The sequence below is a fragment of the Nocardia puris genome, assembly GCF_003315035.1.
In the GTDB taxonomy this organism is placed as follows: domain Bacteria; phylum Actinomycetota; class Actinomycetes; order Mycobacteriales; family Mycobacteriaceae; genus Nocardia; species Nocardia puris.
Map to the genome: position 1 here is coordinate 114,471 of NZ_QNRE01000017.1, position 47,169 is coordinate 161,639.

The following is a 47,169-nucleotide window of genomic DNA, read 5'->3' on the forward strand; positions in this document are numbered from 1 at the left end:
GATTTTCCCACTGAGAACGTTCCAACCAGCATCGGCATTCGACATCGAACACGGATGCTCCAGATGCGCCTGGTGGTAGCGCGCAACCGCCGCGGTGTCCGGCCTCCGCAGTGCGGTTCGAGGTGAATTCACCTGGCGGGTCACCCCGCGAAGTGAACCCTAGCAGGTTCCCGGGAGAATTTGCCGGTCTCTTGCCAGCCCAGCCCCCGCATTTGCCAATGTTGCGAAGTTTTGCGCGTTGCGGAAACATAGCCGGTCGATGAGCAATCGCCGAATTGCCGCGCGCGGCAAACACGGACCACCCGCGTGATTGATCCGTGATCCGTCAAACGAATCGGAGTACCCCTCCGGTGATGACGCGGAACCTCTCCACCGTGGATCATGGAACCTATGCTCGAACGCCCACGCGACGAGGCAGGTCGCGCCCGCAACGCCCGCCCACGGGACCGCTTCGGCCGCCCGCTCCCGCACGGCGCCGCCGGCGTGCCGCGAATTCCGGACGATCTGGACCTGCCGCCCCAGCAAACCTTGGACCTCGCCCAGCAACTTCTGGACGACGGTTTGGCTTTCAATGCACATGAGGTATTAGAGGCGGCGTGGAAGAACGGGCCGTTCGCCGAAAGGATGCTGTGGCAGGGTCTCGCGCAATATGCGGTGGGTCTGACACACATCCAGCGCGGAAATCACAAGGGCGCGCGGACGCTGCTCACCCGCGCCGTCGGCCGTCTGCGCGCCTACGCGCCCGAAGATTGCCGCAATTTCGACAATAGTCATGACGAGCGAGCCGACAGCGCGCCCGGACTGCCCTACGGCATCGACGGACCGGGGCTCATCGCGCACGCGGAATCCCTGCTCGCCGCGCTCGACGACGGCGCCGACATCACCGAGGCCCGGCTGCGTCCGCGCCTGCGCGCCTGACCGGCCTACCATGGCAGCCGTGCCGGACGACGCTGCCGATCCGACGCCCGCGGGCCGCTACGCGCCGAGCCCGTCGGGCGATCTGCACCTGGGCAATCTGCGAACGGCACTGCTGGCATGGCTGTTCGCGCGATCCACGGGCCGGCGGTTCCTGCTGCGCATCGATGATCTGGACCGCGTGCGGCCCGGCGCGCAGGAGCGCCAGCTCGCCGACCTCGCCGCCCTCGGCCTGGACTGGGACGGACCGGTCGTGCGGCAATCCGGACGCCTGCCCCGCTACGACGCCGCCATCGAGCGATTGACCGCCGCCGGACGCACCTACGAGTGTTATTGCACGAGAAGGGAAATCCAGCAGGCCGCCACCGCACCGCACGGCCCGATGGGCGCCTACCCCGGCACCTGCCGCGACCTCACCGAGGCCGCGCGGGCGCGCAAACGCGCCGAGGGCCGGCCTGCCGCGCTGCGCCTGCGCGCCGACGTGCACGAGTTCACCGTCCACGACCAACTGCACGGCGACTACCGCGGCCCCGTCGACGACGTGGTGCTGCGCCGCGGCGACGGCATCCCCGCCTACAACCTGGCCGTGGTGGTGGACGACGCCGAACAGGGCGTCGACCAAGTGGTGCGCGGCGACGATCTGCTCCCCTCCACCCCGCGCCAGGCCTACCTCGCGACGCTGCTCGGGCTCCCGGTCCCGCACTACGCGCACGTACCGCTCGTCCTCAACGAGGAGGGCAAGCGCCTGGCCAAGCGCGACGGCGCGGTGACGCTGGCCGACCGGCGCGCCCTGGGCAACACGCCCGAACAGGTCCTGGCACTGCTCGCCGGCTCGCTCGGGCTCGCCGGGAACACCCCGTCGCAGGTCCTCGCGCGTTTCGATCCCGCGCTGCTGCCGGGGCAACCGTGGATCGTATCGCCGGACAGGTTGTTGCAACCGTCCGGATGTCCGTAACGTACCGTTCGACACCAGATCACCCGATCACGAGGATTAGACATGACCAGCGGTGGGTACGACCCCAACCAGTATCCGCAGGGCGGGCAGCCGTACGGCGGCAAGCCCGAGTACGGGCAGCAGCCCCCGCAAGACCCGTACGGCCAGCAGCCGTACGGGCAGCCGCAGCAGCCGGGTTACGGGCAGCAGCCCGGATACGGTCAGCAGCAGCCGTACGGACAGCAGCAGCCGTACCCGCAGGACCCCTACGGCCAGCAGCAGCCGTACGGGCAGCCGCCGTACGGCGGTGGTTTCGGTGGGCCGCAGCCGGGCGATCTATGGACCCGATTCGCGGCTCGGCTGATCGACAGCCTCATCGTCGGCATCCCGTTCCAGGTCGTCAGCGTCTTCATCGGCAGCACCCTCATCAGCATCCTGCTCGCCGCCCTGTCGGCTTTGGCGTTGCTGGGCTACTTCGTGCTGATGGAGACCAGCCAGGGGGCCACCCTCGGCAAGAGGATCCTCGGCCTGCGGGTCGTCGCTCCCGGCGGTGCGGCCAAGATCGATCCCGTCACCTCGCTCAAGCGCAACATCTTCCTTGCCGCCAATGTCGTGTACTGCGTGGGCAATCTGGTCGCGCTCGGTCTGATGATCTACATCGCCGTCACCATCGAGCAGGACCCGAACAAGCAGGGCTGGCACGACAAGTTCGCCGGCGGCACCCAGGTCGTCAAGGGCTGACACCCGCGACCCGCTGAACACGAAAAGGGGCGTTCCCATCGCAAGATGGGAACGCCCCTGATTCGTCGTCGGGCGGTCGACTACCAGCCCGCGATCGCGCCGGTGATGATCAGCGCCCAGTACAGGATGCCGAGCACGATGCCTGCGACGCCGACCCACACACCGGCCTGCGCCATGCCCTTGCCCTCTTCGTTGCCGTGCTGCTTCATCTGGTTCAGCGCGACGACGCCGAGCACCAGGCCGATCAGGCTGGGGACGAAGAAGGCGCAGCAGCCGAGCAGACCGATGATCGAGGTGACCATCGCGCCGATCGCCAGCCCGTTGGAGCTTTGCCGCGGCGCGTAGCCGTACGGCTGATAGCCCTGGGGATAACCGTAGGCGGGCGGCTGTGGATAACCGCCCGGCGCCGGACCCGGCGGGGGCTGCTGGTAGTTCGGGTACTCCGGCTGCGACGGCTGCTGGGGATACTGCGGCGCCGAGGGGTATCCGGACGGGTCCTGGGTGGGGTACTGCGGCGTGGAGCCCTGGCCAGGGGAGCCCGGCGTGACGCCCTCGCCGCCGTACTGCTTCCACCACTCGTCGGAATCACCCGCGTTCTTCATGGGTACAGCGTAGACGGGCGGGTCGGCCCAGTCCGGTGTCGATTTCGCGGGCGCGCGAGCCGCCCGGGCGCCGTGGTGCGGCCGCGACGCCCGGCTCGGGGCCCGGACCTGGGAAGATGTAGCCCGTGAGTGATCTCAAGAAAAACGAAGAACTCGACGGGCCTGGGCGCCCCGCGCCGGACCAGGTGGCATTCGCCCAGGTCGCGCGGGGGTATTACACACCGATCGTCGCGCTGTTCACCGCGACGCTGATCATTTCGAACATCTGCGCCACCAAGGGCGTGGAGTTCTTCGGCGACCAGTCGGTGACGCTGGGTCCGCTACAGATCCTGCCGATCGTCACCGACGGCGCGTTCTTCCTGTTCCCCCTGGCCTACATCCTGGGCGATGTGCTCAGCGAGGTGTACGGCTTCCGCGCCACCCGGCGCGCCATCTACTACGGTTTCGCCGCGCTGCTGCTGACGGTGCTGTGCTTCGCCGTGGTGCTCGCGCTGCCGCCCGCCGGGTTCTACGAGAACCAGGCTGCGCTGGAGAGCGTCGTCGGCCCGGTGCCGCGGCTGGTGATCGCCGGTCTCGCCGGATATCTGGTGGGCCAGCTGCTGAATTCGGCCACTTTGGTGATGATCAAGGAGCGCACCAAGGAAAAGCACCTGTGGGCCAGGCTGATCGGCTCCACCGTGGTCGGCGAGTTCGCCGACACCCTCATCTTCTGCTCCATCGCCGCCGGCGCCATCGGCATCCAAACCTGGCAGCAGTTCGTGAACTACGTGGTCATCGGCTTCCTGTGGAAGACGCTGGTGGAAATCGTGGTCATGCCGATCACCTACCGCGTGATCGCGCTGTTGAAGAAACATGAACCCGGCTACGCGCCGGTGCGGTCGGGAGCGCTGCGCTCCTGAGTTCCGGGCGTCCCGGTGCGTGCGGTCGCGCACCGGGACGTCGAAAGGCGTCCACAGGTTCGGGCTGCAACTCGGGACGGCTGTGGACAATTCGGCTGCGCGCGTTCGGCCGCGGTCGTGCTCCGAAGTTGTCCACAGGCGTCCACATTCGGGATGAGCACGCCACGGGGTCGGTCGGCCTTCACACGACGGTCGGTACCGCAGTCGTTCAGCAGTCCGGTCCCCACGTCTCGCAACGCCCGGAGCGCGGGCGGCGTGCAGGGCGGGGCGATCGTATTGCGGTGAGAGCCTCAGTGGCACAAGGTCGCGTGACCTCGCGGCACGTTCGCATGCGAGAGGGGACGACTCACGAGCTACGCGTGCGAGAACCCCAGCGGCCCAGCGTTTCCGCCTTGAACTCGTCGTAGTACCCGCCGTCGATGCTCTCGCGGATACGGTCGACAAGGCGCACCGTGAAGCGTTCGTTGTGGATGGTGCAGAGTGTGGCGGCCAGCATCTCCTTGGCCTTGAACAGGTGATGGAGGTAGGCGCGGGTGTAGTGGGCGCAGGTGTAGCAGTCGCAGTCGGCGTCGATCGGGGTGAAGTCGCGGCGGAAGCGGCTGGTGTTGATATTGAAGCGGCCGTCGGGGACGTAGATGGCGGCGTTGCGCGCGACGCGGGAGGGGTTCACGCAGTCGAAGGTGTCGGCGCCGTTCTCCACCGCGGCGAAGAAGTCCTCCGGCTCGCTGATGCCCAGCATGTGCCGGGGTTTGGCCTCGGGCAGCTCGTCGCAACACCAGCCGACGATGGCGCCGAGGTTGTGCTTCTCCAGCGCCCCGCCGATGCCGTAGCCGTCGAATTCCGTTCCCTCGGCGCCCCGTAACTCCTCGAGCTCGCGACATGCCTTGCGGCGCAGGTCTTCGTACTGCGCGCCCTGGATCACCGCGAACAGCGCCTGGTACGGGCGGTGCGCGCGGGCGGTGGTGAGGCGCTCGTGCTCGTCGAGGCAGCGCTGCGCCCACTCGTGCGTACGGCGCAGCGATTCCTCTTGGTAGCCACGGGTGTTCATGAGCGTGGTGAGTTCGTCGAACGCGAACATGATGTCGGCGCCCAGCTGGTGCTGGATGCCCATCGAAACCTCCGGCGTGAAGCGGTGTTTCGAGCCGTCCAGGTGCGAACGGAAGGTGACGCCGTCGTCGTCCACGGTGGCCAGGCGCTCCTTGCCCTTGGCGATCACGTCGTCGCTGCGCACGTCCACCGACTCCATGGCGAGGACCTTCTTGAACCCGACGCCCAGCGACATCACCTGGAAGCCGCCGCTGTCGGTGAAGGTGGGCCCACGCCAGTTCATGAACGCGCCCAGCCCGCCCGCCTCGTCCACGATGTCGGCGCCCGGCTGCAGATACAGGTGGTAGGCGTTGGCCAGCAGCGCTTGGGCGCCGAGCTCCTTCATGGTCTCCGGCAGCACCGCCTTGACGGTCGCCTTGGTACCGACCGGGATGAACGCGGGCGTCGCGATCTCGCCGTGCGGCGTGCGGATCACCCCGGTCCGCCCGTGCCGCCCGTCCAACCGGGTTCCGACGGTGAAGGAGAAATCTGCCGAGGCTGCCACGCGCCCCATCCTCTCAGGGGCGACGCGCGCCCCCGCCCACCCCTCCCCGCCTCCGGTCGAGTGGTAACACCCGGCGCGATCATCCGCTCGGACTCGGCGAGCCCCCGGTACGGTCCGGCCCCGCCCGCACCTACCCGCCGTTGCGTTGCCCGACCAGATCCGAGGGCGTCGCGTAGCACGACGACCCAGGCACCGTCACCACCCGGTCCGGAACCCCCGGCACGAGCGCAAGCGGCGGGCACCGCGACGCGCCGGTGCCGAGCCGACCGAACTCCCGCCACCGGGCCGCCGGTCCAGCGAACGGTCCGCCGACATTCACGCCCCCTGATACCACCGGAGGTGCCGCGAAACCGGGACGGCGATTCAGCCCCTCAGGCGTCGGCGGCTGCCGCCGCGAACTGCGCGCTGTACAGGCGGTAGTACGCGCCGCGTTCGTCGAGCAGGCGTTCGTGGGTGCCGTGTTCGACAATGCGGCCCGCCTCCATGACCACGATCAGGTCGGCGTCGCGGATGGTGGACAGGCGGTGGGCGATCACGAAGCTGGTGCGGTCCTTGCGCAGGGCGGCGGTGGCGTGCTGCACCAGCAGTTCGGTGCGGGTGTCCACCGAACTGGTCGCCTCGTCCAGGATCAGGATGGACGGCTTGGCCAGGAACGCGCGCGCGATCGTGATGAGCTGCTTCTCGCCCGCGCTGACGCCCGACCCCTCCTCGTCGATGAGGGTGTCGTACCCGTGGGGCAGCGCGTGCACGAACCGGTCCACGTACGCGGCGCGGGCGGCGGCGAGGATGTCGTCCTCGGAGGCGTTCGGATCGCCGTAGGCGATGTTCTCGCGGATGGTGCCGCGGAACAGCCAGGTGTCCTGCAACACCATGCCGATCCGCGAGCGCAGGTGGTCGCGCGACATCTCGGTGATGTCCACGTCGTCGATGGTGATGGTGCCCGCGTCCAGTTCGTAGAACCGCATGAGCAGGTTCACCAGCGTGGTCTTGCCCGCACCGGTCGGCCCGACGATCGCCACCACGTGGCCCGGCTCGGCGACCAGCGAGAGCCGCTCGATCACCGGCTTGTCGGGCTCGTAGCGGAACGACACCGCCTCGAACTCGACCCGCCCGCGATCCACCGGACGGATATCGGCCTGCACCGGATCGGGGCTCTGCTCCTCGGCGTCGAGGATCTCGAAGATCCGCTCGGCCGAGGCCACGCCCGACTGCATGAGGTTCACCATCGACCCGATCTGGGTCAGCGGCTGGCTGAACTGGCGCGAGTACTGGATGAACGCCTGCACCTCGCCCAGCGAGATGTGCCCCGTCGCCACCCGCAGGCCGCCGACCAGCGCCACCAGCACGAAGTTCACGTTTCCCAGGAACATGATCGCGGGCATGATCAGCCCGGAGATGAACTGCGCCTTGAAACTGGCCTGGTAGAGCGCCTCGTTGCGTTTGTCGAACTCCGCGGCCACCTCACGGCCGCGCCCGAACGCGGTCACTACCTCGTGGCCGGTGTAGGCCTCCTCGACCTGCGCGTTGACCTGGCCGGTGTACTTCCACTGGTCCACGAAATGCGGTTTGGAGCGCTTGGCGATCTGCGCGGTGACGATGATCGCCCCCGGCACGGTGAGCAGCGCGATCAACGCCAGCAGCGGCGAGATCCAGAACATCATGATCAGGATGCCGAGCACCGAGAACACCGAGACGATGAGCTGGCTCATGGTCTGCTGCAGGCTCTGGGAGACGTTGTCCACGTCGTTGGTGACGCGGCTGAGCACATCGCCGCGGGCCTGGGTGTCGAAGTAGCGCAACGGCAGCCGGTGGATCTTCTCCTCCACCTCGGCGCGCAGCCGCTTCACGGTGCGGTTGATGACGATATTGAGCAGGAAACCCTGCAACCAGCCGAACACCGACGCGCCGATGTAGAGCGCCAGCACCACCAGCAGCACCCGGCCCACCGCGCCGAAATCGACGCCGACGCCGGGGATCACGTCCATCGCGTTCAACATGTCGGCGAGGGTGTCGTTGCCGCTCGCGCGCAACTGCTCGACGGCCTGGTCCTTGGACATGCCGCTCATCGCATCGAGGTTGCGCCCGACCACGCCGTCGAACACGAGGTTGGTGGCCTTGCCCAGCAGGTAGGGCCCGAGCACGTTGAGCACCACGGACACGATGGCGAAGCCGACGATGCACCACACGTAGACCCGCTCCGGGGCGAGCCTGCGCAGCAACCGTTTCAGGGACGGTCCGAAGGACTTCGGCTTGGCGTCGGGCGATCCCGGGTTCGGCATGGCCGAGGTCATCGAGCCTCCTGCGTCCTGCGGGAGTTCCCGCACCCCGTCGGCACGACGAGCGCTGCGCCATGATGTCTCATCGAGCCTCCTCCACACTCAGCTGGGACTCGACGATCTCCCGGTACTCCGGACAGTCGCGCAGCAATTGCTCATGGGTGCCGATGCCGGCCATCGCGCCGTCCTCGAGCACCACGATCTGGTCGGCGTCGCGGATGGTGGCCACGCGCTGGGCCACGATGATCACCGACGCGTCGCGGGTCTCGGGGCGCAGCGCCTCGCGCAGGCGGGCGTCCGTGGCCACGTCCAGCGCCGAGAACGAGTCGTCGAACAGATAGACGCGCGGCTTGCGGACCAGCGCCCGCGCGATGGCCAGGCGCTGGCGCTGCCCGCCCGAGACGGTGGTGCCGCCCTGGGCGATGGTGGTCTCCAACCCGTCGGGCATCTCGCGCACGAAGTCGGCGGCCTGGGCGATCTCGAGGCAGCGCCACAGTTCCTCGTCGGTGGCGTCGGGATCGCCGTAGCGCAGGTTGCTCGCGACCGTGCCGGAGAACAGGTACGCCTTCTGCGGCACCAGCCCGATGCCGCGGCGCAGCTGTTCGAGGTCGAGGTGGCGCACGTCGGTGCCGCCGACCAGCACCGAACCGTCGGTCACGTCGATGAGTCTCGGGATCAGATCGAGCAGCGTGGTCTTGCCCGCGCCAGTGGAGCCGACGATCGCGGTGGTGGTGCCCGGCGTGACCCGGAACCGGATCCCGGACAACACCGGCTTCTCCGCGCCCGGATAGGCGAATTCGGCGAAGGCGAACTCCACCTCGCCCGGATCACCCGCGTAGGGCTGGGGCAGGACCGGCGGACGCACCGACGGCTCGGTCTCGAGCACCTCGCCGATCCGGTCGGCCGAGACCGACGCCCGCGGCGCCATCATGGCCAGGAACGAGGCCATCATGACCGCCATCAGGATCTGCATGATGTAGGAGAGCATCGCGGTGAGCGAGCCGATCTGCATCCGGCCGTCGTCGATCAGGTGGCCGCCGAACCAGATCACCGCCACCGCGGTGACATTGCTGATCAGCATGACGGTGGGGAACATCAGCGCCATCAGCCGCCCGACGCGCAGCGCCGTCTCGGTGAGCTCGGAATTGGCCACCCCGAAGCGCCAGATCTCCTGGCGCTCGCGCACGAACGCCCGCACCACCCGGATGCCGGTGATCTGCTCGCGCAGCACCCGGTTGACCGCGTCGATCCGCCGCTGCATCTCCCGGAAACCCGGCACCATCCTGGCGACGATGAACGACATGGACAGGCCCAGCGCGGGCACCGCGACCAGCAGCACCCAGGACAGGCCCAGGTCCTCGCGCAGCGCCATGATCACCCCGCCCACGCACATGATCGGCGCCATCACCAGGATGGTCGCCGACATCACGATCAGCAGCTGTACCTGCTGGATGTCGTTGGTGTTGCGGGTGATCAGCGAGGGCGCGCCGAACAGGCCGACCTCGCGGGCGGAGAACTCACCGACCCGGTGCACCAGCGCGCCGCGCAGGTCGCGGCCCGCGCCCATCGCCGCTCGCGCGCCCAGATACACCGAGAACGCGGAGGCGACGATCTGCACGCCGGTGACCGCGAGCATCCACAGGCCGGTGGTCCAGATGTAGCCGATATCGCCCTGGGTGACGCCGTTGTCGATGAGATCGGCGTTGAGGCTGGGCAGGTAGAGCATGGCGATGACGGCGATCAGCTGCAGCGCCACGACCCCCGCCAGCTGGGCGCGGTAGGGGCGCAGGAAGGTGCTGAGCAGACGGATCAACATGATGCTGGCAGGCTACCGGCAAAGATCGACGGTCGCCGTCGAGTTTGTACGCCGCATGATTCGAAAGGTCAGCGCCGCGCCCACGCGCCCGGATCGCCGGTCAGCGCGTCGACGAACCCGGGCAGTGCGTCGGCCGCGATGTCGGCGATGGAGACGTTCTCCAGGACCGCGCGGATGTTGACGCGCAACGCGATCCACACCTTTTGCAGCGGTTCGGCCGCGCCGCGATACACCACGTCCTCGGGGCGCTCCCCGCGCACCGACGCCAGCGGCCCCTCGATCGCGCGGATCACGTCGGCGACGGAGATGCGCTCGGCGGGGCGCGCGAGCCAGTAGCCGCCGTCGGGCCCGCGCCTGCTGGTGATCAACTCGGCGCGGCGCAGCTCACCGAGCACGGTCTCGAGCACCTTGGGCGCAATGCCCTGCGCCGTGGCGATGGATTCCGCCTTGATCTTGGTGTCGGCGGTGGCACCGGCGATCTCGAGCAGGGTACGCACCGCGTAGTCGATTTTCGCGGTGATGTGCACGGTCTACTCCCGGAACGTCGTCGTCGGCTCGCTCGAATCTAGGTGGTGCCGCACGCGGTCAGCACGCAGGTCGCCGCGTCGAGCAGCGTCCGCTCCAGCAGCTCTTCCGGCACGCCGGGCATGAACTCGTCCGAGGCCAGCGCCACCCCCAGCACCTCCAGCGCGGCGGCCGCGCGCACCCGCGCCTCGTCGGTGGGATCGGGACCGCCGAGCCATTCGCGCAGCTTCTGGCTGGTGTCCAACAGGTCCGGGAAGCGGTCGCCCATCGCGTTGAAGACGGCGACGGTGTCGCGCACGCACAGCGCGCCCGCGTTGCGGTGGCGCAGCAGGCCGCGCAGATAGTTGCGCAGGACGGTGCGCACGCCGTCGGCGTCGTAGGGGACGGCGTCGATGTCGTCCACCACCGAGCGCATGTGATCGACGATCGGATCGATGATCGCCATCAGCAGATCCAGCTTCGAGGGGTAGTGATAGTACAGCGAGGCCTTTGTGATTCCCACCGCATCCGCGACCTCACGCAGGCTCGTCTGATCGAATCCTTTATTCCCGAAGAGCTTCACGGCGGCGTCGCGAATCGCGATTTTTGTCCCGCTACCTGCGATAACGCTCTCGGATGCGCTCGGTCCGGCCATAGGACGATCCTCTCACCAACTGCGCGTGGGTCTCACGCTGCCACCAAAATTGAGGTTGTCCCTCCACTTAACCCCCGGGTAGTCTACCTACCGCACGGTAGGCAGAAAACGGAAGTGGAGGCGGGACCGGCAGGGCACCCCGCGAGTGCTGTCTACGGGCCATGAACCAGCACGTCACCAGACCCCACTAGGAGTAACCCCTCGTGTCCGTCTACCTCTATAGATTCGGAAAGTTCGCTTTCCGCCGGAAATGGATAGTGCTTCCGGTCTGGCTAGTCCTGTTCGTGCTCCTCGGCGGCCTCGGCGCGCAGCTGAGCAAGCCGATGAGCAACGACTTCAGCATGCCCGCACTGCCGTCCGAGCGCGCCAACGAAATCCTCGACCAGCACTTCCCCGGCATGTCGGCCGCCTTCCAGTTCGACGCCGTCACCGGCACCTACGTGATCGGCGCGCCCGAGGGCCAGAAGCTGACCGACCCGGCCAACCGTGCGGCCGTGCAGGCGTTCATCGGCAAACTGAGCCAGCTCGACATCGTCGACCACGCCGAACCGCTCGACAACCCCATCTACGTGGCCGAACAGATGGGCTGTCTGGACAACCGCGACCCGTCCACGTGCAGTGGCGCGCCGCTGAACGTGCTGGGCGACAACCCCGACACGGTCGCGGTGCTCAGCGTCCCGTTCACCATCCCCACCTTCACCGACATCACCGAAGAGCACCGCGAGACCGCCTATGACGTGGGCGCCGACGCGCGGGCCGCCGGCCTGCAGGTGGAGCTGAGCGGTTCCATCGCGCAGGTCGCCGAGCAGCCGGGCGGCACCGCCGAGCTGATCGGCATGGGTGTGGCGCTGGTGGTCATGATCGTGGCGTTCGGCGCGATCGTCGCCGCGTTCGTGCCGATCGTCACCGCGATCTTCGGCCTCGGCGCGGCCATGTCGGTGATCATGCTCGGCACCTCGGTCATCGAAGTGCCCAGCTTCACCACGTTCCTGGCGACCATGATCGGCATCGCGCTGTCCATCGACTACGCGCTGTTCATCGTGTCCCGGTACAAACACGAACTCGTCGTGCAGGATTCACCCGAGGAGGCCGCCGGCACCGCGCTCGGCACCGCCGGCTCGGCCGTCGTCTTCGCGGGCCTCACCGTCATCATCGCCCTCGGCGCGCTCAGCATCGTCGGCGTCGAGTTCCTCACCTTCATGGGTCTGGGTGGTGCGATCGCCGCGGCGTTCGCGGTGATCACGGCCATCACGCTGATGCCCGCCCTGCTCGGCGCGTTCGGCCGCTTCCTGTTCAAGCCGAAGCTGCCGCTGGTCGCCAAGCACGACCCGGAGGACGACACCGCCGTCACCCTGGGCATGCGCGTCGCGCGCCTGATCGGCAAGGCGCCGTGGGCCGCGCTGGCCCTGAGCGTCGTCCTGCTGGGCGCGCTCGCCGCGCCCGCCGCCGGCCTGCAGCTGGGCCTGCCGGGCGAGGACAGCATGCCGAAGGACTCGACCGTGCGTCAGGCCTACGAGCTGCGCACCGAGGGCTTCGGTGAGGGCAGCAACGGCGTGCTCAATATCGCGGTCGACCTCAGCCAGGTGCCCTCGGAGCGCCGCGAGGAGGCGGTGACCGCGCTGCGCGACAAGCTCGCGGCCTACCCCGATATGGACTACGTCACCGCGCCGACGTTCAACGAGGACCAGTCGGGCGCCATCCTCGACGGCGTGCCGAAGGCGGGGCCGAACGACCAGGCCACCAAGGACCTGGTGCGCGACGCCCGCGACGCCGAAGCCGAACTCAATGCGGCGTACGGCATGGAGTACGGCATCACCGGCTCCACCGCCATCTACGCCGACGTCGACCACGTGCTGCTCAGCAAGATCGCGCCGTACCTCGCGATCGTGGCGGGCGCGGCGTTCGTGCTGCTGATCCTGGTGTTCCGCTCGATCCTGGTGCCGCTCACCGCGGCGCTCGGCTTCCTGCTCTCGGTGGCGGCCACCTTCGGTGCGACCGTGCTGATCTTCCAGGAGGGCGCGCTCGGCCTGATCGCCGATCCGCAGCCGATCGTCAGCTTCATGCCGATCATGCTGATCGGCTTGGTGTTCGGCCTGGCCATGGACTACCAGGTGTTCCTGGTGACCCGCATGCGCGAGGAATACGTGCACGGCGAATCGCCGAAGGACGCGATGGTCAAGGGTTACCACCACGGCGCCCGTGTGGTCACCGCCGCGGCCATCATCATGATCTCGGTCTTCGGCTCGTTCCTGCTGGAAACCGACGTCACGGCCAAGTCCATGGGCTTCGCGCTGGCGGCGGGCGTGCTGTTCGACGCGTTCATCGTGCGCATGGTGCTGATTCCGGCACTGCTGGTGATCATGGGCAAGTGGTCGTGGTGGATGCCCAAGTGGCTCGACCGCATCCTGCCCGACATCGACGTCGAGGGCACCAAGCTGCGCGAGATCCAGCAGCGGTCCGTCGAATTGACGAAGGATCCGGTGCCGGTCGGCTGATCGCCCGGCCGCCGGACCGAGGGCCCCGCACTCACCTCGAGTGCGGGGCCCTCGCCGCTCCGGGCGGGATTCTTGATCTCGCGTCCGGGACACAGCAGACTCGAGGTGTTCGACTCTCAGCTCGGTAGCCCGTCGCCGCGGCGACGGCATGTTCGTCCGCGCGGGCGGTCGCCCCGCGCGTCCGTGACCCGCAACGGCTCGACCCGATCACCCGCGAGGAGAACCCTGTGTCCGTCTATCTGTACCGGTGGGGGAAGTTCGCCTTCCGCCGGAAGTGGATCGTCCTACCGGTATGGCTGCTGCTGTTCGTGCTGCTCGGCGCACTCGGCAACGAGCTGAAGAAGCCGATGAGCGACGACTTCAGCCTGCCGAACCTGCCCTCGGAGCGGGCGACGCAGATCCTGGACGAGCACTTCCCCGGCATGTCGGCGGCCTTCGAATTCGACGCCGTCACCGGGACGTACGTGATCGGCGCGCCCGCCGGGCAGAAGCTCACCGACCCCGCCAACGAGGAGGCGGTGCGCGGGCTGATCGAGCAGTTGAATCGGCTCGGCATCGTCGACCACGCGAAACCGCTGGTCGATCCGGTCGAGGCGGCACGCGAGATGGGCTGTGTCGGCGGTGAACCCGACGTCTCGGTGTGCAGCGCCGCGCCGCTGAACGTGCTCGGCGACAACCCCGAGACCGTCGCGGTGATCAACGTGCCGTTCACCATCGCGGGCTTCACCGATATCACCGCCGAGGACCGCGAGGCCGCCTACGACGCGGGCGAGACCGCGCGCGCCGCCGGACTCACCGTCGAACTGAGCGGCTCCATCGCGATGGAGCAGGAGGCACCCAGCGGCAAGTCCGAGATGATCGGCATGGCGGTGGCGCTGGTGGTGATGATCGTGGCGTTCGGCGCCATCGTCGCGGCGTTCGTGCCGATCTTCACCGCGATCATCGGGCTCGGCGCGGCCACCTCGCTGATCTTCCTCAGCACCTCGGTGCTCTCGATCCCCAGCTTCACGACGTTCCTGGCGACCATGATCGGCATCGCGCTGTCCATCGACTACGCACTGTTCATCGTCTCCCGGTACAAACACGAACTCGCCGTGCAGGATTCACCCGAGGAGGCCGCAGGCACCGCGCTCGGCACCGCCGGCTCGGCCGTCGTGTTCGCCGGTCTCACCGTGATCATCGCCCTGGCCGGACTCGCGATCGTGGGCGTGCGGTTCCTGACCTTCATGGGTCTGGGCGGTGCGGTCGCGGCGGCATTCGCCGTGCTGGTGGCGCTCACGCTGATGCCCGCGCTGCTGGGCGCGCTGGGCAAGTACCTGTTCAAGCCGAAGCTGCCGTTGATCGCGCAGCACGATCCCGAGGACGACACCGTCGTCACCAACGGCATGCGCGTGGCGCAGGTGATCGGCAAGTTCCCCGCCGTCACGCTGGTGCTCAGCATCGTGGTGCTCGGCCTGCTCGCCGCCCCCGCGGCCGGCCTGCAACTCGGCCTGCCCGGCGAGGATTCGCTGCCGCCCGACACCACCGTCCGCAAGGCGTACGAGTTGCGGACGGAGGGGTTCGGCGAGGGCAGCAACGGCGTGCTCAACGTCGCGGTCGACCTCGGCGACGTGCCCGCCGAGCGCCGCGCGGAAGCGCTCACCGCCCTGCACGACCAGCTCGCCGCCTACCCCGACATGGACTACGTCACCGAGCCGACGCTCAGCGAGGACGGCCGCGGCGCCATCATGGACGGCTACCCGAAGGCGGGTCCGAACAACCAGGCCACCAAAGACCTGGTACGCGACGCCCGCGACGCCGAGAGCGGACTGCGCGACGAGTACGGGATCGAGTACGGCATCACCGGCACCACCGCCATCTACGCCGATATCGACCATGTGCTGCTCAGCAAGATCGTGCCGTACATGGCGATCGTGGCGGGCGCGGCGTTCGTGCTGCTGATCCTGGTGTTCCGCTCGATCCTGGTACCGCTGACGGGCGCGCTCGGCTTCCTGCTGTCCATGGCGGCCACCTTCGGCGCGACCGTGCTGATCTTCCAGGAGGGCAAGCTCGGGCTCATCGACGACCCGCAGCCGATCGTCAGCTTCCTGCCCATCATGCTCATCGGTCTCGTGTTCGGCCTGGCCATGGACTACCAGGTGTTCCTGGTGACCCGCATGCGGGAGGAATACGTGCACGGGAAATCGCCCACCGAGGCGATGGTGCACGGGTATCACCACGGCGCCCGCGTGGTGACGGCCGCGGCGATCATCATGATCTCGGTGTTCGGCTCGTTCATCCTGGAGACCGATCAGACCGCCAAATCCATGGGTTTCGCGCTCGCGGCGGGCGTGCTGCTGGACGCCTTCATCGTACGCATGGTGCTGATCCCGGCGCTGCTGGTGCTGCTGGGCAAATGGGCGTGGTGGCTGCCCGCCTGGCTGGACCGGATCGTCCCGGATATCGATGTCGAAGGGGCGAAGCTGCGCGAGTTGCGGGAGCGGGGGAAGGAACCGGTGACCGCACCGGTGTAGCCAAACGCCTTCGGCGTATCGCCTGGCAGTAAGCGCCAGTGCCGCATGTGTGGACTGTGGTCTGGTTCGAGCGGGCCCCGCACGTTTCGTGCGGGGCCCGAATTCTTTGTCCGCGGACGATTTCCGTACGAACCGCTCACGCGCTCGCCCCGGCGGGGCGACATGTGTCGCTGCCGGGTTGCCCGGCCTCATTCACTGGGTTGTGGCAATTGGCATTCATTCACTTTCGGATTGAGTCCCATGTAATTCAGCGGACCGGCCACGGCCGAGAGCGCGATCGTGGCGAATCCGGCGCAATTGATCGGCCCACTGGTGAAATAGTTCCGCTGACCTGCGGCAAGCATGCCGATGGCCAACCACACCAGGATCAGCAGGCTCAGCACCCGCATCCCGGTATCGCGCGCAGCCCGCCCGGGTACCACTCGCTCGCGCATGATCATCGCTTCCTTCCACACCTTGCGTATGGACTGGAATACCCGTATGCCCTGCGGTTACTCGACGCCGGGCAGGCAACGATTGCGGCGCCATTTCGCAACGCCGGGCAGATCCCCCGCTCAGCGCCCGCAAACGCGGGAACGCCACGCCGGGACCGCATTTCGCGACAGGCCGACCGTTATCGAGCCGATACCGCGGGTTCGCGCGGTCGGCGGTGGGGAATCCCGGTGAGTTCCGGCACCTCGACAGCTCCCGATCGCCCCGATTGACGTGCGATACCGGTGGCCCTACAGTCGGCCCCCATGAGTCTCGAAACGCGGGGGGCGAGCTCCGCCATGTTCCACCCAGGCACCAGTTGATGGACCGCCGGCTACGTCAGCGCTATCGCCAGATGAACCCCCTCGCCCGCCTCGGCATCGCCGCGGGCGCCTTCGCGGTGGTCGCGGGCGCGGTGGTGTGGGTGGGGAACCCGAACCTGGAGTCGCAGGGATCCGGCCCGGCCACGACCGGGTGGACGGCGCCGACCGAGCCCGGCACCACGACCACCGCGGCTCCGCCGCCACCCGGCTTTCCGACGATGGACTTCCCACCGCCGATGTCGAAGGCCCCCGAAGGGCAGCCCCAGCCGGTGCCGACCAAGTTCGGACTCACCTACAGCGTGCCGTCGAGCGAACACTGGCAGGCGACGAACGACGCGGTCCTGGGCTGGTCCGACCCCGACGGCAGCAGCATCGCCACCTACGGCGCGGGCAGCCGATACCGCCACACCTACTGCCCGGACGTCAAGGGCGCCGCCCTGGCGCGGGTCGGCGTGACCGGCCGCAACGCCGTCGACATCGACACCGCCGCCCGCGAGGAGGTCGCGAAGGCCGAACGGATCTTCAGCGACAAGTCCGGCCGCAAGCCGCAGGTGGAACTGCGCGGGCCCGTGTCGTTCGAGGTCTCCGCACGCCCCGCCGTGCGCTACACGGCGGTCCTCACCGACATACCGAAAGAAACGTCCTGCGACCCGGACCAGGCGCACTTCGATATCGTCGCCACCTCCGGATACGCCTCGGCCGAAGTGGTGTTGCTGATGGTCGAACAGCACCGTGGTCTGCCGGACGCACTGCCGGACGACGACGTCGAAGCGATCATTGCGTCGCTGCGCAAGACCGAGTAGATCCGTACGGGGAGGGAATCATGGAAGAGTTCTGGGCACGACCGAGCGAGATCGCCGGCCTGAGCAAGCTGGTCGACGATCTCGGAAACGACAGCGCCACCATCGCGACATTCATCGGCGAGAACTGCCACCCGGAAGGTGAGCTGTTCACCGGCGTGATCATCAGCGATCTGCTCACACCCTTCAACGGCCTCGCCAATACGTTCAAAGTCCGGATGTCCGATATCGGGACACACAACAAGAGCACCGCCGTCGAACTGAACAAGACCGCCTGGATGTACCACGACCAGGACCAGCGGAACTACGCCGCGCTCAACGCCCACACCAGCGACGTGCCGGGCGCGACGCCCGGCGACCCCGGCCCGAACGTCGAGCGACAGGGCCAGACCGCCCCGTACGGCGCCGCCACCCAGTACCCGAAGCCGGAATCCATCACTCTCAACCCGCCGACGGTCAATCAGGAGGACACCGCCGGGCTGATCGGCGAGGTCGCGCCCTGGCTCAACGACGTCAACGAATCCATCAAGAGCGTCACGCGCATGGCGGGCAACGAGGTCGATCCGCTGGTCTGGGTGTTGAAACCGATCGAAGGCAACTGGAACGAAGTCCGCCGGATCGGCGAGTCCTACAAGGTCGCGGGCAACGCCATGGAGGCGACCGGGAAGAACCTGGAGAACGGCGTCAAGCTCGTCGGCGAACATTGGAATGGCAAGGCCGCCATCTCCTTCGAGCAGAATTGGGCCCAGCGCCAGATCGCCGCCATGAAATGGGAGGGGCCGGTCGGCCGGGTGCTGGCCGATGTAGCGGGCAAACTGGCCGACGAGATTCGCGCGGGCATCAAAACCGCCCTCACCAAGCTCAAGGAGATGCTCGAGGACTATATCGACGTCAAGAGCGTCAAAGGCATCTTCAAGAACGTGATCAAGCGGGTGCCGGGCCTCGGCCAGATCGTCGAGGTGGTGGATCTGGGCCACAAGATCTACACGATCGTGACCGCGGTGAAGGACATCGTGGACAAGATCGAGGAGACGAAGAACCGGCTCAAAGAATTCCTGGAGTTCCTGAACAATCCGACGCAGGTGGTCGCGCAGAAGCTGGAGGAGAAGGTGCAGCCCGCGCTGCGCACCGCAGCGGTCGCCAACGACCTGAAGGAGATCTCGAAGGTCAACAGCACGCTGGAGCGGCCGCGCGAGAGCTACGAAGTGGGTACCGGCAACCAACCGTGGGAGAACGGATGAATCCCCGGTGGGGGAGCATGCGCGAACCGAACGTCGATCCGGCGATCGAGGCGGCGGCAAAACGCGTGCTCGACAGCGTGGACGACCTGCGCACCGTGCGCATGCGCGTGGAGAACATGGACGTCTCGGCGATCTTGAACGAACCGACGCTCGTCACCGAGGCGTTGATGTTCGAATTCGCCGCCCTGCCCTACGCCTCCCCCGCCTTGCGCGAATACGCGCAGCGGGTCCACGCGGGTGAATGCCGCTGGCCCGATATCGAATCGCTGGTGCACCCGCTGCCGCCGGAGGTCGTGGATCTCAAATCCTCGCCGCGTTTCATCTGGCCGTGGGATCCGCGCGACAATCCGCCGCCGCCTCCCCCACCGCCGCCGCTCGCGCCGCGTCCGGCCGATCCCGGCGTCGTCGGCCCCAGCGATTGGCCGGACGATTTCGACGACTATCCGGGCGAGAAATCCTGGCTGGTCTGACCCGGCGAAAGACGCGGCCGGGAACTCACGTTCCCGGCCGCGCGCTCACGTCCTACGGACTCGGTTGCGGCACATTGCAATCCGCGATCTTCGGGTTCACGCCCATGTAGTTGAGCGGGCCCGCGATCGTGGTGACCGCGATGGTGCCGAAGCCCGCGCAGTTCACGGGGCCGCCGTCGAAGTATCCGCGCTGCACCGCGGCCACGACGCCGATCAGCAGCCAGATCAGGACGATCGCACTACCTATTCTCATGTGTCACTCCCAAGCGGTCGGCGCCACGACCCTTTGCCCGCCGCGCGCGTTCCGCGTTCCGATATCGGCGGTATACCCGGAATTCCGGGTTTCACCGGGGGATGTGCCCGGTGGGCGGTGGGATGTTGGGAAAAGTGGGGACCCCGGAGGTCACCTTGATCATGAAAAAGGCTCCGACCTGGTGGTATCAGGTCGGAGCCTTTGGCGGCCCTACTGACACAACGTTGGAACGAGGAGTTATGGGATGGACTAGCGAGGGTGCTGAACGGACTGGCAGAGTGATAGTTGCCTTGCATGGCGCGAGAGGGAAACACTTGTAAGCGATCTACCGCCGAGAGAACAATCAGCCATGACACGGGGTGAGCACTCCTTGGCCAATTCATAGATAGAAAGTGCTCACCCCGGTGTCGATCAGAACAGGCTTGACTGCTCAGCTGTACTTGCTGAGGGAGAAGTAAGTAAAAAATCCGTATGCCGTTCGCTCAGCACATCGATGAGGCGATCGAGGAAGGGGACTTGCCCTTTGACGAGCTTCTGCCTGGCTGTCTCTACATCGAACCATGCAGCGCGATCGACTTCCGGGAACTCGGCCATTTTGCCAGATCCGCGCGGCCATTCCATCTCAAAAGTGTTGCTGGAGATATTGGAAGCGTCAAATTCTCCTTCGCGTGCAAAGGCAGTAATTTTCTTTCCACTTGGCTGTTTCAAAACATCGAGCGACAAAGTTGTTCCGGAAGGTGCTGGCCTACCCAATTCCTCATTGAATTCGCGCTCGGCAACCCCCAATGGATCGTCACCATCCTCATACTCACCCTTGGGGATTGACCATCCCTGAGCATCTTTCTTTGACCAGAAGGGGCCGCCCATGTGGACTACCAGCACCTCCAGAAGCTTATTGTCATTGATACGAAAGAGTAGCAGTCCGGCGCTGAGCTTGGCCATTTCATCCTCCCAATTAGTTTTCCTACCAATATAGTAACACTGGGGTATGACAAGTTACGAGACTTCGTCGCCATCGGCGATTAGCTCCAGGTATGCTCGTCGAAGCATTTTGTAGAAATCGCTGCCTGCGCTGACCTCAAATCCAAAAGATGCAATCATCGGCGTCTTGTAAGCCTTAGTTTCTAGCTGAATCTTTCCGTTCTCGCCATGAATATCGATCATAATGGCGCTAGCCGAGGGCAGAGTATTGTGGCAGACAAGTTTGAAACGTCCGCGCATCTCGGGCGTAAGTTGAGCCTTGAACTGTACGACTCTATCCACAAGACTTTGAATCTGAGGCTTTAATTGTTCGCCCGTAAAATTGATATTTGGAGCTACGGTATCCATTAGATACTGAGCTTCAGGATTAAGAAGCGATAAGGTAACGCGAACGCCTCGATCTGCACGCGAAAGCATCTCCTGAAATGTCTCAAGGATGCTTTCTAGAGTATCCCCTGTCATAAGGTTCACGCTCACAAGGGTCAAGTCTTCCTGAGCTGAAGATATGTACGATGTAATAGACTCTCGACCTTCTCGGAACTCCCCATAGAACTTGCGAGACGGGATAAATGCGGTCACATTTGCGGCTGCCACACCGGCCAATGTCGACCACGGGACGCCCGCGATCTCCTTTGCCCATGGACCGGCATCGGGCCGGTAGTCAAGAAGCCCCCGTAATTTTTCGACGTTACGATCAAACTCCGCGTCGCTAAGACCAGGAAGGATATCTAACGCGGCGCGATGATCATCCAAGGATATCCACTTTGTCAAAATTGGATTTACTTCCAGATATCGCTGAGATGGGATACTTTCCTCGATCGAGTCGCGCACTTGCCATTCTTGTAGTGCGGGCACGACATCCGTCAAGAATTGAAGGGTGTTCAAGCTGAGCGGTCTAGTCTCTGAGAGAATCTTGAGTGTCTCGCCTTTTGGTATTCGTCCTGTGCACAATGAGAACACAACGATATCGCTTGGATCTTTCCCGTGTGAAATAAGATGTCGCAGTGCAACTTGGCATGGATTATTCGCCCAAAGGCCGCCATCGAGATATGTGCGCGTATCTGTGCCGACCATTCGCGGTGGAAAATAGGTAGGTGCAGCTGCGCTCGCTAACGCCACATCAACCAAACGGGCATCACGATCGGCTTTTGTGAACAGTCGACCCTCGTAGTTGTCCGCTATGGAGCTGGTTATGAAAATATCAATATCCACATCACCCACTCGTTTATCACCCAACTGCTTTTCGAGCTGCTTTATCAGCTCATCAGGACGATAGCGAGAGCCTCTTCGTATCAAGCCGAATCGACGAGGCTTAAAGATGCTTGCCGCGTAGTCCTGATACAGACTGTAGATATTCGAAGCCGGTTTGCCAGAGGCAAGCGCTAGACCCACTAGCGCCCCGGTAGATGTAGCTGCGATTCCATCAAATACTTGCGCCGCCGACTGCCGTGTTTGCTCCTCGAATCGCTGTAGAAATCGAGCCTGAAATACTCCCCGCACGCCACCTCCAGGTAGAGACAGCAACCGATACGGGCGCGGTTGCGATTGGATACCTTCAAGCGATGTCGTCACGGAAACCTCGACTTCAGTGAGCTGGCACACAGCAAGCGGACAGGGTGGGTCCAGATTGTAGTGTGCTAGCTTGTCGAGATCCTCAGTGCGTCATCCGCCCCGAATCCGGCACCACGCGTCCGGCCTCGATGAGCACCTGGAAGGCGACAGCCTTCCGGGCGCAGCCGTCCAGGCGGCACAGACGGTGGATTTGCATGTCACGGTGCGCTTCATCGGGCGTGAGGAAATGCTTGGGTGCATCGTGTGTCCATGAGCTGGGCCAGATCGGCGAAGCGGCGTCGGCCGGCGACTGTGTCGATCCGGGATTCCTGTCCGGCGCCAGCCTGTCTGGGCTCACGCTATCGGGATCGCGGCTCAGGCTGGTCGCCATCACCATGACACTGACCAGCAGCGCAATCGCCGCAACACCAGCGATTCCGGCAAGAAGCAGATTCAGCCAAGTCGACATCGAAGCTGCCCACTCTCACCGCGGTTTCGTACTACTCGGCACCAGGCATCCGGCCTCGACGAGCGCGTCCAGTGCTGCCGCCTTGCGCGGGCACCGGTTTGCTCGGCAGGCCACATGGAACTGCATGACCAAGTGAGCCTGGTCGGCGGTGAACGGGATCGACGGTGACTGATGAGCTTCCTGCTGAACAATCGCGATGGGGTGGTTCGTCGCAGGTGAATTGGCGGTAGTCACTGAAATCCTCCGTGGCAGAGCAAAGAATCGGCGAAACGGGCGGAGATACCCGGCACCGGGGGCGTCTCGCCACCGGCCTGCCACTCTGGCGGGTCAGTGCGCCGGATGAGGGGGTTCGGCGTCAGCCCGGTGCCGGGTACCGCTATTGACCTTGGCCCACAAGCCGTTTCGCTCGGACTGGGCGTTTGTTGGGGTACTGTTGGCTTAAAGCCGGGGTTTGCCCAGGTCAGGGTCGAAAATGCAGGGAGGGGCGGATGGTACGAGGGCGGGAATGGACGGGGTTTGAAGCAGCCGCGTTGCAGGAGGCTATGAGGAAGTCAGTGCGTGACTTCGCGGCGCTGCTCGGTGTGGATACCACCACGATCGCCAACTGGCGGAGCGGTCTCGGGGGTGTGATCCCTCGGTCGGCGACTCAGGCGATTTTGGATACGACGCTGGAGCGGCGGGCAACGGCGGAGGATCGGGAGCGGTTTGAGCAAATTGTCGGTGAAGGGGAACGCGCTTGGCGTGCCCGGCATCCGTCCGCCGTCCGGCAGGATGAAGTGTCCGCAGCGTCAATCACAGTGACCACAGCGACAAGTAGCAGCGATGTCTTTGAACCTCCGGCGGAGATTGTCCGGCGGATGAGCAGACTGCACGCCTTCGACGTTGACGAGGCGGTCATCGATGTCATCGACGTGGCGTTTGGGGATGTGCTAGGTCGCTACGAACTGGAGGGGCCGGTTCGTCTGGCGCCCAAGGTACATTCCCTGCGCCAGGAGGTCAATTCACTGCTGGAGCAGTGCCGTCAGCCGGTTCAGTTGCAACGCCTGTACAGATTGGACGGACAGCTTGCGGGTGCACTCGGCTATATGGCGGTCAACCGCGGGCAGTTCCACGCCGCGAACATGTATAGCCGGGAAGCGCTGAGGATCGCCGAGTTTATTCGGGATGTTGAGCTGCAAGCGTGGGTCAAAGGGACGCAGAGCTTCTGCGCCTACTACCGCGCGGAGTACACGACTGCGGTTGGACTTGCCGAGGAAGGAATTCGGCTCGCGGGCGATACTGCACAGGCGATCCGCCTCTACACGAACGGATTAGCCCGAGCGCTGGGAAAGATCGGAGATGTGAACGGTGTCGAACGCGCAGTTGAGGCGGCGATGTCAATCGCTTCGTCCATCAAGACGCCGCCCGGCCTGACCCCGGCATTGTCGTTCGTGCCGTATAGCGAGGCACGATTGAAAGCCAACGCGGCCACGGCGTATCTCTCAGCTGGCGACTACGAGCAGACACTCACGTACGGTCGGCAGGTTGAAGCACACGTCAATGCATCGGACTCGGTATGGAGCCGTTCGCTGGTTCGCCTGGATGTAGCCACAGCACTGGTGCATCAGCCTGATCGCGACGTCGAACATGCGATGGATCTCGGCGTCGAAGCGCTCAACGCTTCTCAGGATCGGCCCATCCGGTCGGTGTGGCAGCGTGCTCACGACCTCGCCGACGTCGTGACGATTGTTGACGCCCGCAAGGTCAAGGACTACGCGGATGAACTGCGCGAATGGTCAGCCAAAGCACGAACGGCTGCGGCACCTGACAGTGCTACGGCCGAAGAGAGATGACCGCGCACTCATCCCACTCGTAGCCGTGATCGGTGCGCCATAGCCTCACCAGCTGGACGGCGTCCACCAGCACGGTCGCGGGTGGCAAGTCGCGCAGTGCCGCAATCTCTCTGATGACCGGTGTCGCGTCGCGCGGCGTCTTGTTGTAGGCAATGCCGAGGTGCGGGCGAAATCGGGAGGTCGGCTTCGGCCGGAACTCTGGTCGCACTGTGGCAAGACTTGCGGTGAGTCGAGCGTGCAGATCAACCAAGCGATCCCAGGGTGTCACCGAGAAGCGAATCGCGCTGGGCGAACCAGCCAGCGGGCCAACATCCAGCGAAAATGCATCTACCTCGGCCAACTGTTCGGCGGCAGTTGCGACGACGGCCTCCATCTCGGATGCCGTGATGTCTTCGGCCGCACCCACTTTCACGACGGTCAGGTGAAGGCCCTCAGCCGGCACCAAGTTCAGATGCGTCGCGTCAAGGCGTGACCGACACTGCTCGACAAGACGCACGAGCGCCGGATCGGTGAAGGTCAAATACCAGTAGTAGGCGGCGTAATCTGGCTCCCAGACCTTCCGCGTCCAATGGTCGTCAAGCCGAGGCAACCTCTGGAACGCTTGCCAATCGTTAGTACGAATCGTTTCGGCATCCGTCAGTGAGGTGGGGCGCTCAGGAGGGAACGCTGTACCACCAACCGATCCGTCCTCCACCCCTGCCACAGTCACAGGAACATGCAGGTCGGTGATGTCGAGAGGGCCGGTCACAGCGCTGAGTCTAGATGAAAGATCAAGATTCGGTCTTTCCGCTTCTTCGCGGCTGGGAATCGCGGAAGTGGCGGTATGTTGTTGGTCAGCAGTGTTACTGACCGCCTTGCGTGCCGTCGCTCTTGACGACGAACAACCCGCTGGAGCTGCCTGATTTCGGTAGGTTCCAGCGAGCTGTTCGTCTACTCGTGGTGGCGAAGTGCCGTCGGGTCAGAACTTCGGCAAGTTGAGCAGGTTGTTCCTCGGATCACCATCCGGCCGAGTCTGGAGATACTTCGGCCGACCGTTGCCCGGCGTCTTCACCTCAACCGTGGCAGGCTTCGTTCCCGGCTGTTGGACGTAGGCGTGACCGCCTTTGTCTTCGATCCAGGTGACGAGTGTCGCTTTGGTGCTGGTATCGGACTTGCCGGTCCCATCTTCGATCCATTCGAGCGACTGAATGTGCTCGTGTGTGATGCCACTTTCGAGGTGGATTCTAGTGATACGGATGGCCATGAGGTCTCCGTCCTTCCGGTTGGGCTGACGGAGATGCCGGGGTAGGCATCTCCGAGCACGTCCAGAACCGGAGACTTCCCAGCAAACTGGCGCGTTTAATTAGCGCAGCGCTACGACTCTTGGTAGTTTCGTGGCCTGCCCTAGGCAAGCAGATCCACGTTGACCACGGAGCGGAAGCCCGACCAGGGGTTTCGACTCCGTGGTCGCGTGCTTGGCACAGCATATACCCGACTAATGACACGTATGTAAGTCCACGTCTACCAGCTCATTTGCGATCTGTGGATGAATCTATCAACAGGCTGTGGATAGATCGTGCCTTCGAACCGTTGTTCGATCATTTCTCCAGTCGCAGGCTGTGGATACTGGTCGGTAACTTCCAATTGTGAGATGAATCACTCCTCTTCCAAACCGGCTCCCGCAGTGCTAAGCAAACGCTTGGTTTCCGGCGATGATGTGAAGCAGATCGGAAGAAGCGATGGCCGGATCAAACAGAAAGCCGGTCAGGAGTGACCGCTTCGCCCGCCCGCATCACGTCGTCTTCCGTTTCACGGCTTGCCCTTGTCACGGCGCGGAACCAGGCGCGTTCGTGCAACGACTGATGCGGGTATCCCGCATCTCTTCTGGTTGCTGAACGCGGCAGCAGCAGGGGCACCTGTTCAACAGACTCCGACGCTTCGACCCAGCGGCATCCGCCGTGACGAGCGCCCTTCACCACGACGCTGAGGGCGCACCGGCATTCGCTGTCAGGCAGTGTCCTGTGGTGCCCGCAAGGGCACCATCATTCGGCTACCGCAAGACGGCATCCAGCGAGGTGGATGAGGGTTTGCAGGTGGGGGCGAAGGGGTGGTCGAGCGGGGGAGGCTGAAGTTCTGTTGGCGATAGCTACCAGCCTGTGCTGCCTGACCGAAGGTCCTTCACCGCGCCTTCAACGACCGCACATGGCCACGGCTGTGCGCATGCATCACACGTCGCGCCCTGTTCGGAGTTGTGGTCTCGCAGAATCTTCTGAGTCGTGCTCCACCAGGCCGCTTTCGGCCCCTTGTTCAACGGGTCGGCAAGAAGGTCAGCGACCTTGCGCAGCGCCCATCGATAGGTATCAGGGGTGATCTCGTCGGTTGGCATGGCGACAAGTATGTCTTGGGAGTGGGGTCGCTACCCCACCGCCCGCACTACCTGCACCGGCCCACTCAGTAGAATTTCCCAGACCGGCGGGCCGCACAAGGCCAGCACGCGGGAGCGGTCGTAGTCTTCGGTCTGAAGCCAAAAGATCTGTGCCAGTTGCCGGACATCCCCGGTTCTGGGTGTGGCATGCAGCAGAGCCATGTCGGCCCGGAATCCCGTCTCCTTGGTCTCGACCTCCCAGATCGTTCCGCACTTCTTCTCTGACTGGAACTGGCGTGCATCCTCCAAACTCTCGAACGCGAAGAAGGATCGCAAACATGATGGAGCGTGAGGGAATTCGTACAATCGCACCAACTCCCAAAGCAGTTCAAGCCCAGTATCCTGACTGACCGCAAATCGGTCCTCGCCGTTTTCGTTGACGATCTTGATCTGAAAGGTTCCATTCAGATATTGCTCGCCGTGACTGGAAAATCCATCCGGGAACCACCTTGGCGACGAGTTGCGCGAGCGTTCAATAACGTGACCCTCGCGGAAGTGACCGGCTCGATCGAGGTGGTAGTACGTTGGCATGGTGTTCCGTTCTGGCGGTACGGCTTCGGTGAGGCGCAGCCCATCCAGGTGGATCTGGTTGCGACCTCGTTCGGGAACGTACGCCACCGCACCGACAAGCTTGCCGCGCATCTGTAGTGCTCCAATGGAGCACTATCATTCCCCTCCAGCAGGAGGGTATCGCCCCAGGTAGATACCGGTTTCGAGGTGGAGGCGGGACGATGACCGGCGCGACGACCGCCAGGGATCGAGTTCATCGTGTTCTCGTACCCCCAAGCTTCCTGTGGGGCGAAGGCCGCAGTGCCGATGAGCCACTCTCGGAACAGCAGCGACGAACGACAGCACTGCTCCCGTCGGGCTGGCGTGTGTTTGTGGTGCCCATGAGGGCACCATCATTCGGCTCCCGTAAGTCACCGAATGCCGAGGTGGTTGCAGGTTTCCAGGTCGACGCGGCGCGAATATCGGGACGAACAATCCTGGTGGCTACATCTTTGGCTCCACAGAACATCCGCTGCTCACGTCCCACCGTCACAACGGCTCGCTGTCGGAAGCCCTCCACGGGCATCGCTCACATCCGCGACCGCCGAAAAGAAGTCATCCGCAAGGCGGCAGAAGATTGCCGCCCACTGTCGCCGGAAGCAGTCCACCATCACCGGCTTTCATCCCTATTTCCCCAAACCCGTTGCCTTGTAACAGAATTGTTTCCCGCCTTTCTTCCCAAAACCGCAAAAGGACGGTAAAATGAACCGTATGGCGACCACGCAAAAGCGCGAATAAACACAATCTTCACTCCACGAGATAGGGAGGGTCGCCGTATGGCGACCCTCCCTATCCTTGTATTCGGGTGAATCCTCCGCCGACGCGCGTCCGACCATACCGAAACGTAGTCCCGGCAAAGGAGGTCATCTATGGCAACACGAAACACCCGCAATTCTCAATCCCCACAGCGGCAGTCGCTCTCATCCCATGGCCCGAACATGCCGCCGAGCGATACGCCCCTTGGGAGCGAACCCTTCCGCTCCAAGCTGGCCCTGGTGTATCTGCGCGTCTCCACCGCCCGCCAAGCCAAACGCGACGGCGAAGTGGAGGGCTACTCCATCCCGGCGCAGCGCACCAGCTGCCACAAACGCGCTCATGAACTGGATGCAGCAGTCGAGGAGTTCGTGGATGCTGGGGCTTCGGCCCGGTCGGCAGATCGGCCGGGGTTGCAAGCGTTGTTGGCACGTTTGGCCGATCCCTCACAGCCCCCAGTGGATTACGTGATCGTGCACAAGCTTGATCGGTTGGCCCGCGACCGGGCGGATGACGTGGCGATCCTGCTGGCGATTCGCCAAGCCGGGGCGACGTTGGTGTCGGTGTCAGAGATGGTGGATGAAACCCCGGCGGGTACGCTCATGCACGGCATTGTGGCGTCGTTCGCCGAATACTATTCCCGCAACCTCTCGACCGAAGCCAAGAAGGGCATGAGCGAGAAGGTCAAGCGCGGCGGGACACCGGGACAGGCACCGATCGGGTACCTGAACGTGGTGCATCGGGTGGACGGCACGGACATCAAGAGCGTGGTCATAGACGAAGTGCGCGGCCACCACATGGCCTGGGCGTTCGAGCAGTACGCCACCGGCGATTGGAGCATCGCGGCCTTACGGGATGAACTGGAGGCTCGGGGTCTTCGTAGCCGCCCGACCAAGAAATATGTCGGCACACCGCTCTCACGCGCCCAACTGCACCGGCTGCTCAGCAATCCCTACTACAAGGGCCTGATCCGCTTCAAGGGCGTGCTGTTCGAGGGCAAGCATCCACCGCTGGTGGATGAGATCACCTGGCAACGGGTGCAAGACGTGCTCGCTGGACGCCGCATCGCCGGGGATCGCTCCTGGAAGCACGGACATTATCTCAAGGGCAGCTTGCGCTGCGAGCGATGTGGCGGACGAATCGGCTACGGCTGGAGCCGAGGCAAGGGCGGGCGCTACGACTATTTCTTCTGCCTCGGACGCCACACCGGCCGCTCGACCTGCGATCTGCCCTACATTCCGGCTGGTGCCATCGAGGACAGGGTCGCCGAACGCTGGAGCCGTATCCGGTTCAGCGACAGCGAGATAGCCGACACCCGAACGCAGATCCTCAGCGACGCCCAGGTGCTGCGCGACCAACACACCCAGCTCGCCGAGCAGCAGCGCCGTCACCTGATCCAGCTCGAACGCCAGAAGACGAAGCTGATCGACGCTTACATGGCCGACGCGATACCGGTCGAAGACCTCAAGACACGCCAGGCTGCCGTGATGGCCGAGATCGCGGACGCGCGGCGGCTCATCGCGACGGCCGACATCGAGCTGAATGAGCTGAATACCCGCCTCGACGTTGTACTGGGCCTGCTGACGCATGCCCGCACCCTCTATGACCGGGCAGACGGCACCGCCCGCCAATTGCTCAACAGCGCCATGTTCGCTTGGCTCACGATTGACAGCCACGACGTTTTAGATGCTTCGACCAGAGCCACAGGCAGCAGTGGCTGGACGCCGCAGGAACCCGAACTCGCGGGTGGGGAGCTGAGCGAGGTGGTGGGGGCGGTGTTGAGGTACCACCCGGATGTTAGTGGCACGACGGACACACCCCAGATCCACAACAACCCCCATCTTGGCGGGCTGGGGACGTTCCGACGAGCACTGTCCGCACAGCCACATCATGGAGACGGGATGGCTTCCGGGGCTGCTACGCGCCCTGGCGGGCGTACAGCGACCGGACGAGACCACGGCGCAGTCCTAGCGCCCGAAACCGGTACAACCAGGCGAAACGGGCAGAAATACGGAAACAAGGCCGGACACGACGAAACCCCGGCCAAACTTGTGTTTGACCGGGGTTCCAACGTGTACTACTTGGCGGTGGCGGAGGGATTTGAACCCTCGGAGGGGGGTACCCCTCACACGCTTTCGAGGCGTGCTCCTTAGGCCGCTCGGACACGCCACCGCCGACTAGGGTACCCGAACCGGGGCCTATCGCTAAATCGGGTGGTCAGACGGGTGGCGGCGGGTGCGGAAGAAGGTGTCGAGGAGGGCGGCGCATTCGGGCTCGAGCACGCCGCCGCGCACATCGGGGCGGTGGTTGAGGCGACGGTCGCGCACCACGTCCCAGAGGGAGCCGACGGCGCCCGTCTTCGGCTCCCACGCCCCGAACACCAGGCGGCCGACGCGCGCCAGCACCAGCGCGCCCGCGCACATGGTGCACGGCTCCAGCGTGACGGCCAGGGTGGCGCCTTCGAGTCGCCAACCGTCGCCGTGGATTTCGGCGGCGCGGCGCAGCGCCAGCACCTCGGCGTGCGCCGTGGGATCGCCCAGTGCCTCCCTGGCGTTGGCGGCGCGCGCCAGCTCGCGCCCCTCGGCGTCGAAGACCACCGCGCCGACCGGCACGTCGCGCGGATCGGCCGCGGCGGCGGCCGCCAGCGCGGCGCGCATCATCGCCGTATCGGACACCAGCGGATTCTCCGGCAGCGCGTTCATGCCGCCGATCACCGTGGCAGTTTGTCCAGCACCGCCGAGAATTCGCCCGCGAAACCGAGCCGCTGCGCGATCATGCCCAGTTGCTCGTCGGGGTACAGGTCGGTCTCGGCGAGGATCACGCTGAGCACCGGCTCCGGCAGGCCCAGGTCGGCGAGCACGCCGAGATCGCCCTCCTCCCAGGGGTCGACATCGTCCAGTTCGTCGGGGTCGATATCGGGGATCTCGACGTTCAGCGCGTCGAGCACGTCGGCGGCGATGTCGTAATCGATCGCGGCCGTGGCGTCCGACACGAGCAGCCGGGTGCCGCTCGGGGCGGGCCGCACGACGATGAAGAACTCGTCGTCCACGTCCAGCAGCCCGAACACCGCACCCGAACTGCGCAAAGCCTTCAACTCGTTTTCCGCGGCGGACAAATCGGTGAGCGCCGCCGAACTCAACGGGCTGCACCGCCATTTACCGTCTTCGCGGACAACCGCCACTGCGAACCCTTCCACGTCGTCGTAATCTTCCGACGCCGCCCTGTTCGTGCCCGAGCGCTGTGCTGCCATGGCCGCAACGGTAGTCGGCTCGAGCTCAAATGATGAAGTCGTGTGCGAATCTGTTCGGGTGACTGGCGAGCGGAAAGCACCGGTGTGTGTCCTCGGCACGGGATTGATCGGCGGATCGCTGCTGCGCGCGGCGGTGGCGGCGGGCTATCCGGCGTTCGGATACAACAGATCGCGGCCGGGCGCCGAGGCGGCCCGCGCCGACGGATTCGACGTGGACACCGACCTGCCCGCCGTGCTCGGCCGGGCCGCCGAGGCGGACGCGCTGCTGGTCGTCGCGGTGCCGATGCCCGCCGTGGCGCACATCTTGTCCTCGATCGCCACCTTCGCACCGGGCTGCGCGCTCACCGATGTGGTGAGCGTCAAGGCCCCGGTCGCCGACGCGGTGCGCGAGCACGGGCTGGCGGCCCGCTACGTGGGCGGCCACCCCATGGCGGGCACGTCGGAATCGGGCTGGCAGGCCACCGACGCCGAGCTGTTCCGCGGTGCGGTGTGGGCGGTCGGCGTGGACGAGGGCACGCACGCCGACCCCTGGCGGCGGGTCACCCGGCTCGCGCTGGATTGCGGTTCGGTGGTGGTGCCGGTGGTGGCGGCCGAGCACGACCGGGCGGTCGCGCGCATCTCGCACCTGCCGCACGTGCTGGCCGAGGCGCTGGCCGCCTCGGGCGCGGCGGGCGGGCCGCTGGCGCTGGGCCTGGCGGCGGGGTCGTTCCGCGACGGCACCCGCGTCGCCGCCACCGCCCCCGACCTGGTGCGCGCCATCTGCGAACCCAACGCGGGCGCGTTGCTCGAAGTCCTCGACGAAACCCTCGACGCGCTCACGGCCGCCCGCGCCTCACTGACCGAGCGGGGGTCGCTGGCCGACTTGGTGCAGGCCGGGCACGACGGGCGCCTCGAGTACGAGACGGTCGACCGCTGGGAGATCACCGACGTGCGGATCGGCGACCATGACTGGCTCGAGCGTCTGCGCGCGGCGGGGCAACGCGGTGGCGTGATCACGAAACCGCTCGACTGAGCTGGTCCTATATCAGATGCGCTCGGCGAGACCGGGATAGTCGAGCAGGAACCCGTCCTCGTCCACCGTGACGGTCGCGCTGGAGACCGGCGACAGCACGCTGATGCCGTCGGCGGCGCTGCTGTAGACCAGGCTCGCCTCCTGCACCAGCAGGTCGGGCAGCCGCACGTACACCACGGGGACCTGCACGTCCTCCACGGCGTGCTGGAGGCCGAAGCGGCGGATCGGCAGCGTGTTGAAGAACGGGCTCAGCACCACGTCCACGTCCAGGGCGCCGGCGAAGGTGGAGCGCACGTGGCTGCCGCCCGCGTCCACCAGCCAGTAGTTCTCCTCGTCCCTGGCGATGGAGGCGTGCCGCTCCCCCGCCGCGGTCGTGGTGCGCAGGGACAGTCGCTTGGTGGCGCCGTTCTCGTCGGTGACCAGGTCGTAGGACGCGCTGAAGGCCGGGTGGTCCTCGCAGTCGCCGCCGATCATGCGGCCCGCCGCGCGAATGCGGTTGCCGTTCAACGTCACGCGCACCGACTCCATCCGTGTCGCGTTGTGCGCTCGCCACGTGAGAATCGAGGGCCACCGGGGCGCCGCCGGTGTGCCGTCGAGATCGGGGGCAGGAATGGTCACCCATCTACGGTAAGCGACAAACGCGCCGTCGTAGCTATACGCCCGCCCGCATCACCTCGGCCCGCCGCCCCCGGCACCGGCCATCACCTGCGAATCCGCGGGCGCCGACCACACGTGCGCGCCGCGCCCCGGGCGCCTGAGCGCGACCGGGTAACGCAGGACACGTGCCCGCTCGGCCTGTCGGGTCGTTTGGATTCCGGAATCCAGCGGTACAACGGAAGGATGAAGGCTTCGAAGCTGTGGACCGTGGTCGTCGGCGCTCTCGCTGCCTGCATCGCCTTCGCGCCACCCGCAGGCGCGGCGCCACGGGTGGCGGGCGAGACGCCGCTGGCGCCGCGGGTATCCCAGATCGACGTGTATTCGCCGTCGATGGACCGGGTGATCCCCAACCGGGTGATCAAGGCGGCGGGCGCGGGGGCGCCCACGCTGTACCTGCTCACCGGCGCGGGCGGCGGCCAGGACGGCATCTCCTGGTGGGACGACACCGATGTGGTGCAGTTCTTCGCGGACAGGAACGTCAACGTCGTGATGCCGGTGGGCGGCCGGTTCAGCCTGTACACCGACTGGATCGCCGACGATCCCGCGCTCGGCCGCAACAAGTGGCAGACCTACCTCACCGCGGAACTGCCCGGCGTGATCGACGCGCACCTGGGCGCCAGCGGGCGCAACGCCATCGCCGGTGTGTCGATGAGCGCGGCCTCCGCGCTGGACCTGGCCATCCAGGGCGGTCCCCGGTACCAGGCGGTCGCCGCCTACAGCGGGTGCCCGTGGTCGTCCGACCCGCTCGGCATCGCCCTGGCCAGCGCGCAGGTGCTGCGCGGCGGCGGCAACCCGGTCAACATGTGGGGCGTGCCCGGTGGTGCGGGCTGGCGGGCCCACGACCCGTTCCTGAACGCGGGACGCCTCGCGGGCAAGACGATCTACCTCTCCGCCGCCTCTGGCATCCCGGGCGTCATCGACGAGGGCGGTGTCCCCGCCCCGCCCGTCGAGGCCATCGCCAGCGCCTGCACCGGCGCCTTCGCGGGCCGCCTCGCCGAACTCGGCATCCCCGCCATCCACCTCAACCGCGCCGTCGGCTCGCACACGTGGGGCCAGTTCGAGACCGACCTGCACGACTCCTGGCCGCATCTGGCCCGCGCCATCGGGGCGTAGACCGAGACGACAGGCCGCCGACTACACCAGCGACTCCCGCCACGCGGCGTGCAGCGACGCGAAACGTCCGGTGCCCTCGATCAATTCGCCGGGCGGTCCGTCCTCCACCACGCGGCCCCGGTCCAGCACGAGGACGCGGTCGGCGATGGCGACGGTGGAGAGCCGGTGGGCGATGATGACGGCCGTGCGGTCGCGCAGCACGGTCTCCAGGGCGCGCTGGACCTGGCGTTCGCCGGGGATGTCCAGGCTGGAGGTGGCCTCGTCCAGCACGATCACCGCCGGGTCGGCCAGGAAGACGCGCGCGAACGCCACCAGCTGCCGCTGGCCCGCGGACAGGCGGCCGCCGCGCCTGCGCACGTCGGTGTCGAATCCGTCGGGCAGTGCCGTGACGAAGTCGTACAGCCCGACCGCGCGGGCGGCCGCGCGCACCTCGGCGTCGGTGGCCTCGGGCCTGCCGAGCCGGATGTTGTCGGCCACCGATCCGGAGAACAGGTACGACTCCTGGGTCACCATCACCACGTTGCGCCGCAGGTCGGCGTCGCTCAGGTGGCGCAGGTCCACGCCGTCCAGGGTGACCGTGCCGCCCGACGGGTCGTAGAACCGGGTGAGCAGCTTGGCCAGCGTCGATTTGCCCGCACCCGTCGCACCGACCAGCGCGAGCACCTGCCCTGCCGGAATCTCCAGCGAGAACTCGGGCAGCACCGGCCCGCGCGCGTCCGGCGCCGCGCCTGCCGGGCCGGGTGCGCTGTCGTAGCCGAACCACACGCCGTCGAGCCGCAGCGTGCCCTTCGCCTTCTCCAGCGGCACCGGATCCCGCGGTTCGCGCACCGTGGGCTCCTCCTCCAGCACGCCGGAGATCTTCTCCAGCGCCGCGGCCGCGGACTGGTAGGAGTTGAACACCTGCGCGAGTTCGTCGAGCGGACCGTAGAACTCGTTGAGGTAGAGCAGATACGCCGCGAGCACGCCGACGGCGAGGTTGCCCTCCATCACCTGCCACGCGCCCACCACGATGACGACCACCGTGGTGAGGTTGCCCAGCAGCCGGGTGAGCCCCGCGTAGTCGCCCATACCGCGCATGGCGGCGATGGTGGCCGTGCGGTATTCGGCGTCCTCGGCCGCGAGCATCGACTCGTTGCGCCGCTCGCGCCGGAACGCCTGCACCGCGCGCATACCGCCCATGGACTCCACGAACTGCACGATCACCTTCGCGATCGCGCCGCGCGTGCGCCGGTAGCCGGCCCGCTGCCTGCGCTGCGCCCAGCGGGTAACCAGCACCAGCGGCACGAATCCGGCCAGCACGATCAGCGCGAGCGTCTGGTCCAGGTAGATCAGCAGCGCCGCGATGGTCACCACCGACAGGATCGCGCTCAACGCCTGGTCGAGCGCGCCCTCCAGCAGTTCCTGCAGGGTTTCGATATCGCCGGTGAGCCGGGCGACCGCCTTGCCCGAGGTGTACTTGTCGTGGAACGACACGCTCTGGCGCTGCATGTGCTCGAACAGCCGCACCCGCAGGTCGAACAGCACGCTCTGGCTCAACCTGCCGGTCAACCGCAGGAACCAGTACGTGGTGAACGTGCCAAGCGCGACGGTGCCGAGGTAACCCGCGACGGTCGTCGCCATGGGCGTCCAGTTTCCTTGCGCGCCTTGGGCGATACCGTTGTCCAGCCCGTAGGCGATGAACAGCGGCCCCGACACCATCGCCGCGTTGTCCACGACGACCAGCACCAGCGCCAGCAGCACCTGCCTGCGGTAGGGCCGCACCAGATCGAGCAGCAGCCGCCGGGATCGCTCGGCCAGCACCAGGTTTCCGGTCTGAGTGACCTCCTTGTCCTCGCCCGCGATACCGCGCCAGTCGGCCACCTCGTCGCGCTCGGTGCGCGAATCGGGTTCGGCGGGTTCGTCTTTGGTCACGGTGTCGGTGGTCATGGTTCACCTCCCATCAGTTCTCGGTAGCGGGCGTTGTGGCGGAGCAGGTGTTCGTGGGTGCCCTCGGCGGCGATGCGCCCGCCGTCCAGCAGCGCCACCCGGTCGGCCAGCGCGGCGGTGGACGGGCGGTGCGCCACCAGCAGCGTGGTCGCGCCCGCGAGTACGGTGCGCAGCCGTTCCTGCACGCGCTCTTCGGTTTCCACGTCCAGCGCCGAGAGCGGGTCGTCCAGCACGACGACGCGGCGGCGGTCCTCCTCCCCGGCGCGAGTGAGGACCGCGCGGGCCAAGGCCAAGCGCTGCCGCTGCCCGCCGGACAGGCTCATGCCCTGTTCGCCGATCCTGGTGTCCAGGCCCCACGGCAGCTCGTCGACGAAGTCCGTCGCCTGCGCGACGTCGAGCGCGCGGCGCACGTCGTCGTCGGTGGCGCCAGGATCGCCCAGCGCCACGTTCTCGCGGACGCTGGCCGAGAACAGCACCGGCTCCTCGAACGCCACCGCGACCAGCGAGCGCAGATCCGCCAGCCGCAGCGAGGCGATGTCGACGCCGTCGATCTCGACGGCGCCGCCGGTCACGTCGTAGAGCCGCGGAATCAGTTCCAGCAGCGCCGATTTGCCGCTGCCGGTCGCGCCGACCAGCGCCACCGTCTCGCCGGGGCGCACCGTCAGGTCCACGCCGGCGAGCACCTCGCGCCCGGCCGGTTCGCCCTCCGCGGGCGGGAACGCGAAACGCACGTCGCGCAAGGTCAATTCGCCCTCGACGCGCTCGGGCAGCGGCACCGGATGCTCCGGATCGGTGATGTCGAGCGGAGTGTCGATGATCTCCCAGTACCGGTCGGCGGCGGTGCGCGCGTTATTGAGCTCGGCCAGCAGGAAGCCGGTCCAGATGATCGGCCACTGCAGGAAGGTCGCGAGCGTGATAGCGGCCACCAGCGTGCCGAGCGTCATCGCGCCGTTCGCCACCGCGTAACCGCCGAAGCCGAGCGTGAAGACCAGCGCCAGCTGCGGTATGCCCACCATGGACGACCACAGCGTGGCGCTCAGCCGCGCCTTGAGCAGTTCGGTGCCGCGCAACGCGCGCGACTGCTGGGTGAACCGGTTGCCGAAGAACAGGCCGCGCCCGAACGCCTTGAGCACCCGTACGCCCTGGGTGGATTCCTCGGCCGTGGTGGCCAGATCGCCCGCCTGGTCCTGGGACCGCCGCGAGGCCACCTCGTAGCGCTGTACGAACCGGACGCACACGTACGCTGTCGGCAGCGCGGTGGCCGCGAACGCCAGCCCGATCTGCCAGCTCTGCGCGAACAGCACCGCCACACCGATCGGCAGGATCGACAGGTTGATCACCAGATACGGCCCGGCGAACGAGACGAACCGCCGCAGGGTGGACATGTCCTCCACCGCGCGCGAGAGCAACTGACCCGACTCCCACGCGTCGTGGCGCCCGATCGACATCGATTGCAGGTGCCGGAAGATCTTGGCGCGCAAGGTGATCTCGACGGCGGTGGCGGGTTTGGCGACCATCCAGCGCCTGCCCCACACGCCCAGTGCCTCGAGCAGGCCCAGCACGGCGACGAGCAGCACCGGCAGCACCAGCCCGCCGGCGTCGCGCCGCGCGATCGGTCCGTCGATGATGCGGGCCACCACCAGCGGGATGACGATCGCCGTACTCATGGCGAGGATGGCGAGCACGGTCGCCCCGATCAGCGGGGCGCGGTGCGGCCGCAGGTACGGCAGGAACCGGCGTAGCGAAGCGAGGCGGCCCGGCCGGGTGGCGGCGGGCCGCTCGAGTCTGTCGGCCTCCGATTCGGCCGACGGCAGCTCCAGCGTGACGGACAAAGCTCCCCCTCACGGTTGCGATGGATGGCGGTGTCGTGGAAAGCGGCGCCCGGTGATGTTCCCACCGGGGTCCGACAATCCAGGGTGGCACCGCACCCAGCTCCAGCCAACCGATTTTTCGCCCCCGCCGAAGGCGTTGGCTTACACCCCCGCCCCTTCGGGCTCACGGTCCAACGCGTCCGGGAACGCCTGCTGCCGGTACCCGCCGCGCAGCGTGCCCTCGATATACGCGGTGCGGCACGCGCGCCGCGCGATCTTGCCGCTCGACGTGCGCGGGATCGACCCGGCGGGCACCAGCAGCAGGTCGCGCACCGCGACGCCGTGCCGCTGGGCGATGGCCGCGCGCACGGCGTCGGCGATGGGCTCGGCGTCGAGTTTGGCCGCGCCCGTGGCCCGTTCGGCGACGATGACGAGTTGTTCGGCGGTGTCGTCCGCGTCGCAGCGCGGCCCACTGTCACCGGGCTGTTCGAACACCTCCACCGGCAGCTGGTTCGCGGGCACCGAGAACGCCGCCACGAAGCCGGGGCGCAACCCGGTGTGCGCCTCCTGCGCGGAGTACTCGAGGTCCTGCGGGTAGTGGTTGCGGCCGTCGACGATCACCAGGTCCTTCACCCGGCCCGTGATGTACAGCTCACCGTGGTGGTAGACGCCGAAATCGCCGGAACGCATCCACTTCGCGTCGGCCGGCGTGCCCTCGGCGTGGCTGCGTCCCGGCTGACGGCGGGCCAGCCGGTTGTGGAACGTCGCCACCGACTCCTCGGGCCGCCCCCAGTACCCGATGCCCATGTTCTCGCCGTGCAACCAGATCTCGCCGACCTCGCCGTCGGCGCGCTCCTCGCCCGTCTCCGGATCCACGATCACGGCCCACTGCGACAGCGCCACGTACCCGCACGAGACCTGCGCGATCGCGTTGTCCGTGCCCGGTTCCACCTCGACCATGCGCCCGGCGTTCAGCTCACCGCGATCCACGTAGACCACCTTGGCCCGGTCCTGCGCCTTGGTCGCCGAGACGAACAGCGTGGCCTCCGCCATGCCGTAGCAGGGCTTGATCGCGGTCTCGGGCAACCCGTACGGCGCGAAGGCCTCGTTGAACTTCCGCATCGACGAAACCGACACCGGCTCACTGCCGTTGATCAGTCCGATCACATTCGACAGGTCCAATTCCTCGCCGGCCTTGGGCAATCCGCGCGCCGCCGCGTGCTCGAACGCGAAATTCGGTGCGGCGGCGAAGGTTCCGGCGCCGTCGGACACGGCGGCCAGCTCCTTGATCCAGCGGTAGGGCCTGCGCACGAACGCGCTCGGCGACATGATCGTGATGAACCCGCCGCCGATCGTCGGCAGGATCACGCACAACAGGCCCATATCGTGGAACAGCGGCAGCCAGGTCACACCGCGCGAGTTCTCGGTGACGCCGATCGCGTCGATCATCTGCATCAGGTTGGTGCCCACGGCGCGGTGTGTGATCTCCACGCCCGCAGGGGTTCTCGTGGAGCCGGAGGTGTATTGGAGGTAGGCGATGCTGTCGAGATCGATGTCGGGACGCACCCAGGTGCGGCCCACCTCGTCGGGGATCGCGTCGACCGCGATGATGCGCGGGCGCTCGAGGGCGGGCAGGTGCCGGAAGAACGCCCGCACCCCGGCCGCCGCCGACGACACGGTGAGGATCGCCGACGGGGTGCAGTCGGTGAGCACGGCGCGCAGGCGGTCGGTGTGGCCCTGCTCCTCGGGATCGAACAGCGGCACCGCGATGGTGCCCGCGTAGACCGCCGCGAACAGCGCCACCACGTAGTCCAGGCTCTGCGGGGCCAGAATCGCCACCCGCCGCCCCGGCTCGGTGACCTGCTGCAACCGGGCCGCCACGGCGCGCAGCCGCACGCTGAACTGGCTCCAGGTCAGTTCGATGTACTCGCCGTCGCGCTCGCGCGAGTAGTCGATGAATCGGTAGGCGAGACCGTCCGGGTTGGCGGCGGTGTGCTGGTCGACGAAGTCGATCAGGGTCCGCTCGCCCCGGATCCTGATATTGCCGTGCTCGTCGAGATATTCGTCGAAGGTCTCGCGGATCATCGCCCTATCCTTTTCCCATGCACGCACGTACCCGTGCGGTGACACCGAACACAGATCGACACCGGAGCGACGGGTAGGCTAGCAGGTCCCCCGGTCGGAGTCATGCCGTGGACGCATGACTCAGTACCTCCCGAAGGCGATCGCGACGTTGTGACCGCCGAAGCCGAACGAATTGTTGACCGCGTAGTCGATGCGCCCCTGCCGGCAGCCGCCCTTGACGATGTCCAGGTCCACCTCGGGGTCCTGGTTCTCCAGATTCAAGGTGGGCGGCACGATCCCGTCGCGCACGCTCAGCACCGTGAGCACCGATTCCAGCGCGCCCACCGCGCCGATCGAATGCCCGAGCGCCGACTTCGGCGCGTACACCGAGGCGTGCGAACCGACGGCCTTGCCGATCGCGCGCGCCTCGGCGGTGTCGCCGATCGGGGTGGCGGTGGCGTGCGCGTTGATATGGGAGACATCGGTTTTCGACAGACCCGCGGTTTCGAGCGCGCGCGTCATCGCGCGGGCCGCGCCGGTGCCTTCCGGGTCGGGCGCGACGAGGTGGAAGCCGTCGGAGGTGACGCCCGCGCCGAGCAGCCTGGCGTGGATGGTGGCGCCGCGCGCCTTCGCGTGCTCCTCCGTCTCGAGCACCATCATGGCGCCGGCCTCACCGAAGACGAAGCCGTCGCGGTCCACGTCGAACGGGCGGGAGGCGGCCTTCGGCTCGGCGTTGCGGGTGCTCATGGCGCGCATCATGGTGAACGCGGCGATCGGCACCGCCTGGATGGACCCCTCCACGCCGCCGGTGACGACCATGTCGGCATCGCCCATCACGATCATCCGCCACGCGTTCGCGATCGCTTCCGAACCCGACGAGCACGCCGACACCGGCGTCGAAACGCCCGCCCGCGCACCGACTTCCAGCCCCACGCAGGCGGCGGGGCCGTTCGGCATGATCCACTGCACCGACAGCGGCGACACCTTGCGGTAGCCGCCGTTGTGGAACTTGTCGCGGGCGTCGATGAGCGCTTCCGCACCACCCAGCCCGGTGCCGATGGAGACGCCGAGGCGGTCCTTGTCCACCTCGGGACTGCCCGCGTTGCGCCATACTTCGCGACCCAGCACCGTCGCCATCTGCTCCACGTAGGCCAGCCTGCGCACCTCGCCGGGCTCCAGGCAGGAGGCGGGGGTGACCGCGAGGTGGCCGCCGATGCGCACCGGCAGCTCGAACTGGTCGATGAACGAATCGTCGAGCACGTCGATGCCGCTCTCGCCGTTGAGCAGGCCCTTCCAGGTCGAGTCGACATCGCCGGCGATCGAGGTGGTGGCCGCGACGCTGGTCACCACGACATCCGGGAAGCCACGTTTACCGGACGGAAGCTGCATCAAGACTCACTTTCCTGACGTCACACGAGGGGCGGGACTGCGCATACGACGCATCGGCGTCGCAGGGCCGAGCAGGAAGAGAAGCCGTGGTCGTGAACCGGCCGATAGGCATTATGTGGGAGACCGGGCCCGCGCGCAGCAAGACACGCGAATCCGCGGTCTGACCTGGGGGTGTCGCCGTCGGCCCCGAACATGTCGGGCCCGGCCGACCGCTCGCGCAGGTCAAGTGGGTGGGCTCGGCGGGCTCGGCTGGTCGCCGCGGCAACCCTCGAGTAACGTGCTGGACGGGCGCGGTGCGCGGACTCGGCGCCCGTCGTGGGATCGCGAGAAGGGACGACTGTGACGGGCGGGCGAATGGTCGGGCTGTTCGCCGGGATCGGCGGGCTCGAACTCGGGCTCGGCGCGCACGGCTGGCACACCGATCTGCTCTGCGAAATCGAGCCGGGGGCTCGGGCCGTGCTGGCCGCGCATTTCACCGACGTGCCACTGCACGGTGACATCACCAAGTTGCGCGCCCTGCCCGCCGGAACCGAACTGGTAGCGGCCGGTTTTCCCTGCCAGGACCTGTCGCAGGCGGGGCGCACCGCGGGGATCACCGGGCAGCGGTCGGGTCTGGTGGACGAGGTGTTCCGGCTGGTGCGCCGCCAGCGCGGCCCGCGCTGGCTGCTCATCGAAAACGTGCCGTTCATGCTGCAATTGGGGCGCGGTGCCGCCATGCGCCACATCACCGCCGCGCTGGACGAACTCGGCTACACCTGGGCGTACCGGGTGGTCGACGCGCGCTCGTTCGGTTTGCCACAACGTCGCCAGCGGGTGCTGATGCTGGCCTCGCGCACCGAGGACCCGCGCCGCGTGTTGTTCGCCGACGACGCGGGCCCGCGCGAAGTCGGCGACGCGGGCAGCGATCCGTGCGGGTTCTATTGGACCGAAGGCGTGCGCGGGCTCGGGTGGGCGGTGAACGCGGTGCCAACACTCAAGGGCGGGTCGGCGCTCGGTATCGCCAGCCCACCAGCGGTGCGCCTGCCCTCGGGTGAGATCGTGACGCCAGGAATCACGGATGGCGAACGGCTGCAAGGGTTTTCTACCGATTGGACCGCGCCCGCCACCACCGTCCCCAGCATCAAGCAGGGCCACCGCTGGAAGCTCATCGGCAACGCGGTGAGCGTGCGGATGGCGGACTGGGTGGGCGATCGCCTCACCGATCCGCGCGACCCGATCCCGCACTCCGAAGAACTGCGCCCCGGCCAGCCCTGGCCCACGGCCGCCTGGGGGCGCGACGGCACCGCCTACCGGGTGCCTGTCTCGACCTGGCCCGTGCACCAGCCCTACGAGGACCTGAAGAACTTCCTCACCGACTCGCGCCTGCTCTCCGCCCGCGCCACCGCCGGCTTCCTGCGCCGCGCGGGGAGAGGCAACCTCCGCTTCCCCGAAGGGTTTTTGCTGGATGTGGAGCAGCACCTGGATCGCATGGGCGGCTGGGCGGCATGAGTGCGCGGGTCCGCGCCGGGCACGCTAGGGCCGGAAAGACTCCGGCATGAGCGAACGGCCCCGCACCGACGCCGCGACCAGCGCGCGCATGGCGCGGCAGCGGCGCACGGGCACCGATCCCGAACTCGCGCTGCGCCGCGAACTGCATCGCCGCGGGTTGCGGTACTTCGTGGACCGCGCGCCATTACGCGGACAGCGCCGCCGGGCCGACGTCGTCTTCCCGCGCCTGCGGGTCGCGGTCTACGTGGACGGCTGCTTCTGGCACAGCTGCCCCGACCACGCCACCCACCCGAAGAACAACGCCGCATGGTGGGCGGAGAAGCTGGCGGGCAACGTCGCGCGGGACCGGGCGACCGACGCCGCGCTGCGGGAGGCGGGGTGGACGGTGGTGCGCGTCTGGGAGCACGAGGACCCGGCGGTCGCCGCCGATCGTGTGCAGGACGCGTTGGGGAAGTAGGGACGCGAGCCGGGCCCTGACCGTCGCCGAGCAGCGGATCCATCTGCGAGGCATGGCCTGCGCCGCGCACCGGGAGCACGCACGCGAATGTGCCCGCCTCCTCTACCGTCGCGACGATCGCCCGTACCGGCTCGGCGGGCTGCGACCCCGTGGGCACGGCCACCGTGGCGCCCCCGCCGACTCGACCGTGATCACCTTCTGTGCGGGTGCCACTCTCCGGCCGGGCACATTCACAAAGGACTGAGACCGACCTCACGGACCCACATGGTCGAGCGCCGTCGACCTACCGGTTGCGGACGCGTACCAGACTGCGGGGCGCGTTGGCAGCCACGTAGCTGGACAGCGCCATGGCGGCGAATATCGCGAACCCGGCGATCGCTGTCGCGTATCCGATCATGGGTGGACCTCCTTCGTGAGCTTTCCGACCAGGCTGCCCGCCGGACCTGACAACAAGCTGTGCGTCCGGTGTCAAACCTGTGCGAACCGCCGGCGCACGGGCGCGGACCTACGCGAATTCAGCGAGCAGGTGTCGCGGCTGGTAAGCGCCTCGGCGGGAGCTGGTGCGCCCGGCGGCTCTCCGGCAACACGCGTGCGTGATCGGACGGCGCCCGCGGTTCGGCCGGGAACAATGGCGGAGGTGACCGAGAGCCGAGGTGCCGATCGGGTGCGCGTGGGGTCGTGGCTGATCGCGGCGGCGATCGCGCTCGCCGGGCTCTGCTACTCGTCGTGGGTGCTGGAGTTCGTGCTGCCGATCGATGCCGACCCGGTGAACTCCTTCCTCAGCGAACTCGACGCCGAGGGCAAGCCGTACCGGGAGGTCTTCGCCACCGGCGACAAGTTCGCCGGGTTCCTGCTGATCCCGGCGGCCGTCAGCGGACTGTTGCTGTTCCCGCGCCGCAGGCTCAGCACCGTCGGCTGGGTGGCGCTCGGCTGCTTCGGCGCGGCGACCATCGCCGACGCGCTGCTCCCCCTGCGCGACTGCACCCCCGGCGAGAGCGGATGCGGCGACCCGAGTGACCTGTTCCCCCAACTGCACCAACCCCACGCCCTCACCTCCACCCTCGCCGTCACCTCCCTCGCGATCGCGGTCTTCGCGTTCAGCCTCGCCGCCTTCCGCTACCACCGCTGGCGCATCCTGCGCGAATTCGGCCTGGTGGCACTGGTTCTCGGCGCGGCCGCCACCATCTGGATGCTCGTGGCCGACAACCTGCCCGGCGACTACGCCCTCGGCATCGCGCAGCGAATCCAGGTGGGGTCGATGTCGGTGTGGTTATTGACGCTGGCCGTCGCGGTGGTGCTGGAGGGGAGGCGTTGAGGGTGCGCGTCGGGCGCCGTCGTACAGGGGACGGGGCGACCGCGCGTCAGGTATGGGGCCGACCGCGCATTCGACGCGGCGGGGGCGACACGCATTCGACGGTGGCGAGCATTGACGCGGGCCAACCGCGAGTTCGGCGGGGCGAGCATTGGGCGGTCGCGCCAAACAACGAGTACCGGTACCAGGCACGGCGGTCAGCGGTCCGGTCCGAAGCACACGGCAGGTCATCGGACCGACCGCCGACAGCGCGCGATCTGAAGCGCTCGCCAGTCGAGTAGCGGGTGTGGCCGGTCCCAGGCGGAGATGTCGGCCAGTACGTCGCGGGTGGTCGCGGTCGCACTGCCGACGCGGCGAGGCGCGGCGGAATCGGACGGAATGCGGTGGCCGGATCGGTCGCGGATGATGAATGCTGTCGGCATGGGTGACCGTGTGAACATCTCGTCCGCTTCGGATTTCGAGGATGTCGTGGGGTATTCGCGGGCGGTGCGGGTGGGCGATTTCGTGGCCGTCAGCGGGACCACGGCGGCCGCGCCCGGCGGTGGTGCGGTCGGTGGCGACGACATCGGCGAGCAAGCGCGCGAAGCGTTGCGGCGGATCGCGGCCGCACTGCGGGAGGCGGGCGCGGACCTCGGCGACGTGGTGCGCACCCGGATCTTCGTCACCGATATCGCGCGCTGGCCCGAGGTGGCCGCCGCCCACGCCGAAGTGTTCGGCACGATCCGGCCCGCCGCGTCGATGTACGAGGTCCGCGCCCTCATCGCGCCCGAGCTGATGGTCGAGATCGAAGCCGATGCGATCGTGAACGGGTCGGCCCCGTAGCCGCGATCACCGACGCGCCACCCGAGGCCCTGCCACCGGGATACCTAGGCAGGGCCGCAGTCATCGCCACGCCACCCGAGGCCCCGGCTATCAGGATGCCGAGGCCTGGCTGCGGTGAACGCGATCGACCAGCGCCGAGTGCTGGGACCTGCGGGCCGAGGCCGGGCCGCGGGTCTGGTCGTGGACGGCCGCGCGGCTAGGGGTGGCCACCGACGTCGCCGGCAGTGCTCGAGCCAGGCCCGCACAACGACGTCCGAGCGGTATGCGCCCTCCCGGTAGGGTCGAATTGTGACCACCGATACACCAGACGTCCTCCCCCTCGCGCTGCTGGATCAGGTCGCCACCGCCACGACGCGCCTGCTCGACACCGCGCGGACCCTCACCGACGCCGACGTGATCGCCCCGTCCCTGCTGCCGGGCTGGACGCGCGGCCACGTGCTGGCGCACCTCTCGCGCAATGCCGACAGCCTGGTGAACCTGCTCATCTGGGCGCGCACCGGCATCGAGACCCCGCAGTACGCGAGCCCGTTCCTGCGCGATTTCGACATCGACGCCGGCGCGCCCCGCCCCCTCACCGAACAGGTCATCGATCTGGAAGCCTCCGCGGCCCGCTGGTCGGCCCTCGCCACCACCGCGCCGCCACAATCCTGGCGCGCCACCGTGCGCACCCGCGCGGGCCGCGCCATCCCCGCCGCCGAGGTGCCCTGGATGCGCCTGCTGGAAGTCGAAATCCACCACGTGGACCTGAATTCCACCTACACCCCCGCCGGCTGGCCCACCCCCTTCGTCCACCGCACCCTCACCCAAGCGACCACCGACCTCGGCCGATCCATACGGTCCCCCTTCACAATCCGCGCCACCGACACCGACTTCACCACCACCCTCGGCCCCGGCACCCCCACCCACACCATCGAAGGCCCCACCCCCGCCCTCCTCGCCTGGCTCATAGGCCGCTCCCCCGGCACCGACCTCACCGGCGACCTACCGAACCTCCCCGCCTGGCGGTAAGTGAGGTACCGGTCTGTCGACCGGGGTTTACGCCGTTGGGGCACAACATAGTTCGATGGGATACACGGCACGTGCTGCTGGCATACCTCGACGAATCCTTCGACAAGGGCGAGTACAGGATCGCCGCTGTCATCTGCCCCTCCTCGGAGGTGCTGAGTCTCGGTGCCGAGTTGGACGCGGTCGTGGAGAAGGCCGCGGCGACGTGGTCGACCGATCCGCGTGCCGAACTGCACGGAAACGATCTGGTCCAGGGCAAGAACGACTGGGCGCCGGTCAAGAAGCAGGTCCGAGCACGTATCGGCGTCTACCACAACGCGCTGAGATCCACCGCGTCCACTCCGGGACTGCGCCTCGTGCTGCGTGGCGTGGACCGGGAGGCACTGGTCCGCCGATATGCCAAGCCGTACCACCCGCACCGCGTCGTACTGGAACACGTCCTCCAAGCGGTCGATTCCCACGCACGCAGGCTGGGCAGCCGGTGCTGGTCATCGCGGACGAGGTCGAGAATCAGGACAGTCACCGCAAGAGCCTGTGGGAATTCCAGCATGTCGGCACGGCGGGCTGGGGCGGACCCACGACCAAACCGCACGTCCCCACAAACGCACCCCCCACATAGGGGGGCCGGGGGGCGAAGCCCCGCCGGGCGGGGCGCGGGGGCTGCGCCCCCGCAAAACACGACGAAACGAGAACCGGCCCACGCCCGTGGTGGGCATGGACCGGCTATCGAGTGAAGTGCGCCCGGAGAGACTCGAACTCCCAACCTTCTGGTCCATACTGGCCGAGTCCGGGAGCGGCGCGAACATCGTTCCGCTGCACCGCCGC

Annotated in this window: 39 protein-coding genes, 1 tRNA gene and 1 pseudogene; 18 read left to right on the forward strand and 23 right to left on the reverse strand. The window is 67.0% G+C overall.

The annotated features are described in order from the left end of the window. Positions 1–390: 390 nt before the first annotated feature. Genes DFR74_RS30540 through DFR74_RS30550 form a run of 3 tightly spaced genes read left to right on the forward strand, consistent with a single transcriptional unit; the run spans position 391 to position 2,590 of the window. Positions 391–918, forward strand: a complete 528-nt coding sequence (locus DFR74_RS30540) for a DUF309 domain-containing protein (RefSeq protein ID WP_067507867.1) — start codon at positions 391–393, stop codon at positions 916–918. A gap of 19 nt (positions 919–937) precedes the next feature. After that, entirely contained in the window at positions 938–1,870 is a 933-nt protein-coding gene (gluQRS, locus tag DFR74_RS30545) for a tRNA glutamyl-Q(34) synthetase GluQRS (RefSeq protein WP_232331716.1), read from the forward strand. Between the two features lie 42 nt (positions 1,871–1,912). Next, complete coding sequence (locus tag DFR74_RS30550; protein ID WP_067507870.1) at positions 1,913–2,590, forward strand: RDD family protein; 678 nt, start codon at positions 1,913–1,915, stop codon at positions 2,588–2,590. Positions 2,591–2,670: 80 nt separating this feature from the next. Here DFR74_RS30550 and DFR74_RS30555 read toward each other — a convergent pair whose 3' ends face one another. After that, positions 2,671–3,192, reverse strand: a complete 522-nt coding sequence (locus DFR74_RS30555) for a DUF4190 domain-containing protein (protein ID WP_067507872.1) — start codon at positions 3,190–3,192, stop codon at positions 2,671–2,673. Positions 3,193–3,377: 185 nt separating this feature from the next. Here DFR74_RS30555 and DFR74_RS30560 point away from each other — a divergent pair, with 185 nt between their 5' ends. Further along, entirely contained in the window at positions 3,378–4,091 is a 714-nt protein-coding gene (locus DFR74_RS30560) for a queuosine precursor transporter (RefSeq protein ID WP_067507874.1), read from the forward strand. 346 nt (positions 4,092–4,437) lie between these two features. Here the strand turns inward: DFR74_RS30560 and tgt are convergent, their stop codons facing one another. The 5 genes from tgt to DFR74_RS30585 all read right to left on the reverse strand — a co-directional run bounded on the left by tgt (position 4,438) and on the right by DFR74_RS30585 (position 10,933). Beyond that, complete coding sequence (gene tgt / locus DFR74_RS30565) at positions 4,438–5,682, reverse strand: tRNA guanosine(34) transglycosylase Tgt (RefSeq protein WP_407675166.1); 1,245 nt, start codon at positions 5,680–5,682, stop codon at positions 4,438–4,440. 371 nt (positions 5,683–6,053) lie between these two features. Then, positions 6,054–7,973, reverse strand: a complete 1,920-nt coding sequence (locus DFR74_RS30570) for an ABC transporter ATP-binding protein (protein WP_067507877.1) — start codon at positions 7,971–7,973, stop codon at positions 6,054–6,056. Between the two features lie 67 nt (positions 7,974–8,040). After that, positions 8,041–9,774 (reverse strand): ABC transporter ATP-binding protein, encoded by a 1,734-nt coding sequence (locus DFR74_RS30575; RefSeq protein ID WP_067507879.1) that lies wholly within the window; start codon positions 9,772–9,774, stop codon positions 8,041–8,043. A 68-nt stretch (positions 9,775–9,842) separates the two neighbouring features. Next, positions 9,843–10,301: an RrF2 family transcriptional regulator gene (locus DFR74_RS30580; RefSeq protein ID WP_067507881.1), complete on the reverse strand. Its 459-nt coding sequence runs from the start codon at positions 10,299–10,301 to the stop codon at positions 9,843–9,845. A 38-nt stretch (positions 10,302–10,339) separates the two neighbouring features. Continuing rightward, positions 10,340–10,933, reverse strand: coding sequence for a TetR/AcrR family transcriptional regulator (locus tag DFR74_RS30585; RefSeq protein WP_067507883.1), 594 nt, complete (start codon positions 10,931–10,933; stop codon positions 10,340–10,342). A 203-nt stretch (positions 10,934–11,136) separates the two neighbouring features. Between DFR74_RS30585 and DFR74_RS30590 the strand changes: the two genes are divergently transcribed. Beyond that, the gene (locus DFR74_RS30590; protein WP_067507885.1) at positions 11,137–13,428 is read left to right on the forward strand and encodes an MMPL family transporter; all 2,292 of its coding nucleotides are present in this window, start codon (positions 11,137–11,139) and stop codon (positions 13,426–13,428) included. Positions 13,429–13,655: 227 nt separating this feature from the next. Beyond that, positions 13,656–15,941: an MMPL family transporter gene (locus tag DFR74_RS30595; protein ID WP_067507887.1), complete on the forward strand. Its 2,286-nt coding sequence runs from the start codon at positions 13,656–13,658 to the stop codon at positions 15,939–15,941. Between the two features lie 188 nt (positions 15,942–16,129). On the opposite strand, the gene DFR74_RS30600 is transcribed toward DFR74_RS30595, so the two are convergent. Next, positions 16,130–16,396, reverse strand: coding sequence for a hypothetical protein (locus DFR74_RS30600; RefSeq protein ID WP_325051000.1), 267 nt, complete (start codon positions 16,394–16,396; stop codon positions 16,130–16,132). A gap of 371 nt (positions 16,397–16,767) precedes the next feature. On the opposite strand from DFR74_RS30600, the gene DFR74_RS30605 reads away from it, so the two are divergent. Genes DFR74_RS30605 through DFR74_RS30615 form a run of 3 tightly spaced genes read left to right on the forward strand, consistent with a single transcriptional unit; the run spans position 16,768 to position 19,246 of the window. Next, positions 16,768–17,538: a hypothetical protein gene (locus tag DFR74_RS30605; RefSeq protein ID WP_084537501.1), complete on the forward strand. Its 771-nt coding sequence runs from the start codon at positions 16,768–16,770 to the stop codon at positions 17,536–17,538. A gap of 20 nt (positions 17,539–17,558) precedes the next feature. Continuing rightward, positions 17,559–18,776 carry a hypothetical protein gene (locus DFR74_RS30610; RefSeq protein ID WP_067507888.1) on the forward strand — a complete coding sequence of 406 codons (1,218 nt, stop codon included), beginning with the start codon at positions 17,559–17,561 and terminating at the stop codon, positions 18,774–18,776. Between the two features lie 17 nt (positions 18,777–18,793). Further along, on the forward strand, positions 18,794–19,246 hold the full coding sequence (locus DFR74_RS30615; RefSeq protein ID WP_232331717.1) for a hypothetical protein: 453 nt from the start codon (positions 18,794–18,796) through the stop codon (positions 19,244–19,246). 52 nt (positions 19,247–19,298) lie between these two features. Here DFR74_RS30615 and DFR74_RS30620 read toward each other — a convergent pair whose 3' ends face one another. The 4 genes from DFR74_RS30620 to DFR74_RS30635 form a co-directional block, all read right to left on the reverse strand. Beyond that, the gene (locus tag DFR74_RS30620) at positions 19,299–19,499 is read right to left on the reverse strand and encodes a hypothetical protein (protein WP_067507892.1); all 201 of its coding nucleotides are present in this window, start codon (positions 19,497–19,499) and stop codon (positions 19,299–19,301) included. Between the two features lie 411 nt (positions 19,500–19,910). Next, complete coding sequence (locus DFR74_RS30625; RefSeq protein ID WP_084537502.1) at positions 19,911–20,441, reverse strand: NUDIX domain-containing protein; 531 nt, start codon at positions 20,439–20,441, stop codon at positions 19,911–19,913. Positions 20,442–20,495: 54 nt separating this feature from the next. After that, positions 20,496–22,052, reverse strand: coding sequence for a patatin-like phospholipase family protein (locus DFR74_RS30630; protein ID WP_170160827.1), 1,557 nt, complete (start codon positions 22,050–22,052; stop codon positions 20,496–20,498). An 82-nt stretch (positions 22,053–22,134) separates the two neighbouring features. Then, complete coding sequence (locus tag DFR74_RS30635) at positions 22,135–22,500, reverse strand: hypothetical protein (protein ID WP_067507894.1); 366 nt, start codon at positions 22,498–22,500, stop codon at positions 22,135–22,137. 554 nt (positions 22,501–23,054) lie between these two features. Between DFR74_RS30635 and DFR74_RS30640 the strand changes: the two genes are divergently transcribed. Continuing rightward, on the forward strand, positions 23,055–24,332 hold the full coding sequence (locus DFR74_RS30640; RefSeq protein ID WP_147265994.1) for a transcriptional regulator: 1,278 nt from the start codon (positions 23,055–23,057) through the stop codon (positions 24,330–24,332). On the opposite strand, the gene DFR74_RS30645 is transcribed toward DFR74_RS30640, so the two are convergent. The 4 genes from DFR74_RS30645 to DFR74_RS35670 all read right to left on the reverse strand — a co-directional run bounded on the left by DFR74_RS30645 (position 24,313) and on the right by DFR74_RS35670 (position 27,378). Beyond that, a complete protein-coding gene (locus tag DFR74_RS30645) occupies positions 24,313–25,080 on the reverse strand; it encodes a 2'-5' RNA ligase family protein (RefSeq protein WP_170160828.1) in 768 nt (255 codons plus the stop codon). The two genes, DFR74_RS30640 and DFR74_RS30645, sit on opposite strands and share 20 nt — an antisense overlap. A gap of 210 nt (positions 25,081–25,290) precedes the next feature. Continuing rightward, positions 25,291–25,575, reverse strand: a complete 285-nt coding sequence (locus tag DFR74_RS30650) for a DUF3892 domain-containing protein (protein ID WP_067507898.1) — start codon at positions 25,573–25,575, stop codon at positions 25,291–25,293. 882 nt (positions 25,576–26,457) lie between these two features. Then, positions 26,458–26,697, reverse strand: a complete 240-nt coding sequence (locus DFR74_RS35665; RefSeq protein ID WP_147265995.1) for a hypothetical protein — start codon at positions 26,695–26,697, stop codon at positions 26,458–26,460. A gap of 30 nt (positions 26,698–26,727) precedes the next feature. Continuing rightward, positions 26,728–27,378, reverse strand: coding sequence for a hypothetical protein (locus DFR74_RS35670; protein WP_147265996.1), 651 nt, complete (start codon positions 27,376–27,378; stop codon positions 26,728–26,730). Between the two features lie 845 nt (positions 27,379–28,223). Here DFR74_RS35670 and DFR74_RS38150 point away from each other — a divergent pair. After that, a pseudogene (locus DFR74_RS38150) lies at positions 28,224–29,255 on the forward strand (recombinase family protein); the annotation flags it as partial. An 865-nt stretch (positions 29,256–30,120) separates the two neighbouring features. Here the strand turns inward: DFR74_RS38150 and DFR74_RS30675 are convergent. The 3 genes from DFR74_RS30675 to DFR74_RS30685 all read right to left on the reverse strand — a co-directional run bounded on the left by DFR74_RS30675 (position 30,121) and on the right by DFR74_RS30685 (position 31,288). Continuing rightward, a tRNA-Ser gene (locus tag DFR74_RS30675) sits at positions 30,121–30,210 on the reverse strand. Positions 30,211–30,242: 32 nt separating this feature from the next. After that, positions 30,243–30,698 carry a nucleoside deaminase gene (locus DFR74_RS30680; RefSeq protein WP_195126182.1) on the reverse strand — a complete coding sequence of 152 codons (456 nt, stop codon included), beginning with the start codon at positions 30,696–30,698 and terminating at the stop codon, positions 30,243–30,245. 50 nt (positions 30,699–30,748) lie between these two features. Then, positions 30,749–31,288, reverse strand: a complete 540-nt coding sequence (locus tag DFR74_RS30685; RefSeq protein WP_067507904.1) for a tRNA adenosine deaminase-associated protein — start codon at positions 31,286–31,288, stop codon at positions 30,749–30,751. 58 nt (positions 31,289–31,346) lie between these two features. Here DFR74_RS30685 and DFR74_RS30690 point away from each other — a divergent pair, with 58 nt between their 5' ends. Beyond that, the gene (locus DFR74_RS30690; protein WP_067507906.1) at positions 31,347–32,300 is read left to right on the forward strand and encodes a prephenate dehydrogenase; all 954 of its coding nucleotides are present in this window, start codon (positions 31,347–31,349) and stop codon (positions 32,298–32,300) included. 12 nt (positions 32,301–32,312) lie between these two features. Here DFR74_RS30690 and DFR74_RS30695 read toward each other — a convergent pair whose 3' ends face one another. Beyond that, positions 32,313–32,918 (reverse strand): putative glycolipid-binding domain-containing protein, encoded by a 606-nt coding sequence (locus DFR74_RS30695; protein ID WP_084537506.1) that lies wholly within the window; start codon positions 32,916–32,918, stop codon positions 32,313–32,315. Between the two features lie 222 nt (positions 32,919–33,140). Here DFR74_RS30695 and DFR74_RS30700 point away from each other — a divergent pair, with 222 nt between their 5' ends. Further along, the gene (locus DFR74_RS30700; protein WP_067507910.1) at positions 33,141–34,070 is read left to right on the forward strand and encodes an alpha/beta hydrolase; all 930 of its coding nucleotides are present in this window, start codon (positions 33,141–33,143) and stop codon (positions 34,068–34,070) included. A gap of 21 nt (positions 34,071–34,091) precedes the next feature. Here the strand turns inward: DFR74_RS30700 and DFR74_RS30705 are convergent, their stop codons facing one another. The 4 genes from DFR74_RS30705 to DFR74_RS30720 form a co-directional block, all read right to left on the reverse strand. After that, positions 34,092–35,996, reverse strand: coding sequence for an ABC transporter ATP-binding protein (locus tag DFR74_RS30705; RefSeq protein ID WP_067507912.1), 1,905 nt, complete (start codon positions 35,994–35,996; stop codon positions 34,092–34,094). Then, positions 35,993–37,828, reverse strand: coding sequence for an ABC transporter ATP-binding protein (locus tag DFR74_RS30710; RefSeq protein WP_067507914.1), 1,836 nt, complete (start codon positions 37,826–37,828; stop codon positions 35,993–35,995). The genes DFR74_RS30705 and DFR74_RS30710 overlap by 4 nt, the downstream gene beginning before the upstream one ends. 141 nt (positions 37,829–37,969) lie before the next feature. Beyond that, on the reverse strand, positions 37,970–39,892 hold the full coding sequence (fadD32, locus tag DFR74_RS30715) for a long-chain-fatty-acid--AMP ligase FadD32 (protein ID WP_067507916.1): 1,923 nt from the start codon (positions 39,890–39,892) through the stop codon (positions 37,970–37,972). Between the two features lie 120 nt (positions 39,893–40,012). Next, positions 40,013–41,260, reverse strand: a complete 1,248-nt coding sequence (locus tag DFR74_RS30720) for a KasA/KasB family beta-ketoacyl-ACP synthase (RefSeq protein ID WP_067507918.1) — start codon at positions 41,258–41,260, stop codon at positions 40,013–40,015. 354 nt (positions 41,261–41,614) lie between these two features. Between DFR74_RS30720 and DFR74_RS30725 the strand changes: the two genes are divergently transcribed. The 5 genes from DFR74_RS30725 to DFR74_RS30745 all read left to right on the forward strand — a co-directional run bounded on the left by DFR74_RS30725 (position 41,615) and on the right by DFR74_RS30745 (position 46,347). Further along, the gene (locus tag DFR74_RS30725; RefSeq protein ID WP_198161719.1) at positions 41,615–42,748 is read left to right on the forward strand and encodes a DNA cytosine methyltransferase; all 1,134 of its coding nucleotides are present in this window, start codon (positions 41,615–41,617) and stop codon (positions 42,746–42,748) included. Between the two features lie 46 nt (positions 42,749–42,794). Beyond that, the gene (locus DFR74_RS30730) at positions 42,795–43,205 is read left to right on the forward strand and encodes a very short patch repair endonuclease (RefSeq protein ID WP_067507922.1); all 411 of its coding nucleotides are present in this window, start codon (positions 42,795–42,797) and stop codon (positions 43,203–43,205) included. Between the two features lie 637 nt (positions 43,206–43,842). Next, a complete protein-coding gene (locus DFR74_RS30735; protein WP_232331718.1) occupies positions 43,843–44,520 on the forward strand; it encodes a DUF998 domain-containing protein in 678 nt (225 codons plus the stop codon). 417 nt (positions 44,521–44,937) lie between these two features. After that, a complete protein-coding gene (locus tag DFR74_RS30740; RefSeq protein WP_067508100.1) occupies positions 44,938–45,339 on the forward strand; it encodes a Rid family hydrolase in 402 nt (133 codons plus the stop codon). A gap of 288 nt (positions 45,340–45,627) precedes the next feature. Further along, positions 45,628–46,347: a maleylpyruvate isomerase family mycothiol-dependent enzyme gene (locus tag DFR74_RS30745; protein ID WP_067507926.1), complete on the forward strand. Its 720-nt coding sequence runs from the start codon at positions 45,628–45,630 to the stop codon at positions 46,345–46,347. The last annotated feature ends 822 nt before the right edge of the window (positions 46,348–47,169 follow it).

What these genes read in the sequence shown, in the direction of transcription:
- DFR74_RS30555 (WP_067507872.1), bottom strand. Translation starts at nt 3,192, where the DNA reads ATGAAGAACGCGGGTGATTCCGACGAGTGGTGGAAGCAGTACGGCGGC.
- DFR74_RS30730 (WP_067507922.1), top strand. Translation starts at nt 42,795, where the DNA reads ATGAGCGAACGGCCCCGCACCGACGCCGCGACCAGCGCGCGCATGGCG.
- DFR74_RS30625 (WP_084537502.1), bottom strand. Translation starts at nt 20,441, where the DNA reads ATGGCCAAGCTCAGCGCCGGACTGCTACTCTTTCGTATCAATGACAAT.
- DFR74_RS35670 (WP_147265996.1), bottom strand. Translation starts at nt 27,378, where the DNA reads ATGCGCGGCAAGCTTGTCGGTGCGGTGGCGTACGTTCCCGAACGAGGT.
- DFR74_RS30570 (WP_067507877.1), bottom strand. Translation starts at nt 7,973, where the DNA reads ATGACCTCGGCCATGCCGAACCCGGGATCGCCCGACGCCAAGCCGAAG.
- DFR74_RS30720 (WP_067507918.1), bottom strand. Translation starts at nt 41,260, where the DNA reads ATGCAGCTTCCGTCCGGTAAACGTGGCTTCCCGGATGTCGTGGTGACC.
- DFR74_RS30650 (WP_067507898.1), bottom strand. Translation starts at nt 25,575, where the DNA reads ATGGCCATCCGTATCACTAGAATCCACCTCGAAAGTGGCATCACACAC.
- DFR74_RS30680 (WP_195126182.1), bottom strand. Translation starts at nt 30,698, where the DNA reads ATGATGCGCGCCGCGCTGGCGGCCGCCGCCGCGGCCGATCCGCGCGAC.
- DFR74_RS30575 (WP_067507879.1), bottom strand. Translation starts at nt 9,774, where the DNA reads ATGTTGATCCGTCTGCTCAGCACCTTCCTGCGCCCCTACCGCGCCCAG.
- DFR74_RS30620 (WP_067507892.1), bottom strand. Translation starts at nt 19,499, where the DNA reads ATGAGAATAGGTAGTGCGATCGTCCTGATCTGGCTGCTGATCGGCGTC.
- DFR74_RS30685 (WP_067507904.1), bottom strand. Translation starts at nt 31,288, where the DNA reads ATGGCAGCACAGCGCTCGGGCACGAACAGGGCGGCGTCGGAAGATTAC.
- DFR74_RS30740 (WP_067508100.1), top strand. Translation starts at nt 44,938, where the DNA reads ATGGGTGACCGTGTGAACATCTCGTCCGCTTCGGATTTCGAGGATGTC.
- DFR74_RS30605 (WP_084537501.1), top strand. Translation starts at nt 16,768, where the DNA reads ATGAACCCCCTCGCCCGCCTCGGCATCGCCGCGGGCGCCTTCGCGGTG.
- DFR74_RS30610 (WP_067507888.1), top strand. Translation starts at nt 17,559, where the DNA reads ATGGAAGAGTTCTGGGCACGACCGAGCGAGATCGCCGGCCTGAGCAAG.
- DFR74_RS30635 (WP_067507894.1), bottom strand. Translation starts at nt 22,500, where the DNA reads ATGTCGACTTGGCTGAATCTGCTTCTTGCCGGAATCGCTGGTGTTGCG.
- DFR74_RS30615 (WP_232331717.1), top strand. Translation starts at nt 18,794, where the DNA reads ATGCGCGAACCGAACGTCGATCCGGCGATCGAGGCGGCGGCAAAACGC.
- DFR74_RS35665 (WP_147265995.1), bottom strand. Translation starts at nt 26,697, where the DNA reads ATGCCAACCGACGAGATCACCCCTGATACCTATCGATGGGCGCTGCGC.
- DFR74_RS30585 (WP_067507883.1), bottom strand. Translation starts at nt 10,933, where the DNA reads ATGGCCGGACCGAGCGCATCCGAGAGCGTTATCGCAGGTAGCGGGACA.
- DFR74_RS30700 (WP_067507910.1), top strand. Translation starts at nt 33,141, where the DNA reads ATGAAGGCTTCGAAGCTGTGGACCGTGGTCGTCGGCGCTCTCGCTGCC.
- fadD32 (WP_067507916.1), bottom strand. Translation starts at nt 39,892, where the DNA reads ATGATCCGCGAGACCTTCGACGAATATCTCGACGAGCACGGCAATATC.
- DFR74_RS30725 (WP_198161719.1), top strand. Translation starts at nt 41,615, where the DNA reads ATGGTCGGGCTGTTCGCCGGGATCGGCGGGCTCGAACTCGGGCTCGGC.
- DFR74_RS30540 (WP_067507867.1), top strand. Translation starts at nt 391, where the DNA reads ATGCTCGAACGCCCACGCGACGAGGCAGGTCGCGCCCGCAACGCCCGC.
- DFR74_RS30705 (WP_067507912.1), bottom strand. Translation starts at nt 35,996, where the DNA reads ATGACCACCGACACCGTGACCAAAGACGAACCCGCCGAACCCGATTCG.
- DFR74_RS30550 (WP_067507870.1), top strand. Translation starts at nt 1,913, where the DNA reads ATGACCAGCGGTGGGTACGACCCCAACCAGTATCCGCAGGGCGGGCAG.